The organism is Paenarthrobacter sp. NPDC089988 (assembly GCF_044748465.1).
Taxonomy (GTDB): Bacteria; Actinomycetota; Actinomycetes; order Actinomycetales; family Micrococcaceae; genus Arthrobacter.
Genome location: NZ_JBIVGD010000027.1, coordinates 1 through 47,044, shown reverse-complemented (window position 1 = coordinate 47,044; position 47,044 = coordinate 1). Strand labels below are relative to the sequence as shown.

Genomic DNA, 47,044 nt, shown 5'->3' with positions numbered 1-47,044 from the left:
CACCGGTCCCCGTCCTGGCCAACGCTGCCCGCACCCGCGGCGCCCCATAGACCCCGGTCGAATCCTGATGAACCCGCCTAACCTGTGCATCCAGTTCAGCCCGGACCACCGCCCGCAGTGACCTCACGGAGATCCTCCGCCGCCAAGCGTAAAACCCCGATCGTGACACACCCAGCAGTCTGGCCATCCGCAGGATTGGGTAATTAGCCTTCTCGGCCTCCATCAGTTCGAAGCATTCCGATTCTGCTGCTTGGAGGCGAAGAAGGCTGCGGCTTTTCCCAGAAACTCGTTATCCATCCGCAGCTGCGCGTTTTCCCGGCGCAACCGCTCCAACTCTGACTTCTCCGTCTCGGCCGCCGCGACCTATTCCGGAGCCGCCAGACGAGCCCGTTCCTGAGCCACCCACCGACCCAACATCTGCTCCCCGAGCCCGAGTTCCCTGGCCACTGGCGCCACCGGCCTGCCGGTATCAATAACGAGCCGTGCAGCCTCCCGCCGATACTCCGGAGTGAATTTACGTCGTGTCGTGCTCACAAGAACACCTTCCCGCAGAATCCCAGGATCCCGCTACTTCAGGTGTCCACCAACAGAGGCTAACCCCAGGAGGGCGGTTTGGTGAGAGAGGATCGGGCTGGGAGGGCGGTTCGGTGAGAGAGGGTTAGACGCCGAGTTCTTCGCGGAGCGCCTGGACGTGGCCCTGGGCCTTGACCTGGTACTGGGTATGCGTGACCTTGCCTTCGCCGTCCAGGACCACCGTGGAGCGGACCAGGCCCTCGACGATCTCGCCGTTGACCAGCTTCTCGCCCCAAGCGCCGTATGCGAGGGCCACAGCGTGGTCCTCATCGGAGAGCAGCGGGAACGTCAGGGCGAAGTCGCCGGTGAAGGAGGACAGGGCCTCGGGGGCGTCGGGGGAGATCCCGATGACGTCGTAGCCCTTGCCCTGGAGGCTCGCCAGGTTGTCACGGAAGTCGCAGGCTTCCGTGGTGCAGCCGGGGGTGGCTGCCTGCGGGTAGAAGTACACAATGACGTTGCGTCCGCGGTAGTCGGACAGCGAGACCTTGTTGCCGTCGGCGTCGAGAAGCGCGAAGTCAGGGGCCTGCGTTCCGACGAGGAGTTTCTGGGTCATGGCGATCCTTTACGTTCAACCGGTGTGCTCCGGCGTTTGGTCATACAAAAAAGCGGAATCGAGATGTAGAACAGCAAAATCAGATGCTGTATTCCGCGGGTCCGCGCACCGTGGCATAAGGGCCGGGCACGAACTGGTAGCCACCACCACGGACGGTGGAGACGGTGTAACGGGCATTGCCAAGCTTGCGCCGCACTCTTCCAACATAAACGTCGATCGAGCGGAAAGCCGCGCCGGGGAGGTCAAATGACTCCAGGAAGCGTTGCAATTCTTCACGTCCAATAGCCCGGGAGCAGTTCACCACGAGGTAGCGCAACAGCTTGTATTCCATGCCGGTAAAGGCAACCGGCTCACCGTCCAGCAGGACTACTTCAGCGGCGAGGTCGATTGCAAGCTGGCTGCGCCGGGCGGCCAACGTTACGGGCTCGACGGCGGTGCTGCCGCCGGCTTCGCTTGCTTCGGAATCGTCCGCGAGGGCGTCCGCGAGTGAGACGGAACGTGATCCGGAAAGGTGGTTACCGGCGTCGGCGGTTTCCTGCGGAGTGCCGCCCCAGGAAGTGTCGCCGACGCCGGAGTGCTCTGCTCCGGGGGCGGGCCAGATGCGGACTTCCGCCTCCGGAGCAAGTTTCATGGCCCGGGCCAGCACAAGGCGTGCTGCCCGTTCCCAAATTTCGGGGTCCACGGGATCGCCCTCGGCCGGGTTGACCCAAAGGGCCAGGCCGTGGGCAGTGAGAGCCGGGGAGGTGAGTCCCTGTGGTGTGGGGCCCTGCCGCCGCGCGGCCCCGGGACGTGTTTGGCGTCCCGGGAACCGTGCCGGCGGTGGACCGTAGGCATTGACTGCCATGGCGGTTGGTCCTAAACGTTACCGCGGCGGATCAGCTTGCCGCCGGGGTTCTGGAAGTCGATTTCCGAGCCCCGCAGGTAGGTCTTGCGGACGACGCCGGAAAGCGGACGGCCGTCGTACGGGGTGATCGGGTTCTTGTGCTTGAGCTTCTTCACGTCCACCACGTAGGCGTCGTCGTGGGCGAAGATCGAGAAGTCGGCGTCGTAGCCAAGAGCCAACTGGCCCTTGTTGTGCAGGCGGGCCAAGGCGGCGGGCTTCTCCGACATCCAGGAAACAACCTGCTCCAGGGAGATGCCGCGGTGGCGTGCCTCGGTCCAGATCAGGGACAGGCCCAGCTGGAGGGAGGAGACGCCGCCCCAGGCAACAGCGAAGTCACCGTTTTCCAGGTCCTTGAGGTCAAGGGTGGAGGGGGAATGGTCCGAGACGATGCAGTCGATGGTGCCGTCCTGCAGGCCCTTCCAGAGGAGCTCACGGTTGGAGGCCTCGCGGATCGGCGGGCAGCACTTGTAGGCCGTGGCGCCGTCCGGGATTTCCTCGGCCATGAGGGTCAGGTAGTGCGGGCAGGTCTCAACGGTGAGGTTGACGCCGTCGCGCTTTGCCGAAGCGATCATGGGCAGCGCGTCCGAGGAGGAGAGGTGCAGGATGTGGGCGCGCGCGCCGGTCCAGCGGGCACGCTCGATGACCTCGGCGATGGCCTTGTTCTCGGCGCCGCGCGGGCGGGAGGCGAGGAAGGTCTCGTAGTGGTCGCCGCCGGGGTGCGGGGCGCGGTCGATCGCGTGGGAATCCTCGGCGTGGACGATCATGAGGGAGTCGAAGGACTTGAGTTCCTTCATGTCCTCTTCCATCTCGTCCGCGTCCAGATGCGGGAACTCGTCCACGCCGGAGTGCAGGAGGAAGCACTTGAAGCCGAAGACGCCTTCGTCGTGCAGCGGGCGGAGGTCGGACTTGTTGCCGGGGATGGCACCGCCCCAGAATCCGACGTCAACGAACGCCTGGTCCTTGGCGACCACGCGCTTCTGCTCCAGGCCGTCCACGCTGGTGGTGGGCGGGATGCTGTTGAGCGGCATGTCGATGATGGTGGTGACACCGCCGGCTGCGGCTGCACGGGTGGCCGATGCGAAGCCCTCCCATTCGGTGCGGCCGGGCTCGTTGACGTGGACGTGGGTGTCCACGAGGCCGGGGATCAGGGTCTCGTCGTCGGCGAGGTGGATGACCTCGGTACCCGTCAGGCCGTTGCCCAGGGGCTCAATGGCGACGATGACGCCGTCGCGGATGCCAACCTCGCGGGGTGCGATGCCGGCCGTGGTGAGGATGCGCTGGCCCCGGATAACGAGGTCATAGGCGCCGAATGCTTCAGACATTGAGGTACTCCTTGTTTTCGGTCCGTTCTGCCAGGTACACGCCTATGTGCTTTCCTAATTGTTCAAGCAACGGACCTGCTTCAGCGATACATTTCTGGACATCTTCTTCCATGTCGGTCAAAGCGTGGACCGTGTGGAATCCGGCATCCGTGAGTTGTTCCCGGCTCAGGGTACTCCGGCCGCAGACTGCGATCACGGGTACCCCGGCTTTTGCTGCCGCCCGGCTGACGCCCATCGGCGTCTTGCCCAGGAGGCTCTGTTCGTCCAGGCTGCCTTCGCCGGTGATCACCAGGTCGGCGCCCTTCAGCTTCTGTTCGAGTTCAGTGAATTCAAGTACGACGTCGATACCCGGCCGCCGCTCCGCCTTCAGTGCCGCGATGGCAATGTAGCCGACGCCGCCAGCAGCGCCTGCGCCTTCTGCTTTGGCGGCGTACTTGGCGTGTTGGCCGGTGGCTTCGGCGAGGACGTCGACGAAGTTTTGCAGGGCCTTATCCAGTTCGGTGACGTCGTCCGGCGTCGCGCCTTTTTGCGGACCGAAGATGGCTGGGGCTCCGCTGGCCCCCAAAAGGGGATTGTCGACGTCGGACGCCAACACGAACTCTGTTGCCTCGATCCGGACGTCGAAGTTGGAGAAGTCGATGCTGTCCAGCTGGGCGAGGGCCGCGCCGCCGCCGGGGAGTTCGTTGCCGTTGCCGTCGAGGAAGACGGCGCCGAGGCCCTGCAGGACTCCTGCGCCGGCGTCGGTGTTGGCGCTGCCGCCGACGCCAAGGATGATCTTGCGGCAGCCGAGGTCCAGCGCAGCGCGGATGAGTTCGCCCGTGCCGATGCTGGTGGCCGTCTTCGCGGTTTCGCTCGTGGGGCCTTCCGGGAGGAGGGCCAAACCGGAAGCGGCTGCCATTTCGATCACGGCTTCCGCGCCTCGGATGGCGAAGTCGGCCTTGACCGGTGCGCCGAGCGGGCCGGTGACCGTGGTGGTCCGGCGGGTGAAGCCGGAGCCGATGGCGGCGTCGATGGTTCCTTCGCCGCCGTCGGCCACCGGAATGCGTGTTGTCTCGATGCCGCTGGTGCCGAAGCCGGCGAGCAGACCTGTTGCCAGGTGCTCGGCGACCTCGGGCGCGGACAGCGAGCCCTTGAATTTGTCCGGGGCGATGACCACACGCATTCCGGTGCCTCCTTTACTGTTTCTCTTCAGCCGTGTGCGGCTGTTAGGCCTTGGCCAGGATCGCCGTGGGGGCGTCCGCAGCCGTTTCGGCCAGCTCTTCGAACTCGTTCACGCCGTTGATCTCAACGCCCATGGAGATGTTGGTGATCTTTTCCAGGATCACTTCAACCACCACGGGAACCTTGAACTCGCCCATGAGTGCCTTGGCCTTGTCGAAAGCGGCAGGCATATCGTTCGGGTTCTCAACGCGGATGGCCTTGCAGCCCAAGCCCTCGGCAACCTTGATGTGGTCAACGCCGTAGCCGTTGGTCTCCGGGCTGTTGATGTTCTCGAACGCCAGGGAAACGTTCTGCTCCATATTGAAGCCGCGCTGGCTCTGACGGATCAGGCCCAGGTAGCTGTTGTTCACCACAACGTGGATGTACGGCAGGTTGAACTGTGCGCCCACGGCCAGTTCCTCGATCATGAACTGGAAGTCGTAGTCACCAGACAGGGCCACAACGGTGGCGTCCGGGGTGCCACGAACCACGCCGAGTGCTGCCGGAGCGGTCCAGCCCAGCGGGCCGGCCTGGCCTGCGTTGATCCACTTGCGGGCACCGAAGACGTGCAGCATCTGCGCGCCGGCGATCTGCGACAGACCGATGGTGGACACGTAGGTGGTGTCGCGGCCGAAGGCCTTGTTCATCTCCTGGTACACGCGCTGCGGCTTGATGGGCACGTTGTCGAAGTTGGTCTTGCGGTGCAGCGAGCCCTTGCGCTCCTGGCACTCGGCAACCCAACCCGAGTAGTCCGGCAGGGTCTTTGCTGCCTGGCGTTCGCGGGCCAGCTCCAACAGACCGTCCAGCGCCGCGCCGGCGTCGGACGCGATGCCCAAGTCCGGCGAGAAAACGCGACCGATCTGGGTGGGCTCGATGTCGATGTGCACGAACTTACGGCCGGCCGTGTAGGTTTCCAGGCCGCCGGTGTGGCGGTTGGCCCAACGGTTACCGATGCCGATCACGAAGTCGCTCTGCAGGAAGGTCTCGTTGCCGTAGCGGTGCGAGGTCTGCAGGCCAACCATGCCGGCCATCAGCTGGTGGTCGTCCGGGATGGCGCCCCAGCCCATCAGCGTGGGGATGACGGGAACGTTCAGGATCTCGGCCAGTTCAACCAACTGGGCCGAAGCGCCGGCGTTGATGATGCCGCCACCGGCAACGATCAGTGGGTGCTGGGCTGCGGTCAGCATGTCCAGGGCCTTTTCCAGCTGCTTGCGGGAAGCCTTGGGCTTCTCCACGGGCAGGGGCTCGTAGGCGTCGATGTCGAACTCGATCTCGGCCATCTGAACGTCGATGGGCAGATCCAGCAGAACCGGGCCCGGACGGCCCGAACGCATTACCTGGAACGCCTTCTGGAACGCACCGGGAACCTGGCCCGGCTCCAGGATGGTCATGGCGAACTTGGTGACCGGCTTAGCGATGGACTCGATGTCCACAGCCTGGAAGTCTTCCTTGTGCAGCTTGGCAACGGGTGCCTGGCCGGTGATGCAGAGCATGGGGATCGAGTCAGCCTGCGCTGCGTACAGGCCGGTGATCATGTCCGTGCCGGCAGGGCCCGAGGTGCCGATGCAGATGCCGATGTTGCCATCAGCTGCGCGGCTGTAACCGTCGGCCATGTGGCTGGCGCCTTCAACGTGGCGGGCCAGCGTGTGGCGGATGCCGCCGTGGGCACGCATTGCCGAGTAGAAGGGGTTGATTGCTGCGCCTGGCAGGCCGAACGCCTCGGTGGCGCCTTCCTTTTCCAGGATGGCGACTGCCGCGTCAACGGTGCGCATCTTAGCCATGGTGTACTCCTTGAAATCTTGGGTTCGCCCCGCGTTGGGGGCGGAAAAAGGGTGTGGTGAGGGAGCCGCCGTCGTTATTTATGTACGACGGCGGGTTCCTTGCTTCTTGGTGCTGTCCGGCTTTAGCCGGGGTGCTTACTTGCGGCCGCTGAGCTGGAGGACCTGCTTGAAGAGGCCCGAGTGGTCGAGGCCGCCGTCGCCCTGGTTGACGGTTGCGGCGACGAGCTGCGCGACGACGGCGCCGAGCGGGACGGCGACGTTGGCTTCGCGGGCTGCGGAGGTGACGATGCCCAGGTCCTTGTGGTGGAGGGCGAGGCGGAAGCCGGGGTCGAAGTTGCGGTCGAGCATCTTCTGGCCCTTCTGGTCCAGAACCTTGGAGCCGGCCAGGCCGCCGCCGAGGACCTTCAGTGCTGCGTCGGTGTCTACGCCGTAGGCCTCGAGGAAGGCGATGGCCTCGCCGAGGACCTGGATGTTGACGGCCACGATCAGCTGGTTGGCTGCTTTGACGGTCTGGCCTGAGCCGGACGGGCCGACGTGGACGATGGTCTTGCCCACTGCGTTGAGGACTTCCTGGGCTGCCTCGAAGTCTGCTGCGTCGCCGCCGACCATGATGGACAGGACGGCGTCGATGGCGCCCTGTTCGCCACCGGACACGGGAGCGTCGAGGGGGCGGATGCCGGCTGCTACTGCTTCTTCGGAGAGGCGCTTGGCGACGTCCGGGCGGATGCTGGAAGCGTCGATCCAGAGGGTGCCCTTCTTCGCGTTGGCGAAGACGCCGTCCTTGCCCGTGACGACACCCTCAACATCGGGGGAGTCCGGGACCATGGTGATGACGACATCGGCGTCCTTGACTGCCTCGGCGATGCTGGTGGCGCCCTGGCCGCCTTCGGAGACGAGCTTGTCGATCTTGTCCTGGCTGCGGTTGAAACCGGTGACCGTGTGTCCGGCCTTGACGAGGTTGATGGCCATGGGCAGGCCCATGATTCCGAGTCCGATGACTGCAACGTTGCTCATTGTGGTTCTCTTTCTTGAAAGTCTGTGTGTGTCGGAAGTCTGAGTGCGTCTTTTAACTCGAGTGCGCTAACTCAGGTGTGCTTACCCAACTAGGTCGCACTTCGCGTCGTTCTCAGCGCTCATAGCGACCTGATCTGCGACCTAGTTGGGTTCGCGGTGCTTAGTTGGCGTTGGCGCGCTGGCGGATGGCCCAGCTGAATGCCGATTCCTGCGGTTCCTTGTACTCGAGGCCGATGTAGCCTTCGTAGCCGAGTTCGCGGCTGCGGGCGATCCACTCGCCGAGGGGGAGGTTACCGGTGCCGGGGGCGCCGCGGCCGGGATTGTCGGCGATCTGGATGTGGCCGAAGTCCTTGGCGTGGTTCTCGATGACGGATTCGACGTCGTCGCCGTTGACTGCCAGGTGGTAGAAGTCGGCGAGGAGCTTGACGTTCTGTGCGCCGGATTCAGCCTTGACGCGGGCGATGACCTTCAGTGCGTCTTCAGCCGTGAGGAGCGGGTACTTGGGTGCGCCGCTCACCGGCTCGAGGAGGACAATTCCGCCAATACGTGCGACGCCGGCCGCTGCGGTTGCGAGGTTCTCGGCACCGATGGCGTCCTGCTTCTCGGGCGATTCGCCCTCGATGCGGTTGCCGTAGAGGGCGTTGAAGGCCTTGCAGCCGAGGCGCTCACCGATGCCGGCGACAACGTCGATGTTGTCCTGGAATTCGGTGGAGCGTGCAGGCCAGGAGACCAGGCCGCGGTCGCCGCCAGGCATGTTGCCTGCGTTGAAATTCAGGCCCGTGAGCTGAACGCCGGCGTCCTTGATGGCTGTTTCAAACTCGTTGATTTGTGCGTCGGTGGGGACGGAGGTTTCGAAGGGCCACCAGAACTCGACGGCGTCAAAACCTGCTGCCTTCGCGGCTGCGGGGCGCTCGAGCAAGGGCAGCTCCGTCAGGAGGATGGAGCAGTTCACTGTGTACGTCATCGTAGGTCCTTCCGAGGAGGGGCTTTGATCTATCTTCCTCTGTGCTTCGTCTTGGCCTCGGTGCTCGGCTTTAGTTTCCGCTTTGTGGAATTTAGATTCTGCTTTATGAAAAGTTTAGGGAAGGTGGGGTTGTGAGTCAAGGGGCGAGGGTTTGGGATACCAAAGCCTTACCTGCGCGCAGCCCGCGTGGAGTCCAACTTGCGATCTGTGGCTTACTATCACACTTTCGGGAATGCCTAGTCGACGACGGTGGCCTGGGCACCTGGCACCCCGGCATCCTGGAACGCCTACCCTGCTCACCTCGCCGGTTCGGCAAGGAGGTTTTGGGTGTATCGACGCGCCGGGCTTGGCTTCATTCGGGCGGTCGTGTCGGCCGCTTTCGACCCGGCCGCTCTCGGCATTTCTCCGGACCAACATACGGATGGTCAGTTCCCAAATGCCGGCCGGCTAGGAGCTGCGGGATGCCATTTTCTGCCCTCGTGGTTTGGAGTATGGTGTGCGCCCAAATGGCCGAAACACGACTCGTACCTGTGCATTTGAGGGCGGGACGTAGCGTGTCTGCCAGAACCCAGGGATTCGAATGCGGCTGACGGTGAAGACCAGGCAGGCGAAGGACAACAAGATGGACCTGCAGGTAGTGGAGCTTCCCGAACTCGATGTCCAAGCTAAGAAGCTGAGGGAGGTTTCAGACGTGGTCAAGGACGCTGCTGCGGCTCTGACGAGACGTTCTAGGGAGGAGTTCGACGTAGAACTCGGCTACTGAACTTGGGCGGGCTCAACCGTCGAGGTGGGTTGGCCCAGAGCGAACGCGGCGAAGGCCCGAGGCAGCCTCGGGTGGCAGACCTTGAAGGATCACTCCCAAGCCGTTCGAGGCTCGGCAATGTGCACTGTTCAAAGAAAGCTTGGACGAGGCCGCCCATGTGCTCGGAGTCAAGAATTCATCACTGACTCGCGGGCTTAGCAGTAAGACGTCTCGATGCGGCCATACCATCCGTGGCGCCGGCCCAGAGCTGATCAGTTCATTCCGATCCCTTTCGTGAAGGGACGGGCACTCAAGCTCTCTCGCGATACTCTTCCCGAGACTTGTCGAAGTAGTCATCATCCAGCGAAGCAAGGAAACTGACGGCATCACCCGACCACACGTAGCTTGCTGCGTTGCTGTGCTTCCACGCGTACTTCGATTCGTTTTTCAGGTCTTCTTTCCAGCAAACAACCTGATAGTCATAGGTGTTCAATTCACGGCCGAGTCGTCGCTCGTTGACCTTTTTGAGCAGCTCTTTCATGCTGTAGGGATGAGTCTTGTTCGGGTCGGTTTTCCGGACCACCACTTGACCATCGCCGGTCGGAGAGATGGCTACAACGAGGTCCGCGCTCGTCAGTTTCTTCACTGACTGCATGTTGATGTCGTAGATCGTGGCTACGCGTGCCACGTCACTTCCAGCTGCTTCCGCCGCGTCCATGTAGCCTCGGAGGGCGTCTATGAATTGCTGCACTTCTGTAACCATCGTTGCGTTGCTGTCCGTGCGCATGAATCTCACCGCATCTGCCGGAGCCGTCGCCCCGAGCGGCAAGAGCTGCCATGTCATGGAATCAGCAAGGTCCTTATTGAATTTTGCAAGCATGAAGTCACGGTAATTAAGGACGTTTTGTTGTAGAAATGGGTAGATAATCGCGCCCAAACCTTGAGCATTGTACAGATGGATGGCGCGGTCGCGGTACTCGGAGAGCGCCTTCACATTTGCCACTATGGCTGGCCCATCAATTTTCACAGGCCAAAGGTTTTGCGCCGACACACGTCCCAAGCAATCGTCGAGGGTGAGGGATCTGTACTGCTCGCCGCGTTTCTTCGGATAGAAGATGGATTTGTTATTCTTTCGCAGGGTTGCTTTCAGTGCGAGCTCCCAAGCATTGACCACAAGCATGACGGTGACCTCGTCTCTATAGGTCATACGCGGTTTGTTGTAGACCTCGACGGCGCCCAGAATGGCGGATAGGGAGTTATCTACTAATCGCCTCATCGACACGTACGGTGCACCCATTCCTGCCTCCCTTCATCATCCAACGCTGGATGATCTCCTGCGCAGTCTCAGGCTACCTGCCATCCAGGCGGAAGCTTAACTCTTCGCGTCGCAGTGGCGTTACGCAGCGACTCTGCGGGGGACAGGACTGAACGAAGCAATTGCATGTGGCCTTGCGACAATCAGTCGGGTCCCCGGTGTGAGCTATTCGAACTTGCCCAGTCCGAGGTACGTGCGCACGGTAGTTTCGTGCCCGCTGCCAGGACGGTAGTACACCCTTTTGTGTGACTGCGCTATCTGTCCATGATTTATCGCCAGCACTTCCTCTTTATCCGCTGAGTGGACGGAAAATACGGGATCTTGCGCGCTTCGCGGATAGACAATGGCAGAATATTTTGGGCTAAGCGGCATGATGAGTGCTTTTGCCTCAAACAGAGGAGGGCGGCGCCTGGGGTTCATTCCGCGGTCTATGCCTACAGCTGGGCAGTCCCCCAAAAGATACTCGGTTCCTGCTGAAGCTGACCTGATGGACAAGCTGTAACTGGACAGTTGCTGCCTGGTGCGGGCGAAGGCTGACTCAACGAACTCTTGGAAGGGTGAGCCCGCGGCTTCCTCGTGTTGAACCGGCTCCAGAACGGCTTCCGACATGCTTTCAAGCACCGAAGTTGCTAGCTCGAGGTTGAGCATTGGGTATCGAACAGCGGCGAGCTTGAGCTGCATCTCACGGTTGGCTCTGGTTTCACGTTCAATTTTCTCGTACGAGTCGTTATGGATACGTTTAGTCTCCAGACTCCGAGCAAAATGCAGGGCAATAAAGTCCGTGACAGACGTCTTCCGTGGTCCGACGTCTTCAGGCCTCCCCTCGGCTAAGGTCTTGCAGACATCGCCCATCGGCCCCTCTACCTCTTGCCACAGCTTCTCCATCCACTCGCCCTTATGCTTGAACATGTGCCACTCGAACCCCATGGATTTCGACGGCTTCGGGTCAAATGTCCGGCCGTCCGTGACACCTATTTGGCAGATCCCTTCCTTCCTGCCTGACGTCCAGCAAAACTGTTTTAGAAGAACCTGCGAGACATAGTGGTGTCTCTTTGGTGCAGGTCTAGTGGGCTTGGGTTTGCTCTTCATGGTTCTGATTGTCACAAAGTTGCCGTCGGAGTGGGGTTCGGCAGGGCAGGTCGGGGCGGACACCTGGACGAATAGTGTTTTCCTGAGCGCAAGCAGTGAATAATCGGACTCATGCAAATTTCCTGCATCTTCTGCGGTGTGACGGGTCCCCTGACCCGAGAACATGTATTTGGTCAGTGGGTCAGCAAGACCGGTTTGGATCTCCGTCCCGTCCAGCATCGAGCTGGCCCGAATAACGGTCTACGTCGGGATCTGGGGAAACAGCCTCCTTACCGGCTGAAGGTGAAGAACGTTTGTGCCACCTGCAACAACGGCTGGATGAGCAAACTTGAAGATGCTGCTCAGCGCGTTCTTACTCCATTCATCCTTGGTAAATCGGGAACGATTGAACGGGACGAGCAGCATCTCGTAGCGATGTGGGCTCAAAAAACCGCTCTCACCGCGATGCTTCTCTCCAGTGAGGAGCAGCGAGAAAGAGGTTATGGCCTTTCGAAGGCCGAGTATAGGGCGCTGTACGAAAGTCAGCAGAGGAAGCAACCTCTTGGAGGAAGCCGCCTCTGGATTGGTCGTTACCAAGGGGAAGCGGGCTTTTGGGCGATTCGCGTCATGCCCTTCACATTGCGTGCGGCTCGTAGGCCTGAGCCGGATTTGCCCGTAGGATACACGCTAACGATCGTGCTCGGTGAACTCGTCGTGCACGGGGCGCGCTTTGTTTCCTCGGATTCTGAGATCGACGTGACGATGGACCTAGGGATGCCCCAGCTGTGGCCCTCTCGGACGCCCGTGCGGTGGCCGGAAGGTGCTCCCTGCAATGACGATGAGTTTCCCGGGTTCTCGACTGGAAAGATGTTGCGATCCGCAAATGAACATTTCGAGCTGAAAGCCTGGACTCGCGCTGCCGAGCTGCCGCAGAGCTCCGTCGTGGGGGACAAGGTCGGAGTCCCGGCTCTGTGTAGAAAACACGTGTTGTATTACCCAATTGCTCTCCTGCGGGAGGTTTCGCGAGGAAGATTTTACGCATTCACGACGGCTTGCGAGTGCCCCGTGGCCTACTTGCTCCAAACAGAAGCCGACGGGACCCATTGCAAAGCAGCAGGATCAGCAGAGGGCATCTCCAAGATGTACGAGGACCTTGTTGGTGACGAAGTCATCATTCCAGGCGACAAGGGCGATTTCTATTGCAAGAGACTGCCTGCCGAAGCAACGACTGTAGAATCCTACGTGCATGCCTAGGGAGGAACAAACCCGGGTATTAGACCTTATTGAAGCCGTCACGGGAGACATCCTGCAGCGGGAAGTTTGCCCTGACTGGCTGCAGAGGCCGGGCCTAGCTGAGTGCCGGCAGGAGTGGGATTCGGTTCGAGCGATCTATGGAGCACTTACAGGGCTTGTCCTCCCCGAAGTAATGCCGCCTCGAGAATGGCGAAGTCTGGATGCCCTCTGGAAGGACTCATCGGGGAACCAGCGAATTATTGAGTACGATGAAGAGCAACACTTCAATCGCTACCGAAAGACGACACTTCAAAACTATCCAGAGTCGGTGTCCGTTTCTTTCGACAGAAGCCTTTGGGAGAAGCGGTGTCTGACGCACGAAGTGATCAGAGGTGGAAATTTCAGCAAACCAAGGCCACCACTTTTCCCCATGAACGGGGGACGAAACTATCAGCGGGCCTTTCGAGACATGCTGGCCGATGTCATCCCGACGACCAGAGGCTGGAAACCAACGATCCGCATCGCACACTTGAGGTCGTCACGTGGTTGGGGTCCTTGGATGCTGAGATGCAAATGAGGCGTCTTCTTGAAGGCAAGGTTGGTTGAGGCATTCGTCTGTTGCGCCAAGGGCCGCTGCTCCGGCTGGAGATGAAGTCAGTCAAGTGGGGACCGCTTTACAACCGATACAAGGACGACGCCCGCGATCCAATCGAGCTTGAGACTCAGGTCGCTGCCCAGATGGCTGATCCCGATGTTACTAATCGTCGAGGTATTTACGAGTAACTGCTTGGCGGTAAGACTGAAACGAAGCTCTTGGCCGTGCGTGTGTTTGACAATAAGACCAAGCGCTCCGCGTACGCGAAACAAACTAAAACGGCCGCATATAAAGGTGTCTCGAACTGCCCGCTGTGTGCGGACGGCGGAAACAACATGGCCATTAGCATCTACGAATTGAGCTTGGAGTCAGCGTCATGCCGCCGTCCGGTCCTACCGGATCAACCAGACCAATTATGTCTAAGTGTGAGGGACCGGCTATTCTCTGGAAAAGTGCCGTCCGGACGGCGTAAAGACGTTCATTCCAGGGATCCATTCACCCACTAACCGTGAAGAGTCGCTGCACATGAACAGTTCGTTCGGAATGCATGCTAGGGAAACTAGCAACCGGACGTGGCGCGTGATCCGACTGGAGGTGCGGGGAAATATACGCAAATTGCACCGTGCTCGCAGCGGGACAGGCATCCATTCGAGTACATTGTCGACTGAACGACTGGCCCGAGGAGTTCGGTCTACCGGCTGAATCCTATCGTGGCCTTGGCAACCATCCCAGGCCTTGGCGGTTTCAGTCGCGACACTGCTGGGGAAGCCTTGGACGCGGCGGTTGTGCGGACCGTTCCTCGAACTCATCGAGAGAAGGCTGCACCCATTCTGCCTGAGTGTCAAATGTGAAAATTCAGTTCTCGAAGATATGCAATTACCGTTTGCTGAAACTCACCTTGTACAGCATCTATACGAATTGCTGCCGCTAGGGTGGAGCGCAGCGGTTCTGTGCTCGCATGCCATCGATCATACAGATCACGAACGTTGTTCATGCGTTCAGCGCGTGATACTAGTAAGGGAGGGCGATTTAGGTCAAGCTTTCGGATCGATATCTCACCACGCACGTTTCCCGCAGCCCAATCGATAAGCGGACCACGATGTCGTATAAAGGTAGGCAAGTCGTCAGTATATGGATTTAGTATTGGTGCGCTTTCCTCATAAAAATCCCCTTTTCGATTATTGCAAATCCCGCAGGCTGTCGTCAGGTTTGACCACGAGTGCGCAAGCTGGGGAAAGGCGGCCTTGGGTAAGATGTGTTCCACGTGTGGAAACGACACATCAACAATCTTCGCTTCGCAATATGCGCACTTGTAGTCGGTTTCTTCGTGGAGCGCATCCTTGATGCTCGGATGTCGCCACTTCTCACATTTGGATCGTTCCTCTTTGGGAGCTGCCACGTACGCCTGTGTCCATGCTGCCTCATTGTTCTGTAGGACCGCAGGTGCAGGGCCCTTCTCAAGCTTGCGCACTATTGCCGCCCCTCGTGGTGGGAATCCACTATGCGCACAACTGTTTCGGGAAAGTCGGACTCCAGGCCAATCGCTGAGAGTTCATTTCTGAGTATATTCATACTTTCAGCACTCAACGATCCCTGAAGATGACGATTTATGATTTCAGATAGTTTATCCTCGGCCCAAATTGGTAGAGTGCTTGAAAGCCCAAGGACCCTCCGAAGAGTATCATCAGCACCTGAGGATTTGTTGGCGTAATCCAGTGCGCGCGAATGAACTTGTCCGTCGATATTAAAGTCAAGGACATAAACATATGATTCTGGGGTTGCAGTGACAACAAAGGGGCTATGGGTTGCAACAACAAACTGGGCCCTAGGAAAAGCTTCTAGTAAGCTGGGAAGCAACTCGCGTTGGAGGCTCGGATGTAAGTGATTCTCGGGTTCATCAAGGACCACAGTGAATTTATCTGTATTGCGCGAGCGGAGAAAAATCTGCCATGCCATTTCCAATACAGCTGACACGCCGCCAGAGGCGTCATCAAGCACAAAGTCACCAGTGGCCGTCTCGACTATTATGTCAGGAACTCTAACTCGCAGCCGTTTGAATCTAAGAGACTTCGGCAGTACGAATGATAAGATTTCTTGAAACCCGTCCCAGATGGCTGCCGCTTCAGGGTTATAATCGATGGAAAGATTTCCGGGTGATCCAAACAATGCCGCCGCCATAAGCGCCTCTTTAAGTGCCATTCGAGGCGGGCGCCCGGTCCACGATCCTGCCCATGCTGCGCGCATCTCTTCAGTGAATCGTTCGAACATTTGCTCGGCGTCGGTGAAGATGGTGGGAATAGAAGGAACACTTATGTAATTACCATTCGAAATTCTATGCGAATTGAGGAATACGCCCTGGACGACTTGTTGTCCGGGTAGATATAGGTCATACTCTTGTCGACCATTAGCGTCTGAAATCGGCACGGAAATTTCTGTGCGCCCACCGTCGCCGTAGGTCAGCATGCCAATTTGGGCCCAACGATTTCCCGATTCACGCATCCTCCGCATTCGGCGTGGGCCCAAGATAGACCATGAGTTACGATCCTTTGGGCTCCGGACTGGTGCAGACGAGTATTGGCGGTTCCAGTTCAGGTGACGTGCCAGGATTCCAAGGAGCGTGCTCTTTCCGCTGGCATTAGCTCCGGTTAGGATTGTTAATCTTGAATGGAAGTTAATTGAGATATGACCGAACTGACGCCAATCCGCTAATTCAAGTTCGCGGAAACCACTATTGTTATTCATCAGTCCTCAGTGTTCAGGTTGAAATATTCTGTCTGCTGGAGTTCGTGTCTCCCGGGGTTCCGGTTCGGCGTCGCGACTTTCATTCCAGCAGAAGTACAATACAGGAATTGTAATCCGGCTGCGCTGTGGTTGCTGTACTTACTGCCCTTTCATATTTGACCACATGCTAGCTCAGCCAACGCAGCTTGTTGGTGGTCGTCCTGCTGTTTCCCGCGGCACTCTCTGTCACCCACTCAACCGGGAGATTTATGGAGGACCCAGAGGGGGTCGCTGCTCACCTGATGCGAGGCCGGGTGTGGGCGCCTCAAAGCGGCAGTCGGGGTTCATATCCCGAGGCTTGTGGGGCGCCATGAGTGCAGGAACATCTTTAGTGCAGCCCACGCGAGCGCGTTATTCTTAGCGAACCTCCATGGCTGCTATCGACCGCAATCCAGGACGCACTGATGTCGGCGCGCACAGCCAACTTCCTGCCCAGACAGGTCTCGCGTCTGCCAACCCAGAGAGTGTGCCGAGGGAATTGGTAGTTGAGGCGGCACTCTGATTGCGTTGCCCGTCGGAGCGGTACAGCCCAACGGCATGATTGCCGCGTCAGGTTGCGGCATAAGATGCTGGTTGCCCCGACGGTTCCTTGCCATTAGGTAGATCAACTGTTCAAAAGGCTGTGATCATCGGTCAAGGATCGCTGCGGTTCGGCTGGTGAACAACGCAGGCTGCGGACTGAATTACGGTCGCGGGAGGCGTGGTCGCAGCCCTTGGGGGAGCGCTGACTGCTGAAGAGTGCTGGGGTAGGCATAATGTCCGCCCGAGGCACGGCTCGTTGGGAATCTGCGACTAGGCTGAGGAGCGCCAATGCGTATGAAGGGTGCCGAGTAAGTCACTGGGGTTGCTCGAGGAAGGACAAGCGAATGGGTCGAGTGACAGTTCGGGACGTCGCCAGGACTGCGGGTGTTTCCGTGGGGACCGTGTCGCGGGTCTTGAACGGGAGCCCGGCTGTCAGTGCGTCGGCCAAGGAGAAGGTCAACGCTGCCATCAAGGAGCTGAGTTACCGGCCTCTTGCCTCGGCGCGAGACCTAAGAAGGGACCGCACCATGCGTGTCCTCGCCCTCGCCAAGAACCTGGATTCCCTCGTTATCAGCGAAGTCTTCCGAGGCGTAGGAGACGCAGCAGCGGACAACGGCTACGTCAGCCTGATCGCAGCCACCGACGGAGACCGTGACCGCGAACAGCAACTCGTAGACATGCTGCGAAATGGCTCAGTGGACGGGCTGGTCATCTTCTCGCCAACCATGCCGGACGAGGACGTCAACACCGTCGCCGAGCAACTGAGCGTCATCCAGGTCTGTGAAATCGTCGATGCCGCGGCCGCCTTCGGGGTGTCCATCGATGACCGCCAGGCAGGCTACGACATCACCAAACACTTGATCGATACAGGCGCAAAGAAGCTGGCCATGCTCGCCCACAGAGGTGCCCGCTCGGGTCGGCTCAGGGAAGAAGGATTCCGCCAAGCGCTCAAGGAGGAAGGCTTGGCACCGGACCGGGTCCTCCTGGGCGAAGGCAACTTCGGTTTCCACGCCGGCCGTAATCTCACCAAGAAACTACTGGAAGCCAAAGACCTACCGGATGCAGTCTTTTGCGGGACCGACGTCGTCGCCGCCGGGTGCGTCCGAGAGCTCACCGACGCCGGCCTCAGGGTTCCTCAGGATGTCGCCGTGGCAGGCTTCGACGACTCCGCCCAAGCAGAAATGTGCGTGCCGGAACTGACCACGGTACGTCAGCCGGCCTACGAGATGGGCCGAGCGGCCTTTGCTGAACTCTTGGAGCGGATGACTGTCGAGGGCGCGCACCGTAAGGGGCGGACCTTCTTCCCGCACCAACTCGTCATCAGAGACTCCACCAAATAAAAAGGGTTGACAGTCCGGAGCAACCACTGCAAAACTACTTTGGAATCGATTCCACGGGCCGCAAGGCCCTTTTCAATAGCAATATTTGGAATCGATTCCACAACTCAACCAAAGCACCCGGCAATGAAGCCAGGCCCAAGACGCGGGACACCTGAAGCGCGGAACTAGGCCACCCATCCCCACAGTCACCAAAGGAGCCACTTGTGGACTTGAACCGACCTGCTCTCCCGCTCCAGAAGAAACCCGGCAAAGCCCTCGCCGCGACCGCCATAGCCGCAGCCTTCCTCCTCAGCGCGTGCGGCGGGGGAGCAGCCCCGCAAGGTGCGGAACAAGCGGCAGCTGCCGATCCGTCGTCGGGCGCTAGTGCCAGCGGTGCCGTGAACATCTGCGGCGTCAAGGACGCAAGCGGCATTTACAAGGGCACGGCGGAAGCGTTCACCAAGGCGAACGGCAAGGTCACGGCCAAGTACACGGAGATCGGCGCCACCACGGACGAAGCCCGCACGCAGATCGTGCAGCGGCTCGAAGGCAAGTCCACCGAGTGCGACATCTTCCTCTCGGACGTCATCTGGACGTCGGAGTTCGCTTCCCAGGGCTGGCTGCTGGACCAGACCAAGCTGGTGGAAGCCAACAAGGACCGGCTCATCCCCTCCACTGTGGAAACCACCAAGTACCAGGACAAGTACTGGGCCTCGCCCTTCTTCACCAACGCCGGCCTGATCTACTACCAGAAGGACAAGGTAGCCAAGCCGGAGACCTGGCAGCAGCTCTACGCTGAGGCAGCCAAGGCTCCGGGCAACGGGTTCGTCTACCAGGGCAAGCAGTACGAGGGCCTCACGGTGAACTTCCTCGAGATGCTCTACAGTGCGGGCGGCGAAGTCCTGGATGACCAGGGCAACGTCAAGATCGACTCCCAGGAAACCCGCGACGTCCTCAACTTCATGACCGACGGGCTCAAGAACGGTTCAGCCGACCGCGCCGTCCTCACCTACAACGAGGACCCGGCCCGCTTGGCCTACGAGTCCGGCAACTTCGGATACCAGCGCAACTGGCCGCACGTGTACCGCCTGCTGAACGCGACCCCGCTCGAGGAAAGCTTCGGTGTCGCGCCGCTGCCGGCATGGGAAGGCGGCAAGGCTTCGGGTGTGCTCGGCGGCTGGAACCTCGCGATCTCGGCACACTCCACCAACCAGGCAGGGGCTGTCGCGTTCATCGATTTCGCCACGACGCCGGACTGGCAGAAGCACGTGGCCATGGACTACTCGCAGGCCCCGGTCAATGAAGCCGCCTACTCGGACCCGGCGGTGCTCCAGAAGATGCCGTTCGCAACCGAACTCCTGGCCTCGGTGAAGGGTGCCAAGCCGCGCCCGATCTCGCCGGTCTACCCGCAGATCTCGCAGGCCATCTACAAGAACGTCTACGCCGTGCTCTCCGGAACCGCCTCCACCGAGGACGCCGTGAAGAAGATGGCCGACGAAATCACCACCGCCAAGGCGAGCTTCTAAGTCATGGTCACCAAAACAATCCTGCCAAGCCGCACAAGCGGCCGCGACCAAGCCGAACGCCGCCTCGCCTTCCGCATGACCGCGCCGTCGCTGATCCTCATGGCGCTGGTCGCGGCGGTCCCGATCGGCTACGCACTCTGGCTCTCCCTGAACCAGTACAGCGTCCGTACCGCTGGCCTCTCCCGCTTCGTCGGCCTGGAAAACTACATCAACGCCCTCGCAAGCCAAGAGTGGTGGGCCGCCTTCGGCCAGACGTTCCTCTTCGCTGGCCTCTCGGTCAGCCTGGAGTTGGTCCTCGGCACGGCCATGGCGCTGCTGCTCAACCTAGCGTTCAAGGGCCGCGCGGTCCTGCGCACCGTGGTGCTGCTCCCGTACGCGATCATCACGGTGGTCAGCGCCATCACGTGGCAAACGATGTTCCAGCCAAACCTCGGTTTGGTCACCAACGTCCTCTCCGCGCTGGGACTGCCGGGCGGCGACGTCGTATGGCTGGGTGAGCACGGTTACGCGATGGCCGTGATCGTCATGGCCGACGTCTGGAAAACCACCCCGTTCGCAGCACTCATCATCCTGGCCGGCCTGCAGGTTATCTCCGCCGAAACGTACGAGGCCGCCGAGCTCGATGGCGCCAGCAAGTGGCAGACCTTCCTCCACATCACGCTGCCGCTGCTCCGTCCGGCAATCGTCCTCGCGGCAATCTTCCGCACCATGGACGCCCTCCGCGTCTTCGACCTCCCGTTCGTCCTCACTCGCGGCGCCAACGGCACCGAATCGATGTCCATGCTGGCTTACGGCGAACTCCGCGAAAACCGGCTGGTGGGCGAAGGCTCGGCCCTCTCCATCCTGACCTTCCTCACCGTCATGGTGGTCTCGGTCATCTACATCCGCTTCGGCGGCGGCAACATCCGCGACGTCGCGAAGGAGGAACAATGAGCACGCTGACTGCAGAACGCACGACGGCGGCACCCGCCACCGGGGCCAGGGCACCGAAGCGCCGCTTGCGTGGGGAAGCGAAGCTCCATCCCTTGGTATGGGTGTTCGTGGTGGCCGTTATGGGCTTTTCCCTCATCCCGTTTTACTGGCTGGTCAACACCTCCCTGAAGAAGGGCGCGAGCCTGTCCAAGGGTGAGCTCTTCCCGAGCCAGCCGACCCTGGAGAACTATCTCGTGGTCTTCCAGAACCCCGAGTTCCTCCTGGCGTTGCGCAATTCGGTGATTATCGCCGTCGTCACGACTACGGTGGCGCTGGTGTTCGCGTCCTTTGCCGCCTATGCGCTGGCCCGGCTGAAGATGCGCCGCAAGGCGATGATCCTGACGCTCATCCTCTCGGTCACAACGTTCCCGGCCATCGCGATCGCGGCTCCGATGTTTTCCATCTGGCGCGAAATCGGGCTGTACGACACGTTGCTTGGCCTCATCATCCCGAAGCTGACGTTCGCGTTGCCTCTGGCGATCTACACGCTGACGTCGTTCTTCAAGGAGATCCCGCGGGAGCTCGAGGAATCCGCGTATATGGACGGTGCCACGCCGTTCACCGCGTTCCGCAAGGTCATCCTGCCCCTCGCCGTACCGGGCCTGGCAACCACGGCGATCCTCGTCTTCATTTCGGTCTGGAACGAATTCCTCCTGGCCGTCACGCTGACCACCTCGCCGGAAGCCCGCCCGGTGCCGGTCGCGATTGCGTTCTTCAGCGGCACCAGCGAGTTCGACCAACCCCTCGGCACCATCAGCGCCGCCTCCGTGATCATCACGGTCCCGCTCGTGATCCTGGTGCTCGTGTGCCAGAAGCGCATCGTGTCCGGGATGACCGCCGGCGCGGTCAAAGGCTAACCCCAAACCAAACAAAAACCCCAGAAAAGAAAAAGGAACAAAGTGAGCATTCAGCAGCAGGCCCCATCCGCAACCCTCAAGGTGGGAGTTGTGGGCATCGGTTGGGCCGGCCAGCAGCACCTCAAGGCGTACAGCAACATTGACGGCGTCGAAATTGTCGCCGTCGCGGGCATGGAGCCGGAACTCCTTGCCCAGCTGAAGGACGAGTACAACATTCCGCACGCGTTGCCCCGCTGGGAAGACATGATCGAGCTCGAAGACCTCGACGCCGTCAGCATCGCCGTGCCCACCTTCCTGCACGCGCCCATCGCCATCGCTTCGCTTGAGCGTGGGCTGCATGTGCTGAGCGAGAAGCCGATCGCACGTAACGCCGTCGAAGGTCAGCAGATGGTGGACGCCGCCCGCAAGGCCGGGCGTGTGTTGGACGTAGCGTTCAATCACCGCCGCCGCGGCGACATCCAGGCGCTCAAGAAAGTGATCGACGACGGGACCCTCGGCCGTCCGTACTACGCCAAGGCGTCGTGGCTGCGCCGCCAGGGGATTCCGATGCTGGGCAGCTGGTTCACCAACCCTGCGCTCGCCGGCGGTGGTCCGCTCGCCGACATCGGCGTGCACGTCCTGGACTACGCGCTGCACCTGCTGGGCGAGCCGAAGGTCTTGGCAGTTTCGGCCTCGACCCATTCGGAGCTCGGCCCGCGCGGCCTCGGCGGCAACGCACGGTACACGGCGTCGAACTCCAGCCACAAGTTCGAAGTGGAAGACTTCGCCTCCGCGTTCATCCGCTTGGAAGGCGGCGGAACCTTGATCCTCGAAGCGGGCTGGGCCAGCTACCGTGACGAGCGGGACCTGATGGACTTCACCGTTTACGGGACCGACGGCGGAGCGGACCTGCGCTCAATCGGCGCCTCGGAGAACCCCGTCGCCGATGTGCACATCTTCACCGAGAAGGACGGCGAGAATGCCGACTTCGAGGTGGTGGCCGAACCTGGAAAGGCGCACCAGGCCGTCGTCGACGATTTTGTTGCTGCCGTGCGCGGCGGCGAGACCGTGTGGGGAAGCCACGACGGATCGCTTGCCCTCAGCCGCGCGCTGGTGCTCGATGCCTGCTACAAATCCGCCCTGGAACAACGCGAAGTGAGCCTCTGACATGACCGAGTCCAAGTTGAAAATTGTTGTCTGGAACGAAGGCGTCCACGAGGCGCGCAACGAGCCCGCCACCATCGGCGAGATGTACCCCGAAGGGATCCACGGTGCCATCGCCGCAGGGTTGCGCGGGTTCTACCCGGACTCCGAGATCGCTACAGCTACGTTGGCTGATCCGGAGCATGGGCTGTCCGAGGAGGTCCTTGCGCAGACTGACGTGTTGCTGTGGTGGGGACACATTGCCCATGAGGAAGTCGCCGATGAAGTTGTTGAGCGCGTGCAGCGGCATGTGCTCGGCGGCATGGGGTTGGTGGTTCTCCACTCCGGGCACTTCGCCAAGATCTTCACTCGATTGCTGGGGACCACGTGCTCGCTTAAGTGGCGCAATGAGGGTGAACGGGAGCTGGTGTGGACCGTGAAGCCGTCGCACCCGATTGCGGCCGGCATTGAAAGCCCCATCGTGATTCCGCAGCAGGAAATGTACGGGGAACTGTTCGACATCCCTGAGCCCGACGACCTGATCTTCATCAGCTCGTTCACCGGGGGAGAGGTGTTCCGCTCCGGCGTGACGTTCTCGCGCGGCAAGGGCCGGATCTTCTACTTCAGCCCCGGCGATCAGGAATACCCCGTGTACCACCAGCCGCAGATTCAGAAGGTTATCGCCAACGGCGTGGGCTGGGTGGCGCAGCCGGGTGTGTTCCGCGAGGCGCCCGAGGTTTCCAACCCTGCGCGTGGTTGGTTCGAGGCTTAGCAATGAGTGCTTCTCTTCCTTCTGGCGGGCCCTCGGCTACCGGACGTCCCCTGGGTGTGGCCGCTATCGGCTACGCGTTCATGGGGAAAGCCCACTCGAACGCGTGGCGGAATGTGGCCAGCTTCTTCGATGTCCCGGCCTTCGAACAGCGTGTGCTGGTTGGCCGGGACGCGGTTGAGGTCGCTTTCGCTGCTGGTAAATATGGATGGGCCGAGTCAGCCACTGACTGGCGCTCGGTGATTTCGCGGGACGACATCGACATCGTGGACATCTGCGCTCCGGGTTGGATGCACGCGGAGATCGCCATTGCAGCGCTGGAAGCCGGGAAGCATGTGCTCGTGGAGAAGCCGCTCGCGAACACTTTGGGTGAGGCGGAGTTGATGGCTTCTGCGGCTGCTTCTGCTCGGGAGCAGGGCGTGCAGTCGATGGTCGGGTTCAACTACCGGCGCGTCCCGGCGCTCGCCTTGGCCCGGGAGCTGATTGCCGAAGGTCGTCTCGGAACGGTCCGGCACGTCCGTGCCGCCTACCTGCAGGACTGGCTTTCCGACGTCGAAACCCCCATGAGCTGGCGGCTCCGGAAGGAGACCGCCCGCTCTGGGGCCCTGGGCGACATCGCCTCCCACGCCATTGACCAGGTCCAGCACCTCACCGGGCAGACCGTCACCGAAGTGACCGGGACGCTGCGGACTTTTGTAGCCGAACGGCCCGGTCCGTCGGGCCTTGAGAAAGTGACAGTGGACGACGCCGCGTGGGCCACTTTGGGGCTGACCGGCGGCGTGAGCGCCTCGGTGGAAGCGTCACGGGTGGCTACCGGGCAGAAGAACTCGTTGAAGATTGAGATCTACGGGTCTTTGGGTTCGCTGACGTTTGATCTGGAGAACTTGAACGAGCTCGGCTTTCTGGACGCTACGCTGCCTGTGCGGGAGCAGGGGTTCCGGCGGATCCTCGTGAATGAGCCGGAGCACCCGTACGCTGCGGCGTGGTGGCCGCAGGGGCACATCATTGGCTGGGAACACACGTTCACGCACCAGCTCCGGGACTTCCTGTGCGCCATCCGCTCCGGTGAGGCGCAGTCGCCGTCGTTCGATGACGGGCTGCAGGTCCAGCGGGTGCTGGCCGCCGTCGAAGAGTCGGCAAGGAACAGGAGCGTGGTGATGGGGGTTTCTGTTGCCGCCGGTACTACGCAGGACCAGCTCACCTTCGCGGCTTCAACATAATTGTGCAAAGCTGCTTTGCACTCTTGGCTGTGCCAATCCCGAGTCGTGCAAACGGCCCTTATGCAGAGGAGATTGCTTCACCGGAATCGTCAATTATATGCGTTAGCCAAACATGGCTTGAAATACCACGTTCCCCAAGACGCCGAGGGCCACAGCCGCCAAGGCAGATCCGATAACACCAAGGGCAGCGGACAGGCCAGATCGCTTCCCAGCCTTCACGATCTCGAATGCGGGAATGAGTCGCTGAGTTAGGGCCACGGCACCGAAAGTAGCGAATGCGTCGACTACGCCATAAAAGCTCAGCAAGCTGTATTTGCTGACGTCTGACAGTTGGTTGATGTAACCCTGGGTGCCAGTGGTCAGGGCGACGGCGAAGGAGAGGAAGTAAAGGGGGATTAGAAAGCCCGCCGAGCGGACAAACCTGAGACGTGGGACATTTCGAACCACCTCGGCTTCGAGTTCTGCAAAGGAGGCTAGTGACCACTGTGAGTCGTTGGAGGACACATATACGTTCAATCCGTCCTTGTCGGCGCGAAGATCGATTGAGCGGCGCCCCATGTGGGCGGCCGGTGCTGAAAATTCCATCCCCTGAATCTTCCGACCGTCGATGTACTGACTTAAGTCGTCTGCGCCCGCCGTCACTTGACGCCGCTCGTCGTTCGAGCTTGTGAGGGCGAGTCGAATCAGTCCGGCTTTGGAGGCTTCGGCTTCGGCGTCCTCAAGCTCCCGCTGTGCCTCTTCAAGCTCGGTCTTCAACGCCGCTAACCGTTTCTCTGCATATTCCGGCAATGTCTCCTTATCCTTTGTGGCTTCAGCTTCGCGCTTTCCGATCCATTCGATCGTTTGGCGGTGCCTGGCAGTTTTGGCCTTGACATGATCAGGAAGGTGCGCGGCGAACGGATCTTCAACCAATTTCAGTAGTCGCAGGAAGTCTTCTTTGGTGCCTGACCACATAGTCCACTGTTTAGTTTTGGTGACGATTTCAGAAAGAGGAGCCATATAATCCAGTTTATCTAGGGGCTGGACAGTATTCCTTTCCAGACACACGAGCCATGTAAGGCGTTTTGCGTATATCGATTCATGTGGTACTGAGTCCGAAAAGACTAAGTTAATGTGTCTCTTGCGGCCGCGCTGGGCGGTCCGAATCCGAAGGGGTGTCATACCTCATGCGGCGAGTTCCTTGCGCAGGCGGTTCCACTCCGCCGTCGTCAATAGTCCCTCAGCACGCGCCTGGGCTGCGGCATCCCGCAGTCGTGAGGCCGGGACACGCCCCATGCATTCGAGGAGTGCTTCGCTGAGTTGCTGGGCGCGGATCCCACGGTAGAGTGTGACCTTCGTTCCAGCTTGTGTCTGGAGGACTTTCATGTACGCGGGCATTGCTCGGCGGACACGGCGTCCGGTTCCTACTGTGATCTTCGTAGGATTCACGTCCCCGAGACCGAGGAGGGCAAGGACGGATTCTCCGTGGAGGTAGGCGTCGTCTCCTGCACGCAGGGTCGCTTCGGCGAATTGATCATCAGCGGTCGGCGGGATGTCGGTCATACGGTAAAGACCATATCCAACGTGGTCGAGGCCGCCGCGGGCGGTGAGCTTCGGCAATTCGACTACAGGTATGCCGGCCTCTGCCGCGTCCGTGGTCGTGACATAGCCATGGTTGTCGTAGGCGATCTCACGCAGTACGTTTCGGTAGGTTCTCCGCATGTCAAAAGTCTACCGTGGGCGGTATTGTTTTGTCCGCAAACCGGCGTGATTCGATCTGTCAGAACTATACCGAAAACGGTATTGTTCTGACTCTACGTATGCCCGCCAGCCCCCAACCCTGCCCCCACAGCCGCCACGAACGCATCCGTCTCCGCTGACCGACGGCTCTTCAGCCACAGCGCAGACGTCCGCCAAGCCAACGGATCCCCAACCAGTGGCCGCCAAGCGATCCCGGCAGGCAGTGGCGTCCACGGCTCCTCATTGAAGTGCACACCGCGACCGGCCAGGATCAGCCCGTGTGTGAAGTGCTGGTTCCGCGCATGAACAATCGCTGCCGGCAGGTAGCCAGCATCCCGGCACGTGTGAAGGAACGAGTCGTACAAGGTCGGGGCCATGTGCCGCGGGAAGATGATCAACGGACTGCCGGCCAGGTCACCCAACCGCACCGAAGAGAATGAAGCCAGCGGGTGCGAAGCATTCAACACCACCCCCAGCGCCCGCGAGAATACCGGCCCCGACTCGAAACCCACGCTGCTCAAAGGGTGACGGACCACCGCAACATCCAGTTCGCCGTCGCGCAGTCGCTCAACCTGCTCCACGGTGGTGAGTTCGTGCAGGTTCAGCAGGACATCGGGCGCGGATGAAGCAAAAGCAGAAACCATCGTAGAAAGCGCAACAGGATTCGTATCCGGCGGCACCGCCACCTGCAGCACGCCCGAAGCGCCCGGTCGGATCCGGCGCATCGACTCCTGCGCCATCGCCACGTGATCCAGCACCCCACGCGCATGCTCCAGGAGTAAAGCCCCAGCCTCGGACAACTCCACACCGGTCCGTCGCCGGTGAAACAGAAGCACCCCGAGCTCTTTCTCCAGGTCCTTGATCCGTTGGGACAGCGGCGGCTGCGCCATGTGCAAACGCTGCGCCGCCCGGCCGAAATGCAGCTCCTCGGAGAGCACCACGAAGTACTTGAGATGGTGGAGATCCATCCGCGCACCATATCAGTTTGGTATCACGGCGAGTAGATATTGATGTTAGACGGGTCACAATTGCCGATGGTCAGATGGGACAACGCCAACCGCTAAGCAAAAAGGAAATACCGTGTCCCAGGAAGTCCTCTTCGAACAAAACGGCCCCATCGCCACCATCAATCTCAACCGCCCGGACAAGCTCAACGCGTGGACCAAGGCCATGCGCGATGAACTCATAGCCCACCTCGAAAGCCTCAAGGGCAACGACGAGATCCGCACGGTGATCCTCACCGGAACGGGTCGCGCCTTTTGCGCCGGACAGGACCTCGCCGAAACCGCCGGAATGAACCCCGAAGACCACGCATCGGCCGAGGCCTGGATCGACGGCTTCGACCGCCTGTATCGCGCCGTCCGCAACCTCGACCAGATCACCATCGCCGCGGTCAACGGCGTCGCCGCCGGTTCCGGCTTCCAGTACGCGCTCCTCGCAGACCTCCGCGTCGGCGACTCCCAGGTCCGCATGGGCCAGCCCGAGGTCCTCTCCGGCATCCCCAGCATCACCGGCATCTGGGCCATGTGGAGCATCCTCGGCAAGTCCAAGACCTCCCAGTTCGTCCTCACCGGCGAACTGGTCGACGCGCATGAGGCTCAGCGTCTCGGCCTCCTTAACTACTTGGCGGACGACGGCGGCACGCTGGCTTACGCCCAGGAACTTGCCTCGCGTTTGAGCCTCCTTCCGCCTGGTGCAGTCCGTCTGACCAAGAACCGCCTGCGCAGCCTGGAAGACGACGACCTCACCGACGCCATGGCCGAAGCCAAGCGCGTCCACCGCGAGGCCTACGGCACAGGCGAACCCCAGCGCGAGATGGCCCGCTTCCTCGCTGGCCGCCGCTGAGCGCTGAGCGCCGGACAAGAACCAAAGGAGGCATCCACGCATGACAACCACCGCAACCCACGACCGCTACACCGAACGACGAAACTCCCACCGCTGGGAGGTGCCCGAGCTCTACAACATGGCCGCCGACGTCGCCGACCACCACCCAAGGGACAAGCGGGCACTCATCCTGGAGTCCGCCGTCGAAGGTCAACGCGAGGTGAGCTGGGGCGAAATCCAAGACCGCTCGCGGCAGATCGCGGCCACGCTCCAAAGTGCGGGCATCAAGAAGGGCGATCGCGTCGCCGTCCTGCTGCCGCAGCGCTCCGACACCCCGGCTGCATACCTTGGCGTGCTGCGGACTGGCGCGATCTTGGTGACGATGTCCCTGCTGTGGGCCGCGGAGCCGATCCGGTTCAGGCTGGAGGACAGCGGCGCGTCGGTGATCATCGCCGAGGAGTCCGCCCGGCACCTTTTTGAGGGTTTCGAGGGCACCTTCATCGACATCGACAGCCCGGAGATCGCAGCAGCACCAACCGAATTCCAGAACGTTGAAACCAAAGCCGACGACCCCGCCCTCATCTTCTACACCTCGGGCACCACCGGCCGCGCCAAGGGAATCGTCCACGCACAACGCACTCTCCTCGGCCACAACGAGTTTGAGTACTGCCACCAACTCGGCGACGGCGACGTGTTTTTCGGCGCGGGGGATTGGGCGTGGTCGCTCGCCAAACTGATGGGTCCGCTGCGGCTCGGCGCCACACACCTGGTTTTCCGGCCGGCGGGCGGCTTTGACCCCGCAGCCCTGTTGGACGCCGTGAGCCGCCACCGCGTCACCAGCGCGCTCGTCAACCCGACGTTCCTGCGCAAGATGCGCGAAGACGTGCCCGACGCCGGTACTCGCTTCCCGCTGTCCCTGCGGACGGTTTGTTCGTCCAATGAGCCGCTGACGCCGGACCTCATCACCTGGTTCGACGGGCAGTTCGGCGTGACGCTGCTGGACTACTACGGTTCGACGGAGTCGTACCCGTTGCTGGGGAACTACCCGGACGTGCCGGTAAAACCGGGTTCGATGGGCAAGCCCCTACCGGGATGGAACGTCCGACTCCTGGACGAGAACGAGCACGAAGTGCCCGCTGGCGAGACCGGCGAGATCTGCCTCCGCGCCCGCTCCAACCCGCAGTTTCCCTTGGGATACTGGAACCTGCCGGAGGCATCGACCGCCGCGTTCGGCGGGGATTGGTACCACACAAAGGACCAGGCCTACGCGGATGAGGACGGATACTTCTGGTTCCTGGGGAGGACCGACGACGTCATCAAGACCTCAGGCTACCGTGTGGGGCCGTATGAGCTGGAGGCCGTGATCCGCGAGCTTGATTCCGTGAAGGACGTATCGGTGACAGGCGTTCCCGACGAACTCCGCGGCCAGTCCATCAAAGCCTGGATCGAGCTTATGCCAGGTCACGCCGGGGGAGCGGAGCTGAGCAAACACATCGTGGCGCACGTGAAGGAGAACTTCTCCCGCTTCGCGTACCCGCGCTTCATCGAATACGTTTCCGCGTTGCCCAAGTCGGCCACCGGCAAGGTCCAGCGGGCCCAACTCCGCGCACTCCCACACACTCCCCGCGAAGGACAGTCATCATGAATACTGTGACCCAGAATTCCGCCTCCGAAACCGAGGCATCCCCGCGCCGGAACCTTAAGCGCGTTGCCGCGGCAGCCGCCGTCGGGAATTTCGTCGAATGGTTCGACTCAGCCGCCTACGCGGTCATGTCCGTCACGATCGCGAAGCTCTTCTTCCCGGATTATTCGACGACGGCGTCACTTCTGGCGGTGTGGGCGATCTTCGCCGGCGGCTTCATCGCCAGGCCGCTCGGGGCGGCTTTCTTTGGGCGCTACGGTGACCGGATTGGCCGGAACAAGATGCTCGGCCTGTGCGTGCTGATCATGAGTGCGGCGACGTTCTGCATCGGAATCCTGCCTACGTTCGCGGTGATTGGGGTGTGGGCGCCGATCCTGCTCTTCCTGTTCCGTGCAGTTCAGGGGTTCACGACGGGTGGCGAGTACACGGGCTCGTCGGCGTTCATCGTTGAGTATGCTCCTGCTGGGAAACGGGCGACGTATGCCAGCGTGATTCCGGCGACGGTTGGCCTTGCTTCGGTGGCAGGTGCTTTGCTTGGTGCGGCAATTACTGCGACCTTGAGTTCTGCCGACCTCCAGGCCTGGGGCTGGCGGATCCCGTTCCTCTTGGCCGCGCCGCTTGGCCTGATCGGTCTGTATATACGGTCCAAGGTGGATGACACCCCGGTGTTCCGTGGGTTGGAGAATGCCGGAGAAGTGGCCAAGCGTCCTCTCGGCGACGCCATCCGGCTCTGTGCGCGGCAGATCTTCACGCTTTTCGGATACAGCATCACCAATGCGATCGCTTACTACCTGATGAGCAGCTACATGATCGCCTACATGACCTCGAGTTTGGGGTACTCATCGGCTGAATCGATGATCACGAGCGTGGTGACGATGCTGGTGTACACGGCGGTTTGCCCGCTGGCTGCCCGCTTGAGTGACCGTTACGGACGGAAACGGATGCTGCTCGTGGCCTGTGTTGGATTCGTGGTGATGACGATTCCGTCATTCTCGATCATGCCTCTTGGGCTCGGGTTCGCAATCCTCGGAACAAGCATTCTGGGTGCTTTGGTGGCCGTGATTGGTACGTCGAATGTACCGGCGTTGGTGGAGATGTTCCCTTCGTCCGTGCGGGCTTCTGGATCTGCGATCGGGTACACCTTGGCCTACGTTTTATTCGGCGGGACAGCCCCGTTCGTTGCCACTGGTTTGGTGGCTGGATTCGGGTCTCCGTTGGCCCCTGCGTTCTACCTGATGGGGATGGCCCTGGTGTCCGCGGTGGTCGTGGTGCTGTTCTTCCGGGAGACGAAGGACTTGTCGCTGTCGCGGACTACGGTTTTGTAGGGTCGTCGAGGGGCTGCAGCCCTATTGCCGAGAGTTGGCGCTGTCGGCAACCAACTCCAAGGAAGGACCCGCAGCGTCCAATCTGAGGGCGGCACCGGCGAACTGGGGTGCTGTGAGACTAAGCCTGCTGTAGAACGCCGACCGAGTCAGACTGGGTCGAAAGCCTGGACGAGGTTGCGCCTGACTTCGCCAAGAACCTCGTCGGACCATAGAGGTTGGTAGATGTCTGTCTCGCCCAACCGAAGGAGAAGGTCGCAGAGATGATAGGGCAGCAGCACGCACGCGTCGAACAGCACTCTGAAGGCCATAGGAGCTTTAGCGGGTCTTGATGAAGGCGTTCAGCTTGGCGTAAGAATCATCTTCCGCCGCGTCCTTGGTCATTGTGTCCAAGACGGCCCGGCGTTCTTCGCGTAGGCGCTGCTGATAGGCCAGAACATCGGCAAGGTATACACGCCGGTGGCGGCCGGGTTGGGTGAAGGCGATCTGGCCCCCCTCAAGCAACCGCACCAGGGTGGGCCGGGACATGTTCAGCAAATCCGCTGCTTCCTGAGTTGTGAGCACAGTGTTGTGGGGTGCGATGGTGATCGCTTGGCCAGCCGCCATCGCCGCAACAACATCCCGCAAAGCCTCGTAGACTTCAACCGGCAGTTCAAGAGAGGAACCATCTCCGGTCACCAAGGTCGCGTGGTCATTGCGGTTGAGGGCTTCTATTACTACGGGCAGGAGGGCCTCGTCGGTTGGTGGAAGGACGGTGTGGTCCGCAAGGAGTGCAGTCATAACTTCAGGGTAATCGAAAAAATCGAACACGCAATCAAATTGAGGTGCATGCGCGACTGGTTCGCCATGTCGGAGGTTTCCTGGACCTAAGGATGTCGACGAGGCTCTAGGATGATGCGACCACCACTGCTTGAGGGGGACCATGACACTGGGGTTTGTCTTCATGGCAAGTGGCATACTGTGGCTGCCGTTTAGGAAACGGATCGCCCGGCGGCAATTTGCAATCGCATCGCAGATGCTTGGCCGGAAAGCTGAAGTTGTTTTCTCTCGGTCGCGGGTGGACGCGGGCTCGGAGTCGGGTGAGGGGCCGACTCGGGGATTTGAGATGTTAGGGGTGTTCTTTTGCTCCGTGCTCATAATCTCGGGCCTTTGCATCGTGGTGCTGACGATTATCTTCCGTCCGCCTTGGGCGGGACAGTAGATGGGCCTAACTGGGCTGACCTTCATGACGGCCGTCCCATGACCGTAGCCGTCGTCGGAAGCGGCACTCGGCCGGCAAGTCACTTTGTACTCCCTAGTTCCGTCGCCGGCACAGCTGGCCGGTAGAAGTAGCCGTACTTCTTGAGAATCGCGTACGATCCTGGGGAAGCGATCAGACCGTAAAGAGGCCCGGCCCAAAGAGCAACTTCTGATCCTCGAATCAGGTACGTTCCGAGCGGGAAAAACGTAAGGAGGGCTCCTGCTGTGCCCTTCCTAGGGTCCACCTCGTACAAAACAGCCTTATCAAACTGCCCGTAGAGCAGTCCCTGAATCACGATGAAAACAACCAAGGCAGCGAAGATAGCCAGCGACCCTGGCCACGGCAAATCGGTCATCGTCAGCAGGGCCAGGGCAACGCCATAGGCAGCGGATAGACCAAGCCAGTAACTCCGCTCGGATTTCAGGCGCGGCACATCTGTTCCGTCCTCTAACGCGAAGGCGAGGTCTTGAAGGACTTCGCCTCACGCCTCCTGGCAAGGACCCATAAGGCTACAGAACACGCTGGCTCAAGCGTCGCCGAGTCCCAGGATGAATTCCTCGATCTTTTCGAAGACCATTGCCTGCGCTTCCTGGGAGGCTCGCCAGTCGTTTCCGACCTGCAAAGAATGGTCCGCTCCGGCTACCTCGAGGAATGTCCCATTCGGCTCGCCCCTATGGCCGCCGTCCCAAAGTTCATCCTTGGAACCCCCAATGAAGAGGTCGTTTTTCGCGGAACGAATGATCGTGTTCCGAACTCGCTCGTCTGTCAGCAATGGTGTGAGCCAGACGCCGGGCGTTCGGGTTTCTTCGGCCCATGGAATCGCCAGCGTGCTCAGCGACTTGGCCACAATGAGACGCTGACTTGCGACGGGTGAATCGGCGAAGGCCTGTTCGGCGGCCTGCGCTACCAAGAGATGCGGATCATGATGCGGCTTGTCCTCCGGCGTCCACCTAACGGCCTGCACGTGCCAACCAAGCGCAGCGAGCATCTCACCAACCCAGAACAGGACCGGACCCTCGACGGGATACCCAGATCCGGGAAGTAAGACGGCGACTTTGGTCCCGGCTTTGTCAGCGCTCGCGTCTGCCCACGTGAAAGTCTGCATAGGCACATGCTAGTGACACAAGTTGGCTTCTACGTCATTTAGCCTAATCGATGGATAAAACAGCATCCTTACCGTATCGTCCCTTTGATGGGGAATACACAATCATCGATATCAGCCCTCGCAACTGCCGCCGTCGTACTTCTCTCACTAGTGAGCTGCGGCGTCCCGCCAACCGCGGCACCCCCGCAGCAAAGCCCCACCCCAACGGCCGCCTGCCCGAGTGCAGGCACGGAACCGCAGCCAAACAACTGCGTCGCCTACGACGGCAACGCCGCCATGGCCGAGAACGAGATGTACAGGCAGCGTCGGAAGCTCAGCCCGGAGATACAGGCGCAGTTAAACACACACCTGGACCCAGCCAAAAACGCCCTGAACGCATTGGACAAACCGGCCACCCCGGCCGACGTCGAAGCGGCTTTCGCGTCGCTCAACCTCAAGGAAGTTCAAACCGACGACGGCGGCAACGGTGTCCGTTTCGGGGTCGCGGTGCCCAGCGGAGGCTGCCTGTACGGTGTGGTCCCGGGAGAAGGTGAAGTCACCATCCAGGCCGGTGGCAGCATTATGGACGGCGGCTGTTTGGAGATGTTCGGCCACTGAAACGCACCACCTAAAGGGGCATGTCAAAACCCCTAGTTTCACGTTTTCACCACCTAATTTTCCCAAAATCGCCACCTAATTTCAGAAATCCCATTCATGAGAGCACTTTCGTCCCTTTAGATGCACGGTGGGTGCGGCAACCGCCGTCAGCCCACCTGAAGGAGGAGCCCGGCCGACCGTGACATGGTACAGATACGTACACCAAGTGGTTTTCGTGGCATCGTTCATGCCTCTGATGCTGAAGCTGGTGCCTACATGGCAAGGCATTGTGATTCCGTTCCTCGCGATCATTCCTTATGCCGCCAACGAGATCTGGCTGACGCGCAAGAAGGCGAAGGCCAGGACAACCAACTCCTCTGACACCCCACGCTGAAGAACGGTAGCCTCCTCAACTTCGAAGGCTACTTACTCTCCGGATTCTGAGTTCACGACCCCGTCCACCAGCCTCGTGCCTGGTGGGCGGGGTCCTTCGCGTTGGGAGGCCGCGACCGAGCAGCGGAACATCCAAAACCCACCACCTAGACGACCCTGTCAAAACCCCTAGTTTCCCGTTTTCACCACCTAATTTCGCCAAAATCACCACCTAATTTCGATTTTCCCAATCGTGGAGGCCCTCCGCGCCCATAGTGTCCTTCCCATGAACGAGCCCGTCCGAAGGGCCCGCTCAGGGGACAACAGGACAACTATTGGGGGTTGGCACTTTGACGCTGAGTCAGCAACAAACCATCGCGGCGGCGGTGGATCAGTGGGTGACGGGAATTCCAGGCCGCATACCGGGTCACGTGGTCTTCGCGGAGAACGCCGCGCATGCCGGTTACGCCAAGGACCTGGCCGTGGAGGGCTCTGTGGTCCTGGTGGTGGATGGTGACGCTGGCGATCCGGACATCGCCACGGTCAAGGGCGGTTTTGATGAGCCGGGTGGCGAGTTGCTGGTGGGCGGCACGCTGAACCTTGAAATCCAGGATTACGTTGCCCTCCCGTTCGTCAACCTGGTGGGGGCGACCATAGTTCGGATCACGGGTCTGGAAGATCAGCAGGCGTTCTTCGACGATGCGGACGAGGCGCGGAGGTCCGGGCACTTCATCGGCCAGCTCACGGACGTCAACGCAGTGCTGAGCGAACGCGGGTTGCTGGGCGGGCAGGGCAGCCTCGACCGGAGGTTGTCGCGAATCCACATCACAGCGGACGGCACCATTCTCAACGGACCCTATGGAACAGTGATCGGCTGGGCCGGCGATCCCTTGCATGATCTCCGAATCAAAGCCGTCCCGCTGAAACCCGAATCGGCAGTGGCCTCCATCAGCGATGCCGCGAAGATGAGGACGCAGCTCAGCGATCGCCCGTGGATTCCGCGCTACCTTGCCGCACTGGACGCGTGGAAGTTCATCCTGCGGGACCACCACGCGGATACGCGACTGGTCGGCTTCGGCCTGAGCCTGTACGGGGCCACGGAAAGCCACAACCATCCGCTGCCCGGAGCACCGTTCATCCTTGAACGGCACGGTGAGTACAGGCTCCTGGACACCAGGACCGGCCGGCTCTTCAAGATTGGCGCAGACGCGGCCACCCTGATCGAGGCGATCTCCAACCTTCGGGATGTCGAGGCCGCAGCCACGGTTACCGCCACCACGCTGGGCGTCTCGCCAGCAGCCGCTGAGGGCTCGGCACGGTCCGTCGTGGCCCAGTTCGACCAGCTGGGCATCGACCTTCTTGGAGAACTGCTGTGAGTCTTCCGCTCTGGGTCCCGCTGGTTACCCAGCACGACTTTGACCAGGAGAGCTTCACGGCAACAGCGGCCGACGGCGTTCATGTCACCTTCGCGGACGGGCAGCGTCGGCTGTGCGCGAAGAGCGGTCTGTGGAATGCCAACCTTGGCTTTGGCAACCCGGTCATCGCCGCGGCCGTGGCCGAGGAACTCACGAGAGCCTCCTACCTGCCGCTCTTCCGGACGGCACACGAACGCGCCATTGAAGCGGCGGACGCGCTGCTGAGACTGCCCAGGAACACGTTCAGCAAGGTCCTCTTCTCCACATCCGGAAGTGCGGCCAACGACGCCGTCATGAAGCTCGCCCGGCAGTTCTGCGTCCTGAATGGCCAGCCGGAAAGAAGACTCGTTGTCGGGCTCAGGGGCAGCTATCACGGCCTGACGTACGGCAGCCAGGCCCTCAGCGGCGATGACCTTGGGCAAGCGGTGTATGGCGTGGATGGTCGCAACATCCGGCACATAAGCTTCGACACCAACCAGGAGTTGGACAACCTGATGCATCGCGAGGGTCATCGGATTGCGGCAGTGGTAGTAGAGCCTGTGCTTGGCTCCGGCGCGGAGGAGGTCCCGGCAGACTTCCTCGAAGCCCTCCACCAGTACCGGGAAAGCCACGGATTCCTCCTGGTGGCAGACGAAGTAGCAACGGGGTTCGGCCGAGTGAGTTCGTGGTTCGTATCCGACGAATGGGCGGAATCACCGGACATCATCGTCACTTCCAAAGGCCTGACCAACGGCACCGCAGCCTGTGCGGCGCTCCTAATCTCCCAACGCATCATGGACGTCTTCGATGCCACCGAATCCGTCTTCGTCCACGGAGAAACGCAAGCCGGCACCCCGTCCACCTGCGCCGCGGTCCTGGCCACCATCTGTGAGATGGAGCGCCTGGATTTTCAAAGGCTGAACAAGGAGGTTGCCGAGGGGCTGGACCGGCTCCTTGCCGAACTCAAGGACGTCCGAGGTATCGGCGGAACGACAGGACGCGGCTGCATGCGGGGCGTGAAGCTCCACACGGGCAACGGTTCGCCCCTTTCGGCCAACGGCACCCTGGCCGTGGTGAGGCGCATCCACCAGGCCGGTGCAATCGTGCAACCCGGCCCGGGAAGGATCCAACTCCTGCCCGCGCTCACGTTCACGGAAGAGAACTTCCGGGAACTGCATCTGGCCATAGTCCACGGCCTAACGGAAGCCCGCGCCGACGGAGTTTTCGCATGATCGCCGACCGTACCTGGAAGACCCGGTGCGTCATCCTGGGTGCCGGAATGACGCCCAAGTACGTGGGCTCACTGACCCGCGGCCGTGTGGGAATCGTGGCCGATGCCTCCCTCACCGAACATCGGAACCGGCTCAGAGAGGGCGATCTCCGCGGAGCTCCAGCCCTCGACCTGAAGGCAACGCCAGTGAGTATCCAAACACTGAGGGATGTCATCGAATTCATCCAGGTCCACCGCCTGGACACGATCGTCGGGCTTGGCGGCGGTTCGATTCTCGACGCCGTCAAACTCGCCGCGATGTTCTCCGCGGACCCCAGCCTGGCGATCTTTGTGGAACGCCACGCCAAGCGTTCGGGTTTGCTGGTGCTGCCTCCCATCCCGTTCTCCAACAAGCGCCTGAAGACGGTCCTCCTCCCGTCCACTGTGGGGACCGGCGCGGAAGTCAGCGCAGTAGCGTGCCTGGATACCGCCGTCGGACGCCGCTTGCTGGCCTCGCCGCACTTGGCGGGCGACGTCGCAGTGCTCGACGCCGGACACCTCGACACCTTGCCGCGGACGCTGGTTCTGGAGGGGCTCCTTGAAGCTTTCCTGCGCGTGGCCGGGACGATGATCGGCAGCACCGCCAGCATGTTCGACGACGATGGTCACCACCTGCTGCGCCGGATCCAGCAGGTGGGGGAGCAACTGCAATCAGGGGACACCCCTGATCTGCGGCTGGCGGCGGCAAGGCTCAGCATGGAAACCCACACCGGTTGGTCGCTGATGGGCCGCAATCCGTATGGCGCCAGGCATTGGTACGTCGCCAACGAACTGGCATACCTGACGGGTACGCGGAAGATGACCGCAACCGCCGCGCTGATCCCGCCTGTGTGGGCCGAGATCGCAAAGGGCAACGCGGCTTGGGGTAGCGAACAGCGGCTGAACCGGATCTGGGCCGAGGTCACCAAGGGCGCAACGCACCTGAACCCGAACCCGGCAAAGGGCATTACGGAACTCATCCAGCAATGGGATGTTCCGCGGGTGGTGCCCGCCAGCAGGGAAACCATCCGGGATACCGCTGCTGCCGCCATCCGCAATTGGGGCGGCGTCCTGCCGATGCTGCGTGGACTCGACGCCTTCCAGGTCCAGCATGTCCTCCGCGCAGCGACCATCCATGACTTGCCCGACGGATCACCCGCGATCAGCAAGAGGGAGGAGGTGAGCACATGATCAGCACACCCAAAGCCCTGGACCTCAACGTCCAGGAACTGGAAAGCATCGACCTGCCGGACGACTGGACCGAGCGGATCCACGGAATCACCGTAGGCCTGGCACTGGTGGGCATCGCCGTCACCATCACGTGACCGTGATCGTGACCGTCAACCGCAGGAGAGGAGGTGAAAGCACATGCAGAAACAGCTCAATCTGGCCATCCAGGAAGTCGAGTCCTTGGACACTCCGGACTTCAACAACTGGTTTGTCGGCGTCTCACAGGGAGTTGCCATCGGCCTCATCGCCGTGAGCATCACCTAGACCCGCTAACACCAGCAAACACAACACGCGAAAGGAGGCAGCAATGAAGCTCCAACTCAGCATCGAAGAACTTGAAAACCTGGACACCCCGGATGACACCCCTTGGTACATCCGCGTCGGTGACGTGATCATCATTGCCGGCATTGTCGTCGGCATCGCGGCCACCTAGCCGCTACCCAAGCCAGCACACGCGGGTGGTTTCCTTCCTCAGCTGCCCGCGTGTGCTCCTCCCGAAGCAACTCCCAAGGACACATGCCGATGAACCCAGCACCTGACCAGACTGCCGATGCCATCCTGCGCGTCCTCGGACACCTGGATCCGCCCGAAGACCTCTACAGCGTTTCGGGGTCCCGCCTCTATGACCAGATCACCGCCAAAGACCTCACCGAACTACCCGAAATCCAGGCAGCAGCCCGCAAGACGACGGGCCCCATCCTGGAACTGGCAGCCGGGTCCGGGCGGATAACGCGTGCGCTGCTGGCGCTGGGGCGTCCCGTAACCGCCGTCGATTCTTCCGTGGAGATGCTGGAGCTGCTCGCCGCGAAGGTTGGTACGGCTCCGTTCAACCCGAGGGGCGCGGACGTGGAACTCCTGCAAGCGGACATGTCCCGTGTGGAGCTTGACGGCGGTTTCGGTTGCGTCGTTCTCGGAGCCAGTTCAGTGACGCTCCTGGACCGTGACGATCGCCGCCGGCTCTTTCGCCGGGTCCGGGAGGCCCTGGCCCCGGACGGCCGGTTCCTGCTCACCGTCCTGAACGCGGACAGCCATCAGGGCGGAACAACGTACGACGGCGGCACAACAGTTTCGGCGTTGGGGGAAGACTCCTTCCTCATTACGGCGGAGAGCCGGGATCCCGTCAACGGAGCGCGGCACGTGACCATGATCCACGTCAGCTTCAACGAGGGCGGGACCTATCACTCGTCGGCGTATGCCAGTGAGATCGCTTTCGTCAGCAATGCCCTCATACACGAGGAACTCACCGGCGAGGGACTGACCATCCTGGAACGCCGGCCCGTCCGGATTGCCACTCCGAGTCCTGGCTTGAATGACATCGAACTATGGGTGTGTGGGAAATGAGCATGGCAACGGAACTGGCCCTCGATCCTGTCCTGACCCTGGATCCCGCGTATGGTTTGGTGTCCGAGGCCACCGTCTACCCGCCAAACGAGTCCGGGCTTTGGCGGACTGTCGCGCTACTCGCCAATGGTGGGTCGGCCATATCGGGGTTCGCCTCCGCCGTCGGCGCCTTTGACGTGCGGCGGCGCGGATCGTTGATCCGGGGCGCCGGCGAAGCAGTGGAACGGTTCGCGCTGGCACCGGTACTGGCGGACGCCGACCACCTGGTGGCGAGTCCTGGTGCGGAGCCGATTGACTTTGTCTCCGCCGGCCTCGGCCGGGCATCCGCGCTGGCCTGCGATTTTCCTTGGTATGGTGCCACTGAGCTGCTGACCGGAGCGGAGTCGCAGGTGCCTGCGCCCTTGGTGGACTATCGACCAGGGCGGGTGTCAGCAGCCCGGTGGGAGCGCTATTTCGACCCTTCCCCGAATGGTGCGGCCTCGGGACCGTCGGAGGCCTTCGCCCAGGCTTCGGCCCTCGTGGAAATACTGGAACGCGACGCCTTCCTGTCGGCCTGGCGCTCGCAGGCACCCCTGCACAAGGTGGACCTCGCGGAATTGCCTCAATCAGCCCGTGACCGGAGCTTGGCTGTCCTGCTTGAGGCGGCGAGAACGGCGGGCGTCCACCTCACGCTGGCCTTCGTTGGTAACGACAGCCCGGTCCACACGGCTGTTTGCGTCATCATCGGCGCCACGTCGTCGGCTTCGTTCGGTGCCGTGGGCCTGAAGGCGTCCGCCGATCCACTGTCCGCCATGCTCGGTGCGCTGCAGGAAGGGCTGCAAATCCGGGAGCTGTTCCTGTCCCGCAAGCCATCGCCCTTTGGTGCTGGCGATTCGGTGACCAACGACTCTTCCCGTGCCGACTTCTGGAGCACTCCACAAGCCGTATCCACCCTGCAGGCATGGCTCCAGTCCTTCCCCACGGAACCGGTCCCAGCCGTGAAACCAGTGCCGGGTGTCGATGTCCTGGTGAGGCATCTGGCCAGCCGAGGTATCGGCTCGCACTGGGTGGACCTCACCCACAGGCTTCCGGCACCCATCGCGGAACTCGGCTGGGTCACTGGGAAAGTGGTCTGCCCAGGTGCCGTGCAATTGACCATGGACGAGACCAAGAACCTGTCCCTGTTCGGCCCCGTTGCCGAGCGACTGACATTGACGCCGCATCCGCTGATATGAGGCCGGCCAAGAAGCTCTCCACCTATGCGCCGGTGTGGCCCGTCCAGCTGGCACCGGCGGCATCGATCGACCCTCCGGTGCAGGACGGCGCTCCGTGGATTGTGGCGTTGAACGGCGTACCCAGAGCCAGGGTCTCGGGTGATGTGGCCGCAGTCCTGCGAACTGTGGACGGCGTGAAGGGACCCGAACACATAGCGGCACAACTGGGGGAGCCATGGACGGCCCGGGATGTCACTGGCGTGGTGGAGCAACTGGCGAGCACACGAATTTTCGACGGCGGCACTCGCCGTGCGAAGGTCCGCTGGGTTCAATTCCGGGCTCCACTGACAGTCCAGTTCACGCTATTTAACCCAACCGTGTTCCTGTATTCCCTTCGTCCGCTGGTAGCAGCTTTGGCACGACGCGAAGTGCTGGTCCTGGCGGCGTTGCTGGCACTCGGTGGGATGGTTGGCCTGAGCACTGCGGGGCATGAAATCCTGCGGGTCCTGTCGACGCCTCTTCCCTTGGAGGCCTACCTGGGGGTGGCCGCAGCGATGTTCGCCTCGACGCTGCTGCACGAACTGGGCCACGGTATGGCCCTGGCGTACTTTGGCGGTCAGCCGAGGCGCATCGGCATCATGTTGTTTTACCTCTCGCCCGCGTTCTTCTGCGACGTGACCGATGGCTGGCGCCTTCCTTCGCGTAGGCAAAGGGTACTCGTGGCGCTGGCTGGTCCCATGGTCCACCTCGGGCTGGGCAGCGCTGCCCTGTCATTGCAGGGATTCATGACCGCTTCCACTGCCAAAGACGGTGTCCTTCTCTATGGAGTGCTCTGCTACTGCGTGGCTGTCCTGAACCTGTTTCCGTTCATCAAGCTGGACGGCTACGTGGCACTGATGTCTGCCTTGGATGTTCCTTATCTTCGGAGGAAGTCGATGGACGCGATGGGGGACCTGGTCAGGGTCCACGTGTTCGGGGCACCACGCTCCCTGCCCAAGCGGGGTGTGCTTCCATGGTTTGGCTTGGCGAGCTTCGTGGCTGGCTTGGCGTTCATGGCCGTCGGTTTCCAGCGACTGGTTCCGGTGTTCCTGCAGTTCGGCTTCGCTGGACACCTGGTGGTGGCAGCCGTTCTGCTCTTGCTCCTGGCCTTGGTATCCGCAAGCATCGTGCGCTTCTTCCTTGCGGCAGCACGCAACGGGAGTCCCCTCTGGCGGCGGGTGCTTGTGGGTACGGCAGGAATGGGGGTGCTGGCCGTGATCCTGGCCGCAGTCCCGGTGACGTCCAGCCAGGTTGCAGGCTACACCTTGGTGAACGGGCGCCTGAACATCGTCACTCCTGTCGGTTCAACGCTGGCCGCGCTGGCGGACGGCGACCGTGTCTCCCTGCAGTCGCAGGGCTTGGTGATCCACCGCGAACTGGGCATGGCCACCATAGGTTCGCTGCCGCCGTCGTTATCCAAAGCGCCGCTTGAGGCCTTGGTGCCGGTGACCTTTGGTGGCCTGGCCGTCCCCGCCCTTTCCTACGACGCTGACATCCGGGCATCCGAGTACCTGCCATCGTCCGGACGTGCCGAGATCACCAGCCACGTTCAGCTCAGCCTGGGGGAGTGGTTGTGGAAGGCGATTTCCACATCACCACTCTGGCCGGGTGACTAGGCGGGCCCAGCACATGACCAGAAACAGATCAACGCAAAGGAACTCATCGTGAATCAAAAATCGCTCGTGTGGCTGTTGCTGGCCCTGATCCTGGCCTTCTACTCCCTCTACGTTTTTCTCTCGAACGGAAGCGAGACCGCGTGGCCGATTGTTACCGGCACCATCTGCGCAGTCGGCGCGGGAGTGTCGTTCTGGCGCTCAATGGTGGAGGTCAGAGCGGACCGCGAAGAAGAAGATTGATCGCGGTCCGCACGTCCGTGACCTACTTGTGCTTGGGGCCCTTGCCGTGGCCGCGCTGGTCCATGGACACCACCATGGCCGAGCCGCCACCGCGCCTAACCGGTTCGGCGGCCGCCGTCAGCTTCCCGTCTTCGCCGAACTCGATCGCGGTAGCTGCACCAATCTCGGCAGCCGAGGTGAACGCATCTCCGGCCGGAACGAGCTTGTGTCCAAGAGCCGTGAGTTGCGGACCATAAGCGGTGATGAAGTCCGGCTCCGCGGTGACATTCGCCGTGTTCCGCTGGGCCGCGCGCGGTGCCGCAAGGGCCTCCGAGATGTTCATGCCCAAGTCCACACGGTTCAGGATGGTCTGCAGAACCGTGGTGATGATGGTGGAGCCACCAGGTGAGCCGAGTGCCAGGAAGGGCTTGCCGTCCTCGAGGATGATGGTGGGGGACATCGACGAGCGCGGACGCTTGCCCGGTTCGATCCTGTTTGGATCCGTGGCGCTGTACACGGTGCTGAAGTCGGTGAGCTCGTTGTTCAGCAGGAATCCGCGGCCGGGTACAACGATTCCGGAGCCGCCAGTCTGCTCGATCGTCAACGTGTACTCAACAACATTGCCCCACTTGTCCGCGACCGTCAGGTTGGTTGTTGAGATGTTTTCGGTGTCCTTCTCGTCGGCGAGGGGTGCCGCGGAAGTCGGGCACGCGCCGTCGTACGTTGTGACGTCCCCAGGGGCGAGTGGCTTGGTGGCCGCCGCCGTCGGGTTGATGTTGCACGCGCGTTCCTTGCCGAACACGGGGTCGAGGAGCGCCTTGGTGGGGACGTCGACGAAGGCCGGATCTCCGACGTAGGCGCCGCGGTCAGCGAAAGCGAGGGCGCTCGCCTCGAAGTAGTGATGCAGCGCGTCCGTTGTCCCCATGCCGGCGAGGTCGGACGGCTCCAGGATGTTTAACGCCTCGCCCACCGTGGTTCCGCCGCTGCTGGAAGGAGCCATGCCGTAGACGTCATAACCGCGGTAGTTCATGTGGGTGGGGGCCTGGTCGATTGCCTTGTAGTTCGCCAGGTCCTGGGTGGTCATGGAACCCACGGGGACCGGCAGGTCGGTGGCACCGGATTTCGGCGGCGCCTGCACCGTGGCTGCGATCTCCTTCGCGAGTTGGCCGCCGTAGAACGCGGAGGTACCCTCCTTGGCGAGCAGCCTGTAGGTTGCCGCGAGTTCGGGGTTCTTGAAGACACTTCCGACGGCGGGCGCGTCGCCACCGGGCAGGAACAGCTTCTGGGTCGACGTGAACGTGTTGAAGCGGAGCTGGTTGTCGAGCGTTTGCTGGCGGAACGTCTTGTCCACTACGAAGCCACGGTTGGCCACCTGAATGGCGGGCTTCAGGGCATCGCCCAGATCCATGGTTCCCCACCGTTCCAGCGCCCGTTCCCACGTAGCGGGCGTGCCGGGAACACCAACGGAGACGCCGCTGGTCACGAGCTCCGGAGTGAAGTTGTACGGCTTCTGCGTCGCAGGGTCGATGAAGGCATCCTTGGTGATGCCTGCCGGAGCGGTCTCGCGACCGTCAATAGTGCCCACCCTGCCCGTCTTGGCGTCGTAGTAGACGAAGTACCCGCCACCACCGATGCCGGCACTGTAGGGCTCGGTGACACCGAGGGTGGCGGCAGCCGCGACCGCTGCATCGGCCGCGTTGCCGCCCTTCCTCAGTACTTCGATGGCTGCCGCCGATGCCTCCGGATCAACCGTGCTGACGGCACCCCCGTAGCCTGTGGCCGTGGCGTTCTTCTCGGTTTGGCGCGGGTCAGCGAAGGCCGGACTGGTTACCGCTCCGCTTGTCACGCTCAGGGCCAAGGCTGCGGTGACCGCAGCAATTCGACGTCTCACCTGTGTCATGGTGTCTCCCAGCTATGTCCCAGACGGTGTTGAGGGTTGGCGGTCCGGCCACCCTACTCCCGGGTCCGGAGGGGAACAACCGTTGAGTTTTGGCGGGCTTCGTCGTATTTAGGCTGCTCCCCGGATCAGTCCCAGAAGTCACCGAGCCGCGGTGCGAGCTGCCGCCCTTGCTCGTAACCTGCCCGTGCCGCGGCCGGGCGCAGGGATAGAACCATGGCGTTGGCACCGAACATGTGCTCGGCGTCGGGTCCCGGAAAGATCGTCTCCACCTTGCTGCCAGCTGCCCGCAAGACATCCACCTGCGTGGCGAGATCCATTCCCCATTCGGCTGGAGTGCGCGTCCTCCCGCCAAACGGTGACAGCACCAGGACCGCGCTGTATCCGGACGCGAGGTCCGCGTTCTCGGCGTTTGCGCGGTAGCCGCCGTCGATGTAGTCATCCGAGCCGATGCCGTACGCGAAGCCGCTGGCACAACTCGCGGCCACGGCGTCTACCAACTCCACCCTGCTGTCCCGGTGGAACGCCACCGGTTCGCCCGTCCGGGCATTGACGGCAGTGATGAGGATCGGCGTATCCGGCCAGTCGGGGCTGGGCAGCCGGCTGGCTACGGTAGAGCGCCACCTCTCCTGTGTGGAAGCGTCCAGTGCCGCTCGCAGTTCAAGGGCCGAAGCGCCGAGCCTGCGTCTCATGTCGGCCATGTCTTCGGATCCGGCCATGATGCGGGCCGTGCGTTCCATGTGGCCGGATGCGCTGCGGACCCGCGCCTTGTTGGGTTCGGCCTGGTTGGTGCGGGGACGGTAATCGGCATTGACGACGGCGGCAAAGAGTTCGGCGGGATTCCCGCCGGTGATCTGGGCTGCTGCCGTGGAACCCGCCGAGGTGCCGATGACCAGATCGGCCTTGGTGACGTCCAGGCCGGCTTCGACCAGTCCTGCAACGACGCCGATCAGCCATGCGTTGCCTGTTGAGCCGCCGCCACCGAGGACCAGGGCGCGGGTGTTTCCTTGAGGATGTGTTGTGTTCATTGGAGTCGCCTTTCGCGATGTGCGTGTTTGGCGCTCCGATAGCGGCTACTTCAGCCGCGAAACCGTGGACTCCTGGGGAGCGCCCATTGCGGATACTGCGTACATGGGTCTCACCTCCTGAGGTTTGGTCACGATCTCCGGGAATGCTAGCACGGTTCGCGATCGCAGCCTTGGTTTTTGGCTTATCGAACGAAACTATGCCGTAGGGGAAGTGTTCTGTATATACAAAATACTTCCCTTGGAGGTAGTTTTATGTATATGACTCTCCCGCATCTCACCACTGCAGAGGTCGCAGGACGCCTCGGAGTGAGCCAACGTCAGGTCCGGAACATGGTCCACCACGGTCAGCTCGATAGCTACAGAGCCGGCCCGCTGCTACTCATCACCAGCGACTCCCTGAACAGAGCCCTTCACAGGCCACGCAGGGCGGGCCGGGCTTGGAGCGCTCGAGTGGTCTGGGCCGCGTTGTCCTTGCTCAGCGGGGGCGACGCTCCCTGGCTGGAGTCGCCGGAGCGCTATCGCTTGAAAGTCTCTCTGAAAGACCGCTCTGTGGACGACATCATGTCTGCCGCTCGGAGGCGGGCATCCGTCAGGATCTTCCGCGCCACGGGGGAGGTCGTGGAGCAAATCCGCGTGCACGTGGCGCCAACTGGCGGAAGTGCCATGCGGGATGACGGAATGTCGGAACTGTTCGGTCTCGCCCCGGGTGCCGGCGTCGTTGATGGGTACGTTCCTTTGGGCGTGGCGGACGAAATGGCGAACGCATTTCACCTGAAAGAGTCGGCCGGAGGGAATATCACTCTGAGGGAGGTCGAATTCGAAGGCGCTTTCCGCCACGGTGTTCCTGAGGCGGCAATCGCCCTTGATCTTGCTGAAGCCGTATCGGCGCGGGAACAAGCCGCTGGACGTGCTGTGTTGCAACGACTCGTCGACGAGCTGGCTGCTCATGGTTGAGCGACACGATGAAGACGGCCGCGAGATCCGAGAAGTAGCCACGCCTCTCGGCGGGTGGGGGCGCCCGAGGCCGCAGTGCCTCGAACTCGCGCGAAATATTGGGGCCGGCCATTGGACTCTGGTCGGTGGCCTGATGGTGCAATGACATGTTCGCCCTTCCGGCAGGTACTCAGGCGCTGCAGCGCACCTTCTACTGCAGGCTTCACGATGAAGAAGGCGACACTCTGATCAGTGTTCCGAATGTTTTAGGCGCACTGGTACTCAAGGGCGCCGCCTTTCGCCAGGACAGCCGTGACACCCGCCGTCACCTCGACGACGCTGTCATTCTCGCCGCCTGTATCCGGGAGCCAGTGGCCTTGTGCAATCTCATGAAAGGCAGCGACCGTTCCCGGATCATCGGACTCTACGAACGCTTGAAGGACCACACTCATCCCTCATGGATGCTTTTGGAAGACGATGACAGGGATCGCGCGGGCATGAACCTTAGGATTCTGGCAGAGAACCCACAGGGCGTGCCCGGCTTCCGAAGGATCGGCCGAACCTAACCACGCAGGATGGCTTCAGAGATAACTCTTGACGCTGGCGCGCAGTGGGCTCCCGTTATCGGTAGGGCGTAGGCCCGCGACTTCGCCGCAGATCTGCGGGATCGCTGGAGGTGCCGTGTGTGTCAGGCTGTTGTGTGACAGGTTGCTGTCGCATCAGTTTGATGCATCGGCGGGGAAAGGTCCGTCATGGATTTTGTTATCCCTGCCC

At 61.6% G+C, this 47,044-nt stretch carries 46 protein-coding genes and 3 pseudogenes; 28 read left to right on the top strand and 21 right to left on the bottom strand.

All coding sequences use genetic code 11. The annotated features are described in order from the left end of the window. Positions 1-363: 363 nt before the first annotated feature. The 8 genes and pseudogenes from ACIPV6_RS21880 to ACIPV6_RS21845 all read right to left on the bottom strand — a co-directional run bounded on the left by ACIPV6_RS21880 (position 364) and on the right by ACIPV6_RS21845 (position 8,290). Positions 364-534: a transposase gene (locus ACIPV6_RS21880; protein ID WP_400272911.1), complete on the bottom strand. Its 171-nt coding sequence runs from the start codon at positions 532-534 to the stop codon at positions 364-366. Between the two features lie 124 nt (positions 535-658). After that, on the bottom strand, positions 659-1,126 hold the full coding sequence (gene bcp / locus ACIPV6_RS21875) for a thioredoxin-dependent thiol peroxidase (RefSeq protein ID WP_400272910.1): 468 nt from the start codon (positions 1,124-1,126) through the stop codon (positions 659-661). Between the two features lie 79 nt (positions 1,127-1,205). Beyond that, entirely contained in the window at positions 1,206-1,970 is a 765-nt protein-coding gene (locus ACIPV6_RS21870) for a winged helix-turn-helix domain-containing protein (protein WP_400272909.1), read from the bottom strand. Positions 1,971-1,981: 11 nt separating this feature from the next. Then, complete coding sequence (gene allB, locus ACIPV6_RS21865) at positions 1,982-3,331, bottom strand: allantoinase AllB (protein WP_400272908.1); 1,350 nt, start codon at positions 3,329-3,331, stop codon at positions 1,982-1,984. Continuing rightward, entirely contained in the window at positions 3,324-4,493 is a 1,170-nt protein-coding gene (locus ACIPV6_RS21860; RefSeq protein WP_400272907.1) for a glycerate kinase, read from the bottom strand. The genes allB and ACIPV6_RS21860 overlap by 8 nt, the downstream gene beginning before the upstream one ends. A gap of 43 nt (positions 4,494-4,536) precedes the next feature. Further along, complete coding sequence (gene gcl / locus ACIPV6_RS21855) at positions 4,537-6,312, bottom strand: glyoxylate carboligase (RefSeq protein ID WP_397323476.1); 1,776 nt, start codon at positions 6,310-6,312, stop codon at positions 4,537-4,539. 135 nt (positions 6,313-6,447) lie between these two features. Continuing rightward, a pseudogene (locus tag ACIPV6_RS21850) lies at positions 6,448-7,350 on the bottom strand (2-hydroxy-3-oxopropionate reductase); the annotation flags it as partial. Positions 7,351-7,486: 136 nt separating this feature from the next. Next, positions 7,487-8,290, bottom strand: a complete 804-nt coding sequence (locus tag ACIPV6_RS21845) for a hydroxypyruvate isomerase family protein (RefSeq protein ID WP_400272906.1) — start codon at positions 8,288-8,290, stop codon at positions 7,487-7,489. 580 nt (positions 8,291-8,870) lie between these two features. Here ACIPV6_RS21845 and ACIPV6_RS21840 point away from each other — a divergent pair. Then, the gene (locus tag ACIPV6_RS21840; protein ID WP_400272905.1) at positions 8,871-9,053 is read left to right on the top strand and encodes a hypothetical protein; all 183 of its coding nucleotides are present in this window, start codon (positions 8,871-8,873) and stop codon (positions 9,051-9,053) included. A 289-nt stretch (positions 9,054-9,342) separates the two neighbouring features. On the opposite strand, the gene ACIPV6_RS21835 is transcribed toward ACIPV6_RS21840, so the two are convergent. Together ACIPV6_RS21835 and ACIPV6_RS21830 are read right to left on the bottom strand one after the other, a co-directional pair. Next, positions 9,343-10,329, bottom strand: coding sequence for a DUF3644 domain-containing protein (locus ACIPV6_RS21835; protein WP_400272904.1), 987 nt, complete (start codon positions 10,327-10,329; stop codon positions 9,343-9,345). Positions 10,330-10,512: 183 nt separating this feature from the next. Further along, positions 10,513-11,436 carry a DUF4238 domain-containing protein gene (locus ACIPV6_RS21830; RefSeq protein WP_400272903.1) on the bottom strand — a complete coding sequence of 308 codons (924 nt, stop codon included), beginning with the start codon at positions 11,434-11,436 and terminating at the stop codon, positions 10,513-10,515. A gap of 111 nt (positions 11,437-11,547) precedes the next feature. Between ACIPV6_RS21830 and ACIPV6_RS21825 the strand changes: the two genes are divergently transcribed. Next, on the top strand, positions 11,548-12,669 hold the full coding sequence (locus ACIPV6_RS21825) for a hypothetical protein (protein WP_400272902.1): 1,122 nt from the start codon (positions 11,548-11,550) through the stop codon (positions 12,667-12,669). A 1,415-nt stretch (positions 12,670-14,084) separates the two neighbouring features. Here ACIPV6_RS21825 and ACIPV6_RS21820 read toward each other — a convergent pair. The 3 genes and pseudogenes from ACIPV6_RS21820 to ACIPV6_RS21810 all read right to left on the bottom strand — a co-directional run. Then, positions 14,085-14,642 (bottom strand): HNH endonuclease, encoded by a 558-nt coding sequence (locus ACIPV6_RS21820; RefSeq protein WP_400272901.1) that lies wholly within the window; start codon positions 14,640-14,642, stop codon positions 14,085-14,087. A gap of 71 nt (positions 14,643-14,713) precedes the next feature. Beyond that, entirely contained in the window at positions 14,714-15,742 is a 1,029-nt protein-coding gene (locus tag ACIPV6_RS21815) for an AAA family ATPase (RefSeq protein ID WP_400272913.1), read from the bottom strand. 120 nt (positions 15,743-15,862) lie between these two features. Further along, a pseudogene (locus ACIPV6_RS21810) lies at positions 15,863-15,985 on the bottom strand (AAA family ATPase); the annotation flags it as partial. A gap of 905 nt (positions 15,986-16,890) precedes the next feature. Between ACIPV6_RS21810 and ACIPV6_RS21805 the strand changes: the two are divergent. From ACIPV6_RS21805 to ACIPV6_RS21775, 7 genes are all read left to right on the top strand, one after another. Continuing rightward, positions 16,891-17,886, top strand: coding sequence for a LacI family DNA-binding transcriptional regulator (locus ACIPV6_RS21805; protein ID WP_400272900.1), 996 nt, complete (start codon positions 16,891-16,893; stop codon positions 17,884-17,886). Positions 17,887-18,089: 203 nt separating this feature from the next. Then, positions 18,090-19,391, top strand: coding sequence for an ABC transporter substrate-binding protein (locus tag ACIPV6_RS21800; protein WP_400272899.1), 1,302 nt, complete (start codon positions 18,090-18,092; stop codon positions 19,389-19,391). 3 nt (positions 19,392-19,394) lie between these two features. Further along, positions 19,395-20,324 carry a carbohydrate ABC transporter permease gene (locus tag ACIPV6_RS21795; protein ID WP_400272898.1) on the top strand — a complete coding sequence of 310 codons (930 nt, stop codon included), beginning with the start codon at positions 19,395-19,397 and terminating at the stop codon, positions 20,322-20,324. Further along, positions 20,321-21,220, top strand: coding sequence for a carbohydrate ABC transporter permease (locus ACIPV6_RS21790; RefSeq protein WP_400272897.1), 900 nt, complete (start codon positions 20,321-20,323; stop codon positions 21,218-21,220). The genes ACIPV6_RS21795 and ACIPV6_RS21790 overlap by 4 nt, the downstream gene beginning before the upstream one ends. 42 nt (positions 21,221-21,262) lie before the next feature. Further along, a complete protein-coding gene (locus ACIPV6_RS21785) occupies positions 21,263-22,366 on the top strand; it encodes a Gfo/Idh/MocA family protein (RefSeq protein ID WP_400272896.1) in 1,104 nt (367 codons plus the stop codon). A gap of 1 nt (position 22,367) precedes the next feature. Then, the gene (locus ACIPV6_RS21780; protein WP_400272895.1) at positions 22,368-23,114 is read left to right on the top strand and encodes a ThuA domain-containing protein; all 747 of its coding nucleotides are present in this window, start codon (positions 22,368-22,370) and stop codon (positions 23,112-23,114) included. A gap of 2 nt (positions 23,115-23,116) precedes the next feature. Continuing rightward, on the top strand, positions 23,117-24,331 hold the full coding sequence (locus ACIPV6_RS21775; RefSeq protein WP_400272894.1) for a Gfo/Idh/MocA family protein: 1,215 nt from the start codon (positions 23,117-23,119) through the stop codon (positions 24,329-24,331). A gap of 102 nt (positions 24,332-24,433) precedes the next feature. Here ACIPV6_RS21775 and ACIPV6_RS21770 read toward each other — a convergent pair whose 3' ends face one another. The 3 genes from ACIPV6_RS21770 to ACIPV6_RS21760 all read right to left on the bottom strand — a co-directional run bounded on the left by ACIPV6_RS21770 (position 24,434) and on the right by ACIPV6_RS21760 (position 27,018). Then, positions 24,434-25,330, bottom strand: a complete 897-nt coding sequence (locus ACIPV6_RS21770) for a hypothetical protein (protein ID WP_400272893.1) — start codon at positions 25,328-25,330, stop codon at positions 24,434-24,436. Positions 25,331-25,495: 165 nt separating this feature from the next. After that, positions 25,496-26,032, bottom strand: a complete 537-nt coding sequence (locus ACIPV6_RS21765) for a type IV toxin-antitoxin system AbiEi family antitoxin domain-containing protein (protein WP_400272892.1) — start codon at positions 26,030-26,032, stop codon at positions 25,496-25,498. Positions 26,033-26,124: 92 nt separating this feature from the next. Then, the gene (locus ACIPV6_RS21760; RefSeq protein WP_400272891.1) at positions 26,125-27,018 is read right to left on the bottom strand and encodes a LysR substrate-binding domain-containing protein; all 894 of its coding nucleotides are present in this window, start codon (positions 27,016-27,018) and stop codon (positions 26,125-26,127) included. Between the two features lie 112 nt (positions 27,019-27,130). On the opposite strand from ACIPV6_RS21760, the gene ACIPV6_RS21755 reads away from it, so the two are divergent. Genes ACIPV6_RS21755 through ACIPV6_RS21745 form a run of 3 tightly spaced genes read left to right on the top strand, consistent with a single transcriptional unit; the run spans position 27,131 to position 30,841 of the window. Further along, complete coding sequence (locus ACIPV6_RS21755; protein ID WP_400272890.1) at positions 27,131-27,895, top strand: enoyl-CoA hydratase/isomerase family protein; 765 nt, start codon at positions 27,131-27,133, stop codon at positions 27,893-27,895. 40 nt (positions 27,896-27,935) lie between these two features. Beyond that, positions 27,936-29,519 (top strand): acyl-CoA synthetase, encoded by a 1,584-nt coding sequence (locus ACIPV6_RS21750; protein ID WP_400272889.1) that lies wholly within the window; start codon positions 27,936-27,938, stop codon positions 29,517-29,519. Continuing rightward, positions 29,516-30,841, top strand: coding sequence for an MFS transporter (locus ACIPV6_RS21745; protein ID WP_400272888.1), 1,326 nt, complete (start codon positions 29,516-29,518; stop codon positions 30,839-30,841). Before ACIPV6_RS21750 ends, ACIPV6_RS21745 begins: the two co-directional genes overlap by 4 nt. A 315-nt stretch (positions 30,842-31,156) precedes the next feature. Here ACIPV6_RS21745 and ACIPV6_RS21740 read toward each other — a convergent pair whose 3' ends face one another. The 3 genes from ACIPV6_RS21740 to ACIPV6_RS21730 all read right to left on the bottom strand — a co-directional run bounded on the left by ACIPV6_RS21740 (position 31,157) and on the right by ACIPV6_RS21730 (position 33,183). Next, positions 31,157-31,618 carry a helix-turn-helix domain-containing protein gene (locus ACIPV6_RS21740; RefSeq protein ID WP_400272887.1) on the bottom strand — a complete coding sequence of 154 codons (462 nt, stop codon included), beginning with the start codon at positions 31,616-31,618 and terminating at the stop codon, positions 31,157-31,159. Between the two features lie 500 nt (positions 31,619-32,118). Then, a complete protein-coding gene (locus ACIPV6_RS21735) occupies positions 32,119-32,511 on the bottom strand; it encodes a hypothetical protein (RefSeq protein ID WP_400272886.1) in 393 nt (130 codons plus the stop codon). 93 nt (positions 32,512-32,604) lie between these two features. After that, positions 32,605-33,183: a hypothetical protein gene (locus ACIPV6_RS21730; RefSeq protein WP_400272885.1), complete on the bottom strand. Its 579-nt coding sequence runs from the start codon at positions 33,181-33,183 to the stop codon at positions 32,605-32,607. A gap of 87 nt (positions 33,184-33,270) precedes the next feature. On the opposite strand from ACIPV6_RS21730, the gene ACIPV6_RS21725 reads away from it, so the two are divergent. The 12 genes from ACIPV6_RS21725 to ACIPV6_RS21670 all read left to right on the top strand — a co-directional run bounded on the left by ACIPV6_RS21725 (position 33,271) and on the right by ACIPV6_RS21670 (position 42,433). Next, complete coding sequence (locus ACIPV6_RS21725; protein ID WP_400272884.1) at positions 33,271-33,780, top strand: hypothetical protein; 510 nt, start codon at positions 33,271-33,273, stop codon at positions 33,778-33,780. A 178-nt stretch (positions 33,781-33,958) separates the two neighbouring features. Then, complete coding sequence (locus tag ACIPV6_RS21720; RefSeq protein ID WP_400272883.1) at positions 33,959-34,153, top strand: hypothetical protein; 195 nt, start codon at positions 33,959-33,961, stop codon at positions 34,151-34,153. A gap of 364 nt (positions 34,154-34,517) precedes the next feature. Next, positions 34,518-35,507 carry a daptide biosynthesis RiPP recognition protein gene (mpaB, locus tag ACIPV6_RS21715; RefSeq protein WP_400272912.1) on the top strand — a complete coding sequence of 330 codons (990 nt, stop codon included), beginning with the start codon at positions 34,518-34,520 and terminating at the stop codon, positions 35,505-35,507. Next, positions 35,504-36,757, top strand: coding sequence for a daptide-type RiPP biosynthesis aminotransferase (gene mpaD, locus ACIPV6_RS21710; RefSeq protein WP_400272882.1), 1,254 nt, complete (start codon positions 35,504-35,506; stop codon positions 36,755-36,757). The genes mpaB and mpaD overlap by 4 nt, the downstream gene beginning before the upstream one ends. Next, positions 36,754-37,965: a daptide-type RiPP biosynthesis dehydogenase gene (gene mpaC / locus ACIPV6_RS21705; RefSeq protein WP_400272881.1), complete on the top strand. Its 1,212-nt coding sequence runs from the start codon at positions 36,754-36,756 to the stop codon at positions 37,963-37,965. Before mpaD ends, mpaC begins: the two co-directional genes overlap by 4 nt. Further along, positions 37,962-38,099: a hypothetical protein gene (locus ACIPV6_RS21700; protein WP_400272880.1), complete on the top strand. Its 138-nt coding sequence runs from the start codon at positions 37,962-37,964 to the stop codon at positions 38,097-38,099. Before mpaC ends, ACIPV6_RS21700 begins: the two co-directional genes overlap by 4 nt. A gap of 43 nt (positions 38,100-38,142) precedes the next feature. Continuing rightward, positions 38,143-38,268, top strand: a complete 126-nt coding sequence (locus tag ACIPV6_RS21695) for a daptide-type RiPP (protein ID WP_400272879.1) — start codon at positions 38,143-38,145, stop codon at positions 38,266-38,268. 43 nt (positions 38,269-38,311) lie between these two features. Beyond that, on the top strand, positions 38,312-38,437 hold the full coding sequence (locus ACIPV6_RS21690) for a daptide-type RiPP (protein ID WP_397323448.1): 126 nt from the start codon (positions 38,312-38,314) through the stop codon (positions 38,435-38,437). Between the two features lie 89 nt (positions 38,438-38,526). Then, a complete protein-coding gene (gene mpaM, locus ACIPV6_RS21685; RefSeq protein ID WP_400272878.1) occupies positions 38,527-39,345 on the top strand; it encodes a daptide-type RiPP biosynthesis methyltransferase in 819 nt (272 codons plus the stop codon). Between the two features lie 2 nt (positions 39,346-39,347). Next, positions 39,348-40,559, top strand: a complete 1,212-nt coding sequence (locus tag ACIPV6_RS21680; RefSeq protein ID WP_400272877.1) for a YcaO-like family protein — start codon at positions 39,348-39,350, stop codon at positions 40,557-40,559. Continuing rightward, on the top strand, positions 40,556-42,193 hold the full coding sequence (gene mpaP / locus ACIPV6_RS21675; protein ID WP_400272876.1) for a daptide biosynthesis intramembrane metalloprotease: 1,638 nt from the start codon (positions 40,556-40,558) through the stop codon (positions 42,191-42,193). Before ACIPV6_RS21680 ends, mpaP begins: the two co-directional genes overlap by 4 nt. A 48-nt stretch (positions 42,194-42,241) precedes the next feature. Continuing rightward, positions 42,242-42,433, top strand: a complete 192-nt coding sequence (locus ACIPV6_RS21670; protein ID WP_397323444.1) for a hypothetical protein — start codon at positions 42,242-42,244, stop codon at positions 42,431-42,433. A 22-nt stretch (positions 42,434-42,455) separates the two neighbouring features. On the opposite strand, the gene ggt is transcribed toward ACIPV6_RS21670, so the two are convergent. After that, on the bottom strand, positions 42,456-44,312 hold the full coding sequence (gene ggt, locus ACIPV6_RS21665) for a gamma-glutamyltransferase (protein ID WP_400272875.1): 1,857 nt from the start codon (positions 44,310-44,312) through the stop codon (positions 42,456-42,458). Between the two features lie 125 nt (positions 44,313-44,437). Then, complete coding sequence (locus ACIPV6_RS21660; RefSeq protein WP_400272874.1) at positions 44,438-45,337, bottom strand: patatin-like phospholipase family protein; 900 nt, start codon at positions 45,335-45,337, stop codon at positions 44,438-44,440. Here ACIPV6_RS21660 and ACIPV6_RS21655 point away from each other — a divergent pair. From ACIPV6_RS21655 to ACIPV6_RS21640, 4 genes and pseudogenes are all read left to right on the top strand, one after another. Further along, entirely contained in the window at positions 45,330-45,458 is a 129-nt protein-coding gene (locus tag ACIPV6_RS21655) for a hypothetical protein (RefSeq protein ID WP_400272873.1), read from the top strand. The two genes, ACIPV6_RS21660 and ACIPV6_RS21655, sit on opposite strands and share 8 nt — an antisense overlap. 131 nt (positions 45,459-45,589) lie before the next feature. Then, positions 45,590-45,739: pseudogene (locus ACIPV6_RS21650) on the top strand (helix-turn-helix domain-containing protein); the annotation flags it as partial. Between the two features lie 147 nt (positions 45,740-45,886). Then, positions 45,887-46,291 carry a hypothetical protein gene (locus tag ACIPV6_RS21645; RefSeq protein WP_400272914.1) on the top strand — a complete coding sequence of 135 codons (405 nt, stop codon included), beginning with the start codon at positions 45,887-45,889 and terminating at the stop codon, positions 46,289-46,291. Between the two features lie 146 nt (positions 46,292-46,437). Continuing rightward, positions 46,438-46,836: a hypothetical protein gene (locus ACIPV6_RS21640; RefSeq protein WP_400272872.1), complete on the top strand. Its 399-nt coding sequence runs from the start codon at positions 46,438-46,440 to the stop codon at positions 46,834-46,836. Positions 46,837-47,044: the final 208 nt, after the last annotated feature.

Excerpts from the sequence above, each read along its gene's own strand:
- ACIPV6_RS21690 (WP_397323448.1), top strand. The coding sequence starts at position 38,312 with ATGAAGCTCCAACTCAGCATCGAAGAACTTGAAAACCTGGACACCCCG.
- gcl (WP_397323476.1), bottom strand. The coding sequence starts at position 6,312 with ATGGCTAAGATGCGCACCGTTGACGCGGCAGTCGCCATCCTGGAAAAG.
- ACIPV6_RS21860 (WP_400272907.1), bottom strand. The coding sequence starts at position 4,493 with ATGCGTGTGGTCATCGCCCCGGACAAATTCAAGGGCTCGCTGTCCGCG.
- mpaP (WP_400272876.1), top strand. The coding sequence starts at position 40,556 with ATGAGGCCGGCCAAGAAGCTCTCCACCTATGCGCCGGTGTGGCCCGTC.
- ACIPV6_RS21680 (WP_400272877.1), top strand. The coding sequence starts at position 39,348 with ATGGCAACGGAACTGGCCCTCGATCCTGTCCTGACCCTGGATCCCGCG.
- mpaM (WP_400272878.1), top strand. The coding sequence starts at position 38,527 with ATGAACCCAGCACCTGACCAGACTGCCGATGCCATCCTGCGCGTCCTC.
- ACIPV6_RS21825 (WP_400272902.1), top strand. The coding sequence starts at position 11,548 with ATGCAAATTTCCTGCATCTTCTGCGGTGTGACGGGTCCCCTGACCCGA.
- ACIPV6_RS21695 (WP_400272879.1), top strand. The coding sequence starts at position 38,143 with ATGCAGAAACAGCTCAATCTGGCCATCCAGGAAGTCGAGTCCTTGGAC.
- ACIPV6_RS21765 (WP_400272892.1), bottom strand. The coding sequence starts at position 26,032 with ATGCGGAGAACCTACCGAAACGTACTGCGTGAGATCGCCTACGACAAC.
- ACIPV6_RS21795 (WP_400272898.1), top strand. The coding sequence starts at position 19,395 with ATGGTCACCAAAACAATCCTGCCAAGCCGCACAAGCGGCCGCGACCAA.
- ggt (WP_400272875.1), bottom strand. The coding sequence starts at position 44,312 with ATGACACAGGTGAGACGTCGAATTGCTGCGGTCACCGCAGCCTTGGCC.
- ACIPV6_RS21725 (WP_400272884.1), top strand. The coding sequence starts at position 33,271 with ATGGGGAATACACAATCATCGATATCAGCCCTCGCAACTGCCGCCGTC.
- ACIPV6_RS21835 (WP_400272904.1), bottom strand. The coding sequence starts at position 10,329 with ATGGGTGCACCGTACGTGTCGATGAGGCGATTAGTAGATAACTCCCTA.
- ACIPV6_RS21815 (WP_400272913.1), bottom strand. The coding sequence starts at position 15,742 with ATGCGTGAATCGGGAAATCGTTGGGCCCAAATTGGCATGCTGACCTAC.
- ACIPV6_RS21780 (WP_400272895.1), top strand. The coding sequence starts at position 22,368 with ATGACCGAGTCCAAGTTGAAAATTGTTGTCTGGAACGAAGGCGTCCAC.
- ACIPV6_RS21775 (WP_400272894.1), top strand. The coding sequence starts at position 23,117 with ATGAGTGCTTCTCTTCCTTCTGGCGGGCCCTCGGCTACCGGACGTCCC.
- ACIPV6_RS21740 (WP_400272887.1), bottom strand. The coding sequence starts at position 31,618 with ATGACTGCACTCCTTGCGGACCACACCGTCCTTCCACCAACCGACGAG.
- ACIPV6_RS21640 (WP_400272872.1), top strand. The coding sequence starts at position 46,438 with ATGTTCGCCCTTCCGGCAGGTACTCAGGCGCTGCAGCGCACCTTCTAC.
- ACIPV6_RS21845 (WP_400272906.1), bottom strand. The coding sequence starts at position 8,290 with ATGACGTACACAGTGAACTGCTCCATCCTCCTGACGGAGCTGCCCTTG.
- ACIPV6_RS21660 (WP_400272874.1), bottom strand. The coding sequence starts at position 45,337 with ATGAACACAACACATCCTCAAGGAAACACCCGCGCCCTGGTCCTCGGT.
- ACIPV6_RS21830 (WP_400272903.1), bottom strand. The coding sequence starts at position 11,436 with ATGAAGAGCAAACCCAAGCCCACTAGACCTGCACCAAAGAGACACCAC.
- ACIPV6_RS21760 (WP_400272891.1), bottom strand. The coding sequence starts at position 27,018 with ATGGATCTCCACCATCTCAAGTACTTCGTGGTGCTCTCCGAGGAGCTG.
- ACIPV6_RS21840 (WP_400272905.1), top strand. The coding sequence starts at position 8,871 with ATGCGGCTGACGGTGAAGACCAGGCAGGCGAAGGACAACAAGATGGAC.
- ACIPV6_RS21750 (WP_400272889.1), top strand. The coding sequence starts at position 27,936 with ATGACAACCACCGCAACCCACGACCGCTACACCGAACGACGAAACTCC.
- ACIPV6_RS21870 (WP_400272909.1), bottom strand. The coding sequence starts at position 1,970 with ATGGCAGTCAATGCCTACGGTCCACCGCCGGCACGGTTCCCGGGACGC.
- ACIPV6_RS21730 (WP_400272885.1), bottom strand. The coding sequence starts at position 33,183 with ATGCAGACTTTCACGTGGGCAGACGCGAGCGCTGACAAAGCCGGGACC.
- ACIPV6_RS21805 (WP_400272900.1), top strand. The coding sequence starts at position 16,891 with ATGGGTCGAGTGACAGTTCGGGACGTCGCCAGGACTGCGGGTGTTTCC.
- ACIPV6_RS21790 (WP_400272897.1), top strand. The coding sequence starts at position 20,321 with ATGAGCACGCTGACTGCAGAACGCACGACGGCGGCACCCGCCACCGGG.
- allB (WP_400272908.1), bottom strand. The coding sequence starts at position 3,331 with ATGTCTGAAGCATTCGGCGCCTATGACCTCGTTATCCGGGGCCAGCGC.
- ACIPV6_RS21770 (WP_400272893.1), bottom strand. The coding sequence starts at position 25,330 with ATGGCTCCTCTTTCTGAAATCGTCACCAAAACTAAACAGTGGACTATG.
- mpaC (WP_400272881.1), top strand. The coding sequence starts at position 36,754 with ATGATCGCCGACCGTACCTGGAAGACCCGGTGCGTCATCCTGGGTGCC.
- bcp (WP_400272910.1), bottom strand. The coding sequence starts at position 1,126 with ATGACCCAGAAACTCCTCGTCGGAACGCAGGCCCCTGACTTCGCGCTT.
- ACIPV6_RS21700 (WP_400272880.1), top strand. The coding sequence starts at position 37,962 with ATGATCAGCACACCCAAAGCCCTGGACCTCAACGTCCAGGAACTGGAA.
- ACIPV6_RS21745 (WP_400272888.1), top strand. The coding sequence starts at position 29,516 with ATGAATACTGTGACCCAGAATTCCGCCTCCGAAACCGAGGCATCCCCG.